At 69.3% G+C, this 56,220-nt stretch carries 52 protein-coding genes (1 of these 52 only partly in view); 23 read left to right on the forward strand and 29 right to left on the reverse strand.

Going from position 1 to position 56,220, the window contains the following annotated elements; all coding sequences use genetic code 11:
• Window positions 1-125: 125 nt before the first annotated feature.
• The gene (locus tag MFF40_RS14455) at window positions 126-1,739 is read right to left on the reverse strand and encodes a peptide chain release factor 3 (RefSeq protein ID WP_147855534.1); all 1,614 of its coding nucleotides are present in this window, start codon (window positions 1,737-1,739) and stop codon (window positions 126-128) included.
• Window positions 1,740-1,991: 252 nt separating this feature from the next.
• The gene (locus tag MFF40_RS14460) at window positions 1,992-3,038 is read right to left on the reverse strand and encodes a threonine aldolase family protein (RefSeq protein WP_147855536.1); all 1,047 of its coding nucleotides are present in this window, start codon (window positions 3,036-3,038) and stop codon (window positions 1,992-1,994) included.
• Window positions 3,039-3,360: 322 nt separating this feature from the next.
• On the opposite strand from MFF40_RS14460, the gene rpsU reads away from it, so the two are divergent.
• Window positions 3,361-3,699, forward strand: coding sequence for a 30S ribosomal protein S21 (rpsU, locus tag MFF40_RS14465; protein ID WP_147855533.1), 339 nt, complete (start codon window positions 3,361-3,363; stop codon window positions 3,697-3,699).
• A gap of 449 nt (window positions 3,700-4,148) precedes the next feature.
• Here the strand turns inward: rpsU and MFF40_RS14470 are convergent, their stop codons facing one another.
• A complete protein-coding gene (locus MFF40_RS14470; protein ID WP_058193469.1) occupies window positions 4,149-4,541 on the reverse strand; it encodes a response regulator in 393 nt (130 codons plus the stop codon).
• A gap of 318 nt (window positions 4,542-4,859) precedes the next feature.
• Here MFF40_RS14470 and MFF40_RS14475 point away from each other — a divergent pair, with 318 nt between their 5' ends.
• Window positions 4,860-5,648, forward strand: a complete 789-nt coding sequence (locus MFF40_RS14475; protein ID WP_238260984.1) for a class II glutamine amidotransferase — start codon at window positions 4,860-4,862, stop codon at window positions 5,646-5,648.
• A gap of 121 nt (window positions 5,649-5,769) precedes the next feature.
• Window positions 5,770-7,203, forward strand: coding sequence for an NAD-dependent succinate-semialdehyde dehydrogenase (locus MFF40_RS14480; RefSeq protein ID WP_238261090.1), 1,434 nt, complete (start codon window positions 5,770-5,772; stop codon window positions 7,201-7,203).
• Window positions 7,204-7,245: 42 nt separating this feature from the next.
• On the opposite strand, the gene MFF40_RS14485 is transcribed toward MFF40_RS14480, so the two are convergent.
• From MFF40_RS14485 to MFF40_RS14500, 4 genes are all read right to left on the reverse strand, one after another.
• Entirely contained in the window at window positions 7,246-7,452 is a 207-nt protein-coding gene (locus MFF40_RS14485; RefSeq protein ID WP_147897699.1) for a SlyX family protein, read from the reverse strand.
• A 62-nt stretch (window positions 7,453-7,514) separates the two neighbouring features.
• On the reverse strand, window positions 7,515-8,663 hold the full coding sequence (locus MFF40_RS14490) for a GGDEF domain-containing protein (protein WP_238260986.1): 1,149 nt from the start codon (window positions 8,661-8,663) through the stop codon (window positions 7,515-7,517).
• 212 nt (window positions 8,664-8,875) lie between these two features.
• Window positions 8,876-12,970 (reverse strand): Pls/PosA family non-ribosomal peptide synthetase, encoded by a 4,095-nt coding sequence (locus MFF40_RS14495; RefSeq protein ID WP_238260988.1) that lies wholly within the window; start codon window positions 12,968-12,970, stop codon window positions 8,876-8,878.
• Between the two features lie 111 nt (window positions 12,971-13,081).
• Window positions 13,082-13,669 carry a histidine phosphatase family protein gene (locus tag MFF40_RS14500; RefSeq protein ID WP_147897696.1) on the reverse strand — a complete coding sequence of 196 codons (588 nt, stop codon included), beginning with the start codon at window positions 13,667-13,669 and terminating at the stop codon, window positions 13,082-13,084.
• A gap of 99 nt (window positions 13,670-13,768) precedes the next feature.
• On the opposite strand from MFF40_RS14500, the gene MFF40_RS14505 reads away from it, so the two are divergent.
• Both MFF40_RS14505 and MFF40_RS14510 read left to right on the forward strand, forming a co-directional pair.
• A complete protein-coding gene (locus MFF40_RS14505; protein WP_238260990.1) occupies window positions 13,769-14,761 on the forward strand; it encodes a polyphosphate kinase 2 family protein in 993 nt (330 codons plus the stop codon).
• A 15-nt stretch (window positions 14,762-14,776) separates the two neighbouring features.
• Entirely contained in the window at window positions 14,777-15,934 is a 1,158-nt protein-coding gene (locus MFF40_RS14510; protein WP_147855058.1) for an AAA family ATPase, read from the forward strand.
• On the opposite strand, the gene fabI is transcribed toward MFF40_RS14510, so the two are convergent.
• Both fabI and MFF40_RS14520 read right to left on the reverse strand, forming a co-directional pair.
• On the reverse strand, window positions 15,931-16,755 hold the full coding sequence (gene fabI, locus MFF40_RS14515; protein ID WP_147855059.1) for an enoyl-ACP reductase FabI: 825 nt from the start codon (window positions 16,753-16,755) through the stop codon (window positions 15,931-15,933). The genes MFF40_RS14510 and fabI overlap by 4 nt on opposite strands.
• Window positions 16,756-16,881: 126 nt before the next feature.
• Window positions 16,882-17,811, reverse strand: coding sequence for a DnaJ C-terminal domain-containing protein (locus MFF40_RS14520; protein ID WP_238260992.1), 930 nt, complete (start codon window positions 17,809-17,811; stop codon window positions 16,882-16,884).
• A 201-nt stretch (window positions 17,812-18,012) separates the two neighbouring features.
• Here MFF40_RS14520 and MFF40_RS14525 point away from each other — a divergent pair, with 201 nt between their 5' ends.
• Entirely contained in the window at window positions 18,013-18,399 is a 387-nt protein-coding gene (locus MFF40_RS14525) for a VOC family protein (protein ID WP_238260994.1), read from the forward strand.
• Between the two features lie 59 nt (window positions 18,400-18,458).
• On the opposite strand, the gene MFF40_RS14530 is transcribed toward MFF40_RS14525, so the two are convergent.
• Together MFF40_RS14530 and MFF40_RS14535 are read right to left on the reverse strand one after the other, a co-directional pair.
• Window positions 18,459-19,271, reverse strand: a complete 813-nt coding sequence (locus tag MFF40_RS14530; protein WP_147897693.1) for a Crp/Fnr family transcriptional regulator — start codon at window positions 19,269-19,271, stop codon at window positions 18,459-18,461.
• A 137-nt stretch (window positions 19,272-19,408) separates the two neighbouring features.
• Window positions 19,409-20,179 carry a glycoside hydrolase family 25 protein gene (locus MFF40_RS14535; RefSeq protein ID WP_238261092.1) on the reverse strand — a complete coding sequence of 257 codons (771 nt, stop codon included), beginning with the start codon at window positions 20,177-20,179 and terminating at the stop codon, window positions 19,409-19,411.
• A 313-nt stretch (window positions 20,180-20,492) separates the two neighbouring features.
• Between MFF40_RS14535 and MFF40_RS14540 the strand changes: the two genes are divergently transcribed.
• Window positions 20,493-20,936, forward strand: a complete 444-nt coding sequence (locus tag MFF40_RS14540) for a DUF488 domain-containing protein (RefSeq protein WP_147855064.1) — start codon at window positions 20,493-20,495, stop codon at window positions 20,934-20,936.
• Between the two features lie 258 nt (window positions 20,937-21,194).
• Here MFF40_RS14540 and MFF40_RS14545 read toward each other — a convergent pair whose 3' ends face one another.
• The 4 genes from MFF40_RS14545 to MFF40_RS14560 form a co-directional block, all read right to left on the reverse strand.
• Window positions 21,195-21,560 (reverse strand): DUF6894 family protein, encoded by a 366-nt coding sequence (locus MFF40_RS14545; protein WP_238260996.1) that lies wholly within the window; start codon window positions 21,558-21,560, stop codon window positions 21,195-21,197.
• 47 nt (window positions 21,561-21,607) lie between these two features.
• Window positions 21,608-21,835: a hypothetical protein gene (locus tag MFF40_RS14550; RefSeq protein ID WP_238260998.1), complete on the reverse strand. Its 228-nt coding sequence runs from the start codon at window positions 21,833-21,835 to the stop codon at window positions 21,608-21,610.
• A gap of 112 nt (window positions 21,836-21,947) precedes the next feature.
• On the reverse strand, window positions 21,948-22,868 hold the full coding sequence (locus MFF40_RS14555) for a response regulator transcription factor (protein ID WP_238261000.1): 921 nt from the start codon (window positions 22,866-22,868) through the stop codon (window positions 21,948-21,950).
• The gene (locus tag MFF40_RS14560) at window positions 22,861-26,235 is read right to left on the reverse strand and encodes a hybrid sensor histidine kinase/response regulator (RefSeq protein ID WP_238261002.1); all 3,375 of its coding nucleotides are present in this window, start codon (window positions 26,233-26,235) and stop codon (window positions 22,861-22,863) included. Before MFF40_RS14560 ends, MFF40_RS14555 begins: the two co-directional genes overlap by 8 nt.
• 254 nt (window positions 26,236-26,489) lie before the next feature.
• Between MFF40_RS14560 and urtA the strand changes: the two genes are divergently transcribed.
• The 9 genes from urtA to MFF40_RS14605 all read left to right on the forward strand — a co-directional run bounded on the left by urtA (window position 26,490) and on the right by MFF40_RS14605 (window position 35,490).
• Complete coding sequence (gene urtA, locus MFF40_RS14565; protein ID WP_147854521.1) at window positions 26,490-27,758, forward strand: urea ABC transporter substrate-binding protein; 1,269 nt, start codon at window positions 26,490-26,492, stop codon at window positions 27,756-27,758.
• A 270-nt stretch (window positions 27,759-28,028) separates the two neighbouring features.
• Window positions 28,029-28,955, forward strand: coding sequence for an urea ABC transporter permease subunit UrtB (gene urtB / locus MFF40_RS14570; RefSeq protein ID WP_058191212.1), 927 nt, complete (start codon window positions 28,029-28,031; stop codon window positions 28,953-28,955).
• Between the two features lie 10 nt (window positions 28,956-28,965).
• On the forward strand, window positions 28,966-30,138 hold the full coding sequence (urtC, locus tag MFF40_RS14575) for an urea ABC transporter permease subunit UrtC (protein WP_147854520.1): 1,173 nt from the start codon (window positions 28,966-28,968) through the stop codon (window positions 30,136-30,138).
• A gap of 7 nt (window positions 30,139-30,145) precedes the next feature.
• A complete protein-coding gene (gene urtD, locus MFF40_RS14580) occupies window positions 30,146-30,931 on the forward strand; it encodes an urea ABC transporter ATP-binding protein UrtD (protein ID WP_147854519.1) in 786 nt (261 codons plus the stop codon).
• A 2-nt stretch (window positions 30,932-30,933) separates the two neighbouring features.
• Entirely contained in the window at window positions 30,934-31,698 is a 765-nt protein-coding gene (gene urtE, locus MFF40_RS14585; RefSeq protein WP_238261004.1) for an urea ABC transporter ATP-binding subunit UrtE, read from the forward strand.
• Between the two features lie 230 nt (window positions 31,699-31,928).
• Window positions 31,929-33,158, forward strand: coding sequence for a formamidase (gene fmdA / locus MFF40_RS14590; protein ID WP_147906208.1), 1,230 nt, complete (start codon window positions 31,929-31,931; stop codon window positions 33,156-33,158).
• Between the two features lie 158 nt (window positions 33,159-33,316).
• Window positions 33,317-33,634, forward strand: coding sequence for an FmdB family zinc ribbon protein (locus tag MFF40_RS14595; protein WP_147897688.1), 318 nt, complete (start codon window positions 33,317-33,319; stop codon window positions 33,632-33,634).
• Window positions 33,635-33,837: 203 nt separating this feature from the next.
• A complete protein-coding gene (locus tag MFF40_RS14600) occupies window positions 33,838-34,893 on the forward strand; it encodes an aliphatic amidase (RefSeq protein WP_238261006.1) in 1,056 nt (351 codons plus the stop codon).
• Window positions 34,894-34,920: 27 nt separating this feature from the next.
• Window positions 34,921-35,490 (forward strand): ClpP family protease, encoded by a 570-nt coding sequence (locus MFF40_RS14605; protein ID WP_147856241.1) that lies wholly within the window; start codon window positions 34,921-34,923, stop codon window positions 35,488-35,490.
• Window positions 35,491-35,597: 107 nt separating this feature from the next.
• Here the strand turns inward: MFF40_RS14605 and MFF40_RS14610 are convergent, their stop codons facing one another.
• From MFF40_RS14610 to MFF40_RS14620, 3 genes are all read right to left on the reverse strand, one after another.
• Window positions 35,598-36,443, reverse strand: a complete 846-nt coding sequence (locus MFF40_RS14610; RefSeq protein ID WP_147856240.1) for an oxidoreductase — start codon at window positions 36,441-36,443, stop codon at window positions 35,598-35,600.
• Window positions 36,444-36,463: 20 nt separating this feature from the next.
• Window positions 36,464-38,407 carry a cytochrome C oxidase Cbb3 gene (locus MFF40_RS14615; RefSeq protein ID WP_238261008.1) on the reverse strand — a complete coding sequence of 648 codons (1,944 nt, stop codon included), beginning with the start codon at window positions 38,405-38,407 and terminating at the stop codon, window positions 36,464-36,466.
• A 175-nt stretch (window positions 38,408-38,582) separates the two neighbouring features.
• The gene (locus MFF40_RS14620) at window positions 38,583-39,359 is read right to left on the reverse strand and encodes an AraC family transcriptional regulator (RefSeq protein ID WP_238261010.1); all 777 of its coding nucleotides are present in this window, start codon (window positions 39,357-39,359) and stop codon (window positions 38,583-38,585) included.
• A 170-nt stretch (window positions 39,360-39,529) separates the two neighbouring features.
• Here MFF40_RS14620 and leuA point away from each other — a divergent pair, with 170 nt between their 5' ends.
• Together leuA and MFF40_RS14630 are read left to right on the forward strand one after the other, a co-directional pair.
• Window positions 39,530-41,215 (forward strand): 2-isopropylmalate synthase, encoded by a 1,686-nt coding sequence (leuA, locus tag MFF40_RS14625; protein ID WP_238261012.1) that lies wholly within the window; start codon window positions 39,530-39,532, stop codon window positions 41,213-41,215.
• A gap of 371 nt (window positions 41,216-41,586) precedes the next feature.
• Complete coding sequence (locus MFF40_RS14630) at window positions 41,587-43,566, forward strand: acyl CoA:acetate/3-ketoacid CoA transferase (RefSeq protein ID WP_147855070.1); 1,980 nt, start codon at window positions 41,587-41,589, stop codon at window positions 43,564-43,566.
• A gap of 5 nt (window positions 43,567-43,571) precedes the next feature.
• On the opposite strand, the gene MFF40_RS14635 is transcribed toward MFF40_RS14630, so the two are convergent.
• On the reverse strand, window positions 43,572-44,513 hold the full coding sequence (locus tag MFF40_RS14635) for a 2-hydroxyacid dehydrogenase (RefSeq protein WP_147855069.1): 942 nt from the start codon (window positions 44,511-44,513) through the stop codon (window positions 43,572-43,574).
• A 99-nt stretch (window positions 44,514-44,612) separates the two neighbouring features.
• The gene (locus MFF40_RS14640) at window positions 44,613-44,873 is read right to left on the reverse strand and encodes a hypothetical protein (RefSeq protein ID WP_238261014.1); all 261 of its coding nucleotides are present in this window, start codon (window positions 44,871-44,873) and stop codon (window positions 44,613-44,615) included.
• Between the two features lie 189 nt (window positions 44,874-45,062).
• Between MFF40_RS14640 and MFF40_RS14645 the strand changes: the two genes are divergently transcribed.
• Entirely contained in the window at window positions 45,063-46,535 is a 1,473-nt protein-coding gene (locus tag MFF40_RS14645; protein WP_147855068.1) for an MFS transporter, read from the forward strand.
• 77 nt (window positions 46,536-46,612) lie between these two features.
• Here the strand turns inward: MFF40_RS14645 and MFF40_RS14650 are convergent, their stop codons facing one another.
• From MFF40_RS14650 to otsB, 4 genes are all read right to left on the reverse strand, one after another.
• Entirely contained in the window at window positions 46,613-46,999 is a 387-nt protein-coding gene (locus MFF40_RS14650) for a type II toxin-antitoxin system VapC family toxin (protein ID WP_147855067.1), read from the reverse strand.
• Entirely contained in the window at window positions 46,996-47,238 is a 243-nt protein-coding gene (locus tag MFF40_RS14655; RefSeq protein ID WP_138910056.1) for a type II toxin-antitoxin system Phd/YefM family antitoxin, read from the reverse strand. Before MFF40_RS14655 ends, MFF40_RS14650 begins: the two co-directional genes overlap by 4 nt.
• A gap of 63 nt (window positions 47,239-47,301) precedes the next feature.
• Window positions 47,302-48,309 carry a glucokinase gene (locus MFF40_RS14660; RefSeq protein WP_147896658.1) on the reverse strand — a complete coding sequence of 336 codons (1,008 nt, stop codon included), beginning with the start codon at window positions 48,307-48,309 and terminating at the stop codon, window positions 47,302-47,304.
• An 81-nt stretch (window positions 48,310-48,390) separates the two neighbouring features.
• Window positions 48,391-49,134: a trehalose-phosphatase gene (gene otsB, locus MFF40_RS14665; protein WP_238261016.1), complete on the reverse strand. Its 744-nt coding sequence runs from the start codon at window positions 49,132-49,134 to the stop codon at window positions 48,391-48,393.
• A gap of 118 nt (window positions 49,135-49,252) precedes the next feature.
• Between otsB and MFF40_RS14670 the strand changes: the two genes are divergently transcribed.
• The gene (locus MFF40_RS14670; RefSeq protein WP_147896656.1) at window positions 49,253-49,762 is read left to right on the forward strand and encodes a DUF427 domain-containing protein; all 510 of its coding nucleotides are present in this window, start codon (window positions 49,253-49,255) and stop codon (window positions 49,760-49,762) included.
• Window positions 49,763-49,819: 57 nt separating this feature from the next.
• Complete coding sequence (locus tag MFF40_RS14675) at window positions 49,820-51,043, forward strand: serine hydrolase domain-containing protein (protein WP_238261019.1); 1,224 nt, start codon at window positions 49,820-49,822, stop codon at window positions 51,041-51,043.
• 58 nt (window positions 51,044-51,101) lie between these two features.
• Here MFF40_RS14675 and MFF40_RS14680 read toward each other — a convergent pair whose 3' ends face one another.
• The 5 genes from MFF40_RS14680 to MFF40_RS14700 all read right to left on the reverse strand — a co-directional run bounded on the left by MFF40_RS14680 (window position 51,102) and on the right by MFF40_RS14700 (window position 54,476).
• The gene (locus tag MFF40_RS14680; protein WP_238261021.1) at window positions 51,102-51,716 is read right to left on the reverse strand and encodes a DUF2147 domain-containing protein; all 615 of its coding nucleotides are present in this window, start codon (window positions 51,714-51,716) and stop codon (window positions 51,102-51,104) included.
• Between the two features lie 212 nt (window positions 51,717-51,928).
• A complete protein-coding gene (locus tag MFF40_RS14685; protein WP_238261024.1) occupies window positions 51,929-52,459 on the reverse strand; it encodes a GNAT family N-acetyltransferase in 531 nt (176 codons plus the stop codon).
• 157 nt (window positions 52,460-52,616) lie between these two features.
• Window positions 52,617-52,826, reverse strand: a complete 210-nt coding sequence (locus tag MFF40_RS14690; protein WP_147855581.1) for a hypothetical protein — start codon at window positions 52,824-52,826, stop codon at window positions 52,617-52,619.
• 272 nt (window positions 52,827-53,098) lie between these two features.
• Entirely contained in the window at window positions 53,099-53,299 is a 201-nt protein-coding gene (locus MFF40_RS14695) for a hypothetical protein (protein WP_147855580.1), read from the reverse strand.
• Between the two features lie 73 nt (window positions 53,300-53,372).
• Window positions 53,373-54,476 (reverse strand): helix-turn-helix transcriptional regulator, encoded by a 1,104-nt coding sequence (locus MFF40_RS14700; RefSeq protein WP_147855579.1) that lies wholly within the window; start codon window positions 54,474-54,476, stop codon window positions 53,373-53,375.
• Here MFF40_RS14700 and MFF40_RS14705 point away from each other — a divergent pair.
• A complete protein-coding gene (locus tag MFF40_RS14705; RefSeq protein WP_238261026.1) occupies window positions 54,475-54,636 on the forward strand; it encodes a hypothetical protein in 162 nt (53 codons plus the stop codon). The two genes, MFF40_RS14700 and MFF40_RS14705, sit on opposite strands and share 2 nt — an antisense overlap.
• A 563-nt stretch (window positions 54,637-55,199) precedes the next feature.
• Window positions 55,200-56,220, forward strand: partial view of a polysaccharide biosynthesis/export family protein gene (locus MFF40_RS14710; protein ID WP_238261027.1) — the 5' portion only. It continues 17 nt past the right edge of the window; only the first 1,021 of its 1,038 coding nucleotides appear in the window; the start codon lies at window positions 55,200-55,202; its stop codon lies beyond the right edge, outside the window.

Genomic DNA, 56,220 nt, shown 5'->3' on the forward strand with positions numbered 1-56,220 from the left:
CTCCCGACCCCTGCTGACGCAGGGGCCACCCTCCCCCGCAGAGGGGGGAGGGAGACGCGCTGGGGTCAAGCTGCGGCCCCCAACCGGCTAAGTTCGGTAAATCCCCCCACTCCCCCCAAAAAAAACTACGCCGTCCGCTTCTGGTAGTCCTTCACGTCGGTGAAGCGCACCGCCGGGTAGCGCTCCTCCTCGTAGCGGAGCGAGAACGCCGTGGTCGCCATGAAGACCGGGGCGCCGTCGAGGTCCTTGGCCATGGCCGAGCCGTGGCTGTCCACGAACTTGTCCAGCTCGATCTCGGAATCCGACTCGATCCAGCGGCATACCGAGAAGCGCGAGGTCTCGTAATCGACCGGGAGGCCGTACTCGGCCTGGAGGCGCTCCTTCAGCACGTCGAGCTGGAGCGCGCCGACCACGCCGACGATCGCCTGGCTGCCGTCCTGCGGCACGAACACCTGGACGACCCCCTCCTCGCCCATCTGCTGCAGCGCCTCGCGCAGCTTCTTGGCCTTCATGGCGTCGGTCAGCTTGATCCGGCGCAGGATCTCGGGTGCGAAGCTCGGGACGCCGCGGAACAGCAGGTCCTCGCCTTCGGTGAGCGTGTCGCCGATCCGCAGGGTGCCGTGGTTCGGGATCCCGACCACGTCGCCCGCAAAAGCCTCGTCCGCGATGGCGCGGTCCTGAGCGAAGAAGAATTGCGGCGCCGAGAGCGAGATCGGCTTTCCGGTTCGGACCAGCCGGGCCTTCATGCCCCGGCTGAGCTTGCCCGAGCAGACCCGCATGAAGGCGATCCGGTCCCGGTGGTTCGGGTCCATGTTCGCCTGGATCTTGAACACGAAGCCGGTCATGCGCGGCTCGGTCGGCTCGACCAGGCGCTTGTCGGCATCCTGGCCGCGGGGTGGCGGTGCCACCTTGGCGAGACCGTCGATGAGGTCGCGCACGCCGAAGTTGCGCAGCGCCGAGCCGAAGAACACCGGCGTCAGGTGGCCCTCGCGGAACGCGTCGAGGTCGAACGGCTTGAGCCCGCCCTCGGCCAGCTCGACCTCCTCGCGCCACGCATCGGCCGCGCCGTTCTCGGTGAGCAGCGTATCGAACAGCGGGTCCTGCGGGCCGGACACCGCCACCATGCCGGCATCCTCGGCGGCGTCGAGCCGGCGGACGCGGTTGGCGCCGAGTTCGTAGGTCCCGGAGAAGTTGCGGCCGGTGCCGATCGGCCAAGTCACCGGGGCGACGTCGAGCGCCAGCGTCTTCTCGATCTCGTCCAGCAGCTCGAACGTGTCGCGGGCCTCGCGGTCGAGCTTGTTCACGAAGGTGACGATCGGGATGTCGCGCAGGCGGCAGACCTCGAACAGCTTGCGGGTGCGCGCCTCGATGCCTTTGGCCGCGTCGATCACCATCACGGCCGAATCGACCGCGGTCAGCGTCCGGTAGGTGTCCTCCGAGAAGTCCTCGTGGCCCGGCGTGTCGAGCAGGTTGAAGACGCAGTCGCCGTACTCGAAGGTCATCACCGAGGTGACCACCGAGATGCCGCGCTCCTTCTCGATCCCCATCCAGTCGGACCGGGTCGAGACCCGATTGCGCTTGGCCTTGACCTCGCCGGCGAGCTGGATCGCGCCGCCGAACAGCAGCAGCTTCTCGGTCAGTGTGGTCTTGCCCGCATCCGGGTGCGAGATGATCGCGAAGGTGCGCCGCCGCGCAACCGGGTCGGCCGGCCTCGCTTCGGTCTTGGTCTGCATCAGCATGGAGCGAACGCTCTGGGTCGGCACAACGGGAGGGCGTCGCCCGGCGGTGCCGCCTCGGGCGAGGGTCTCGGCATCGTGTAGCGGCAAGCCCCGGTATTGGCAAAGACGCAGGGAAGCCGGCCTCGGGCTGATCCAGGTCCCGGTTTCAAAAGGTCGTTCGACCTTTTGCGGGTGAAGGGCGGAGCCCTTCGTCTCTATCAGGGCTCCGCCCTGACAACCCGCCAAAGGGCTGAGCCCTTTGGAAACCCAGCCTTAGGCCGCCTCGGCCGCCAGCGCGTGCAAGTCTGCAACCAGGGCGTCCACGCGCGCGGCATCGGCGTCCCAGGCGAACATGAACCGGGCCCCGCCGCCGATGAAGGTGTAGAACCGCCAGCCCCGCGCCCGCAGCCGCTCCATGGTCGCGGCCGGCATCGCCAGGAAGACGGCGTTGGCCTCTACGGGGAACAGCGCGCGGATCCCCGGCAGGCCGGCGACGGCCCCGGCGAAGCGCCGGGCGCAGGCATTGCCGTGGGCGGCGTTCCGCAGCCAGGCGCCACTCTCCAGCATGCCGACCCAGGGGGCGGCCAGGAAGCGCATCTTCGAGGCGAGCTGCCCGGCCTGCTTGCACCGATAGCCGAAATCCTCCGCGAGCTTCGGATCGAAGAACACCACCGCCTCGCCGGCATGCATGCCGTTCTTGGTGCCGCCGAAGCACAGCACGTCGATCCCGGCCCGCCAGGTCATGTCGGCGGGGCTGCAGCCGAGGCTGGCGCAGGCGTTGGCGAAGCGCGAGCCGTCCATGTGCAGCGCGAGCCCGAGTTCCCGGCATGTGGCGGACAGCGACCGCAGTTCGGCCAGGGTGTAGACCTGCCCGGTCTCGGTCGGCTGGGTGATCGTGACCACCCGCGGCCGCGGGAAGTGGATGTCGCTGCGGTTGGTGGCGAGCCCGCGGATCGCCTCCGGGGTGAGCTTGCCGCCCTCGGTGCGGACCGTGAGCAGCTTGGAGCCGTTGGAGAAGAATTCCGGCGCGCCGCACTCGTCGGTCTCGACATGGGCCGAGTCGGCGCAGATGACGCTGTGATAGGATTGGCACAGGGCCGCCAGCGCGAGGGCGTTCGCCGCCGTGCCGTTGAAGGCGAAGAACACCTCGCACTCGGTCTCGAACAGGCGGCGGAACGCGTCCGCGGCCCGGGCGGTCCAGGCATCCTCGCCATAGGCCGGCGCGTGGCCGCGATTGGCCGCCTCCATGGCGGCCCAGGCCTCCGGGCAGATGCCGGAGTAGTTGTCGCTGGCGAATTGCTGCGGGTCGTCGTGTTGCATCCGCACAGCGTAGATCCGCGTCCGATCGCCTTGCAATCCGGCTTCGCCCCAAATCGAGCCCAAGCAGGGCTGCCGCGCGTCGAACCGGTATCCGGCCCGCCACGCCGGATTTCGAGATGCCCGCTGCGAAGATCGCTGCTGCGAAGATGTTGGAACTGGTTCGCGCTTGGTGTAGAAGGCGCGCCAAGGCGTGGGCTCCACGCCGATTCGGAAACCGACGTTCCCGTCCCTCCCGGGTGCTCCCGGGCGAGGGACGTTGCCGGTTTCCAGATCGGCGGCGGGCTGCGCAAGCCCCAAATCCAGGTCCAGAGGATCAAGTCCGTTGCAGGTACTCGTTCGCGATAACAACGTCGATCAGGCGCTCCGCGTCCTCAAGAAGAAGATGCAGCGTGAGGGCATCTTCCGCGAGATGAAGCAGCGCAAGGCGTATGAGAAGCCGTCCGTGCGCAAGGCGCGCGAGAAGGCGGAAGCCGTCCGCCGCGCCCGCAAGCAGGCGCGCAAGACCGCGATCCGCGAGGGCCTGATCGCCGCTCCGAAGCCGAAGCCCCGTTTCCCGGCCGGCAGCCGTCGCCCCGGCTTCCCGTCGCCGAGCGCGGCCCCGTCGCAGCAGGGCGGCAACGCCTCCGGCCAGGTCGCGGTGACCCCGGCGCCCGTCGTCTAAGACGCTCTATCCTGAACGGCAGAAGCCCGGACCGCGCGAGCGGCCGGGCTTTTTGCGTTTGGTTTGGCTGGGATCGGCGTCGGCCGGGGGGCGGTGACGCAATGCGCCGTCGAGGATTACGACTCTATCGTTCGGTGCAACGCACAGGATCCTTGCCGGAGGCATGGGCTCTTCGAGCGCTCGCCGCCGAAGTGGATACCGGTTCGACGTAAGCGAGCGCGTTGCATCAAGGACTTAGAGCCGTTCCCGGTCGCAGCGCGACCGGGAACGGCTCTAGTCTCTTCGCGTGCGTCGACGCATTAATGTCGGCAGAATCCACGGGAGACACCGCGGTGCTCCCTCACCCCTCTGCGGGGGAGGGAGACGCGCTCGGGGCCGCCGTTGGTTCTCATCCGGCGGCGGGGCGTGAACATCTGAGCTTCGCGGAGGAAGGAGCACGTGCCCCCGACTCAAGCCGCCTTGGCGGCCATCGTGGCGTGCTCGGCCTGGACCAGCACGTCGAGCGCCCGCCAGGGCTTCTGCATGTAGACCGTCTGATCGGGCAGGCGCGCGTCGCGGCTCGCTCCGGAGGTGACGACCACGCGCACATCCGGCCAGCGCCGCTCGACCGCCTGGGCGAGCGACACGCCGTCCATGGCACCGGGCAGGCGAATGTCGGCGAACAGCAGGGCCACGGTGACGTCGGATCGCTCCAGGACCGAGAGCGCAGCTTCGGCGCTCTCGCAGGCGATCACGCCCAGATCGCTTTCCTCCAGGACCGCGGTCGCGAGGTGGCGCACGGCCGCGTCGTCCTCCACCACAAGCGCCACGGGGGCGGAACACTCGGGCTGTGCGCGATCCATATCAGTCTCCTGCGGTTCGGTCGTGTGAACCCCTTTTCGGGTCCCGGCCTCATTGATGGACCGGTGATTCCCCGATTCGGCCATGCTGGCCTGCCAAGAGCCGGCTCACAAGTGTCAGGGTGGTCGGGCAGACCATGCCCGCTCCGCGATCAGGCCGCACCAATTTTGGCCCGAACGCTTGAAAATGGCGCAGCTGGGTCCCGGTTAAGAAACTGTTCACCCGTGTGGACCGACTGTTAATCTCACGCTTGAGGCGTTTGCCCCATTCCGGGGGACATCGCCTGGATCGTACGGACCAGGGAAGGATCGACGTCCGACATGTGCCGTTTCCTCGCCTATAGCGGTGAGCCGGTCTTTCTCTCGGACCTGGTCTGCGCGCCGACGCATTCGCTGGTGCACCAGTCCCTGCACGCCGACGAAGGGAAAACCGAGACCAACGGCGATGGTTTCGGCATCGGCTGGTACGGCGAGCGTCCCGAGCCCGGCGTCTATCGCGACATCTCCCCGGCCTGGTCGGACGAGAACCTCACCAACCTGTGCGGCCAGGTCCGGGCGCGAACCTTCTTCGCCCACGTGCGCGCCTCGACCGGCACCGCCACCGCCCGGGCGAATTGCCACCCGTTCGTCTACGGGCGGCATCTGTTCATGCACAACGGCCAGATCGGCGGCTACCACCGTATCAAACGTCGGCTGGAGGCCCTGATCCCGGACGCCTTCTACGATCACCGGCGCGGCAGCACGGATTCCGAGGCGATCTTCCTGCTGGCCCTGGCCAACGGCCTCGAGCAGGACCCGGTCGGCGCGATGGCCCGTACCCTGGAGACGATCCGCGCCCTGATGAAGGAGGCCAACGTCTCCGAGCCGTTGCGCTTCACCGCCCTGCTGACGGATGGCGAGACCCTCACCGCCTATCGCTGGGCCTGCGACGGCCGGCCCCCGAGCCTGTATTATCGCGACGGACCGGGCGGGATCGTCGTCGTCTCCGAGCCGATCGACGGCTGCCGCGAGGGCTGGCAGGTCGTCCCGAAGGGCGGCACGCTCCGGGCCCGCCACGGCACCACGACCACCGTGACCGTTCCGGAGTCCACCCGCTCCCGGGCCGCCTGACCGGGCGCCGGCCGTCACCGTCCTGGTGCGGCGTCAGCCATGCTCGGAACGGGATTGTCGATCCGCTTCACGTTGCCACATGTCGGCCACGGCCGATCCTGCGGCCGAGCGGGAATTGACGATGTATCCGGATACCGAGCTTCACATTGCCGGACGCTGGCGCACGGGCGCCGACCGAGAGACCCTGGGCGTCCTGAATCCGGCCACGGGCGAGACGATCGGCCAATGCGCGGTCGCCACCAAGGCGGATCTGGACGAAGCGCTCGCGGCTGCCGCGCGGGCCTTCCCGGCCTGGCGGAAGGTGTCGCCGTTCGAGCGCGGCAAGCTGATGCGCAAGGCCGCCGACCTGCTGCGCAGCCGCGCCGACGAGATCGCCCGCATCATGACCCTGGAGCAGGGCAAGCCGCTGGCCGAGGCGCGGGTCGAGACCCTGGCGGCCGCCGACGTGATCGACTGGTTCGCCGAGGAGGGTAAGCGCGCCTACGGCCGCGTCATCCCGGCCCGCGCCGACGGCGTGCTGCAGGCGGTGGTGCGCGAGCCGGTCGGCCCGGTCGCCTGCTTCACGCCCTGGAACTTCCCGATCAACCAGGCGGTCCGCAAGATCTCGGCGGCGCTCTGCACAGGCTGTACGGTGATCCTGAAGGGTCCCGAGGACACGCCGGCGAGCTGCGCGGCGCTGGTCCGCGCCTTCCTGGACGCCGGCATCCCGGGTGACGCCCTTTCGCTGGTCTACGGCGACCCGGCGACGATCTCGGCCTACCTGATCCCCCACCCGGTGATCCGCAAGATCTCGTTCACCGGCTCGACGGTGGTGGGCAAGAAGCTCGCGGCGCTGGCCGGCGAGCACATGAAGCGCGCCACCATGGAACTCGGCGGCCACGCTCCGGTGATCGTGTTCGGCGATGCCGACGTGGAGAAGGCCGTGTCGGTCCTGGCCCCGTCGAAGTTCCGCAACGCCGGCCAGGTCTGCGTGTCGCCCACCCGCTTCCTGGTGCACGATTCGGTGTTCGACCGGTTCGTCGAGGGCTTCACCAGCTACGCCAAGGGCGCGAAGGTCGGCGACGGCCTGGATCCGGACACCAAGATGGGCCCGCTGATCCACGGGCGGCGCCTGGAGGCCATCGAGGCGCTCACCGCCGACGCCGAATCGGCCGGGGCGTCGCTGCGGGCCGGCGGCAAGCGCATCGGCAACCGCGGCAACTTCTTCGAGCCGACGGTCTTCACCGAGGTGCCGCTGACCGCCCGGATGATGAACGAGGAGCCGTTCGGCCCGGTCGCGATGATCAACCGCTTCTCGGAGGACGAGGAGGCGCTCACCGAGGCCAACCGCCTGCCCTACGGGCTCGCGGCCTACGCCTACACTAGGTCGGCCGAGCGGGCCGCCAAGGTCTCGCACGGGGTGGAGAGCGGGATGATCTCGATCAACCACCACGGCATCGCCCTGCCGGAGACGCCCTTCGGCGGCGTCAAGGAATCCGGCTACGGCAGCGAGGGCGGCTCGGAGGCGCTCGACGCCTACCTGGTGACCAAGTTCGTCACCCAGGCCAACTTCTGACGCCGGCTCGGCGCGCCGCTGCGGGCGGCGCGCCGACGCGCATCAGTAATGCGGCGGCGGCGGCTCGGGCCCGCGCGGTGCGGACCGGGCGGCCGCCTCCTCGACCTGATCGCGCAACGCGTCGACCTGGCGGACGAGCCGGTCGATCACCCGCCACTGCTCCGTGACGGTGCGGTTCAGATCCTCGATCGTCGAATCCTGCTCGGTGAGGCGCATCTCCAGGCGGTCGATGCGGGTTGGGTCGTCCATGGCCGGTCTCCAGTCCGGCCCGCGATACCGCATCCGCGGCCGTTTTCCGACCGGGCCTGTTTTCAGGCCGCCTGCACCCGTTCGGCCACCACGACCCGGTCGCGACCGCCGTGCTTGGCGACGTAGAGGGCGGCGTCGGCCCGATGCATCAGGGCCTCGAAACTGATCCCGTCCCGGGCCTGTGCGATCCCGATGCTGACGCTGACCCGCAGGTCCGGCAATTCCGGCACCGACAGCCCCGCGAAGGTGCGGCGCACCTCCTCCGCGCGGGCCAGGGCCTCGGCAGGCGAGACGTCGGGCAGCAGGCAGGCGAACTCCTCGCCGCCGAGCCGGCCGAGCATCGCTTCCCGGGGCAGCAGGGATGCGGCCATGGCGCAGAACCCCACCAGCACCGCGTCGCCGACCGCGTGGCCGTGGACATCGTTGACCGCCTTGAACCGGTCGAGGTCGAACAGGAGCAGGGCCGCGTCCCGGCGCGAAGCGAGCACCGCCTCCGCGGCCCCCGTGAAGGCCCGGCGATTGGATATGCCGGTGAGCGGGTCCGTCGCGGCGGCGATGCGCTGCTCGCGCTCGGCCCGCTCCTTCACAAGAGCCATGCAGGTGAAGGCCAGGGCGATCGAGAACAACAGCGTGACGAAGCACAGGATCGCCACCCAGGGCGAGGTCAGCGGGTTCAACCGGGGCGGCGGCGGCGCCAGCAGGGTCGACGGGATCCGCAGCAGGTAGAAGGCGGCGTGCAAGCCCAGCGTGGTCTCGGCCGCCACGCGCGACGCGAGACGCTCCTGCCGCCCCCGCCAGAACTCCACGGCCGCGTCGCCCGTATAGAACGCCGCCACCGCGGACGCGTACACGATCCGGGCCTCGATCGATCCGTAGAAGGCCGGCACCAGGCAGAGCACGCACCAGATCGCCGCACCCACGAGCGCCAGGCCGATCCGGACCGGTCGCCCCTCGAACGAGCGGACACCGCTCCAGATCAGCCCGTAGGCCGCCAGCACCACGGCATTGGACACCGCGATGGACACGAGGTCGGAGATCTGGCCGCGCAGGGCGAGGCCGCCGGAGCCGACCGCGCCGAGGATATGCGCCGCGCCCCACAGCGCCAGGGCGTGCGAACCCGGCGCCTGCCGCCACGACAGAACGAACAGCGTGCCGACCAGCAAGGTCATCACGGAACTGACGATCAGCAGGGTGGCTGGATCGAGATGCACGGCTTTCTATCAGTCTCCGATACGGACGATAGCATAAGCCGTCTGGTATTGACCGGCTCGCGAGGCTTGAGCCGGCTTAATTCGCAGCAGCGCGACGAAAATACCGCGCGGTTGTTTACGATTCGGCAAGGTGGATATCGGCGGCGGCGAGCACCGCCGCATTCTCCTGCGGCTCGGGGCTCGCTTCAGGCGCCCCGGAGGGACGCGGCGACCTAGCCGGCCACCCGATGCTCATCCCGCGCGGCGTGGATCACCGGCACCGCCGGGGCGCCTTCCCACTCCGTGTTGGCGGGGATCGACTCGCCCTTCATCACGATGGTGAGCGGGCGCAGCCGCGCGTAGTCGCCGACCTTGGTGTCGTACAGGACCGTCGCGAAGGCGCCGACCGAGACGCCGCGCCCGACCACCACGCGGCCGATCTTCATGATCCGGTCCTCGTACAGATGGGTCTGCAGCGCCGAGACGCGGTTGATCGTGGCGTAGTCGCCGATCGACACGCAGTCGAACTCGGTGATGTCGGTGGTGAGCATGCACACGCCCTTCCCGATCTTCACGCCGAACAACCGCAGGGCCCAGGGCAGGAACGGTGTGCCCTGGAGGTGCTCGAGAAGCACCTTGCCGGCCAACCCCCAGTAGGCCACCGCGATCGCCTCGGTGCGCATCGCCCACCAGGACCACATCGGCTGCATGCCGGGCTTGTAGACGCCCATCAGCAGCCACTTCATCGCGATGACCGCGGCGGACTGGATCAGCGCGATGCAGACGCTGGCGGTGACGAAGCTGACGGCCAGGCCGGTCCAATCCTTCTCCAGGATCGCCGGGTAGAAATACCAGTCGATCACGGTGATCGCCAGGGTGATGTAGAGCATCGGCGAGAACGAGGTCGCGAAGGCCTCGAACACGCCGCGGCGGATCTTCGGCCACATCCCGGGCTCGTAGGTCTGCGCGGTCGAGCCCAGATCGACCTTCTGGCGGGCCGGCAGCCGGATCGGCGGCGAGCCGAACCAGGTCTCGCCGGGGCTCATCGCGTCGTTGGCCGGCGGCTTCGACTTGATGCCGATCAGCACGTCGTCCGGGATGATTGCGCCGGGCGGGACCACGGCGTCGTTGCCGACGAAGACCCGGGCCCCGGTGCGGGCGGCCTCGAGATGCATCCAGCCCCGCCGGACCTCCTCCTCGCCGTACACGACCTCGTCGGCGATGAAGTTCTTCGCGCCGACCTCGGCGAGGTCGTAGCGGCTGCCGAGGTTGGTCGAGATCTCGGCGCCGTGGCCCATGTTGGCGCCCATCAGCCGGTACCACGCCCGCATGTAGACCGTGGCAAACAAGGACGAGAGAGTCTCGAGCGTCACCTCGACGGCGAGCGCCAGCGACCACTTGCGCAGGTAGAACAGCGAGTGGACCGAGTAGGTGCCCGAGCGGGTCCGCGGCAGCACGATCCAGCGGATGCCGGCGATCAGCAGCACCGTGCCGGCGGTCATCAGCATGGCGGTGGGCCAGGTGAGGATCGGCAGGTACCAGTGGTAGTCGACATCGGTGATGTCGGAGAGCGAATCCGAGATCTGGTCGAAGATGAAGAACGCCGGGAAGATCGGCAGCAGGCCGACCGCCGGGATCGCGCCGAGCAGAACGATATAGGCCGCCGCGAAGGCGGCGCGGCGGGCCCACGAGGCCTCGGCGGCGGCCGGCAGGTCGGCCGGGTTCGCCATCCCGACCTTGCGGCCGGGCGAGCCGTCCCAGATCTCCGCCGGCCCGACCCGGGTGCCGGTCGGGATCGTGGTCAGGTCGGCGATCTCGGCCTGCGCGCCGATCACCGTGTCGTGGCTGAGCACGCAGGAGGTGCCGACCGCCGCGTCGGCGCCGATCTCGACCGTGCCGATCACCAGCTCGTTGCCGACGATCTCGGCATTGGCGATGACGAGGCGGCCGCCCAGCGAGGCGCCGTCGCCGATGGTCAGCAGGTCCGGGGCGCCGATCTCGATATCGGAGACCAGCGCGTCATGGCCGACCTTGGCGCCCATCAGCCGGAGGTAGACCGAGATCGCCGGCGAGCCCTGGAGCCACTTCACGTGGACGAGGGGGGCGAGGCGCTGGGTCAGCCACCAGCGGTAGTAGTAAGCGCCCCAGAGCGGGTATCGGCCCGGCTTGGTCCTGCCCAGGATCAGCCACTTGCCCGCCACCGCGACCACCGCGGTCACGCCGTTGATCGCGATGTAGACGAGCAGCAGCACGCCGAGTTCGGCGAAGAAGCTGAGGCCGCCGCCGGTGAGCAGCAGGTAGGTCACGAACATGCCGAGCCACTGCGCGGTGGCCAGCGCGATCACGAAGGGCAGCGCGATCAGCTGGCCGAGGCCGCACAGGGCCCGGCGCAGCAGCGGCGGCGGTTCGAAGCTCAGGTCGCGGATCGCAGCCGCCGCGCCCATGCCGCCGGTGCGCGCGATCAGCGCGTCGGCCATCGCCCGCATGGTGCGCAGGGCATAGACGTCCGGCAGGGTGATGCCGGCGAGCGCCGGAGCCTCGCGCACTGCGGACACGAAGCGGGCGGCCAACAGGGAATGGCCGCCGAGGTCGGCGAAGAAGTCGCCCTCCAGCGGGATCGGCTGGTTGCCGAACACCTGCTTGGCCGCGGCGACCAGAGCCGCCTCGGTCTCGTTGGCCGGGGTCTCCTGCTCGCCGTCGGCCGACACGACCGTGAGCGGGGCGACCTTCAGGGCCTTGCGATCGACCTTGCCGGAGGTCAGGCGCGGCAGGGTCTCGGCCAGCTCGAAATGGCCGGGCACCATGTAGGGCGGCATCTGGCCGGCCAGCGTCCGGCGTAAGCTAGCGGTGTCCACCGTCCGGCCGCGCTCGGGGATCAGGAAGGCCACGAGCCGGTCCACACCGTCGTCCTGGCGCAGCACCACGGCGGCCTGGTTGATGTCGGGCACGCTGCGGATCCGCGACTCGATCTCGCCGAGCTCGACCCGGAAGCCGCGAATCTTCACCTGGTCGTCGATGCGGCCGTGGAACAGGATCCGCCCGCCGGCATCCAGCGAGACCGCATCCCCCGAGCGGTAGAGGATCGGGTCGGTCCCGTCGGAGGCGAACGGGTTGGCGATGAACTTTTCCGCGGTCAGTTCGGGCCGCGCGAGATAACCGCGCGCCACGCCGGGCCCGCCGATCAGCAATTCGCCCTGCTGGTCACGGCCGAGCAGGCTCAGATCCTCGCCCGCGACGTAGACGGAATAGTTCGGGATCGGGCCGCCGATGGTCACCGGCTCGCCGGGCCGCATCTCGGCCGCGGTGGCGACCACGGTCGCCTCGGTCGGCCCGTACGTGTTGAAGAGCTGGCGCGCACCGGTCGCCCAGCGGCCGACCAGCGGCTCAGGCAGCGCTTCGCCGCCGAGCAGGACGAGGCGCACGGTCGGCAGGTCGCCGGAGATCATCGCCAGCAGGGTCGGCACGGTATCGAGCACCGTGATCCGCTCGGCTTCGAGAATGCCGGGCAGGGACTCGACGTCGCCCATCATGGCCGGGCTCGCCACGAACAGCGTCGCGCCCACGAGATACGGGACCCAGATCTCCTCCATCGACAGGTCGAAGGCGACCGAGGCGCCCTGGAACACGATGTCGTCGGCACGCATGCCGTAGAGCGCGTTTCCCGACCGGAGGAAGTGGCAGATGTTGGCGTGGCTGATGACGATGCCCTTGGGCACGCCGGTCGAGCCCGAGGTGTAGATCAGGTAGGCGGGATGCTCCGGCGTCAGGCCGGCGGCGCGGGGATCCGGCACCGGCGCATCCGTGGGCGTCGCCGCGTCGAGATCCGCCGGGGTCAGGGCGGGCGCCGCGTCAGGTGCCGTCGGAGCGAGGGCGGGTGAGACCAGCAGCGCCTTGGCGGCGGAATCGGTCAGGCACACCCCGACCCGGTCGGCCGGCGCCTCGGCGTCGAAGGGCAGCCAGGCGGCGCCCGACAGGGTGATTCCGATCTGGGTGACCAGCAGGTCCGGGCCCCGGGCCATCCACAGGCCGACCACGTCGCCGGGGCCGATGCCGCGATGGGCGAGGCCGGCGGCGATCCGGCCGGCGCGGGCGGCGACCTCGGCATAGGTCAGGCTCGGATGGACGCCGCCCGCGATCACGCGGGCGCCGTCGACCAGGCAGGGATGCTCCGGCCGGGCCTGCGCGGAATTCAGAAAGATCTCGGCCAGCACCTCGTCGCGGATCAGGTCGGGGCGGTGCGCGCCACGCAGCACGGCCGCCCCGCCAGCCGGACGCTCATGCGCCCCGGCAGCCGGTCCGGACCGGGTCTTCTCGGCGACGTCGCTCATCCGCTGCTCCGCTGGCCGACCGAACAGATCGGCGCATACCGTGGCGACCGCCCTATAGCCAGCCGATCATGCCGTTATCGAGGCGGCTTTGAACCCTGGGTGAAGGACGGATTAAGCCCAGCGCCAGCCCGACGGCTCCAGGACCAGCACCTCGCCCTGGCGGATGCCGAGGCGCGGCGCCGCGTACATGTCGAGATGGCCCAGCGCCACCAGGGCCGCCCGGGCGACGCCGCCGTGGGCGACGATCACGGCATCCCGCTCGAGCCCGGACAGGACCGGGCCGACCCGCTCGACCAGGGCGGCGTAGCTCTCGCCGCCCTGGCCGGGCGGACGGTGGTTCCAGCGCTCGCGGTCACGGGCCGAGGCGCCCCCCGGGTCGCGGCGGCGGATCTCGGACCAGGTCGAGCCCTCCCAGTTCCCGAAGCCGATCTCCCTCAGCCGGGGATCGGTGCGATACGCCTCCGCCGGCAGGCCCAGCGTGGTGCGCAGGATCTCCATGGTCCGCCGGGTGCGCTTGAGCGGGCTCGCCAGGAACTCCGCCTCCGCCACGCCCGCCCCCGCCACCGCGGTCAGCCGCGCGGCCACGGCGACGGCCTGCGCCTCCCCGTGCGGGTTGAGATCGATGTCGCGACTGCCCTGCAGGCGGCCCTCGGCGTTCCAGGCGGTCTGGCCGTGGCGGATGAAATAGATCGTAGCCAACCGTCTCGAAATCCTGTCGCTGCGCAGGCGCCCGGAACGGCCGCGCGTGCCAACCGTTCTGGGCGTTCGTCGGCAAAGCCCCTCAACACGGTCCTGCCCATGTCTAAGAAGCACGGCAAGCATCTTCCCGGCCAGTCGCAGGACGGGGGCGTGACAGACGCCCCTGATCGGCACCAAGCCGCCCGGTCGCGGGTGCCCTCGACCGCCGTCTGGGCCGGTGCGGCCGACGTGATCGCCGGGACGGTCCCGGCGGCCCTGGGCGGCCACCGGCCGGCCCCGATCCGGGTCGGCCCGGGGATCGTGGCGGTCGAACCCGGAATGCGGGTCGACCTGACGGCGATCGATTCCGACGCCGACGGCGGCCTCGACAAGGTCTGGGCCAAGGAGGCGCTGAGCCGGGAGCGCGAGCGCATCAGCGCCCTGCAGGAGCGTCTCTATGCCGAGCGCGCCCGCAGCCTGCTGCTGGTGTTCCAGGCGATCGATACAGGCGGCAAGGACGGGACGATCCGGTCGGTGCTCAAGGGCGTCAACCCGCAGGGTTGCACGGTGTCCTCGTTCAAGGTGCCGTCGAGCGACGAACTCGATCACGATTTCCTGTGGCGTTACCACGCCCGGACGCCGGGGCGGGGCATGATCGGCGTGTTCAACCGCAGCCATTACGAGGACGTCCTCGTGGTGCGGGTGAAGGAGTTGGTCCCCGACTCGGTCTGGCAGGGCCGCTACCGGCTGATCAACGATTTCGAGCGGCTGCTCACCGAATCCGGCACGGTGGTGATCAAATTCTTCCTGCACATCTCCAAGGACGAGCAGAAGAAGCGCCTCGAAGCCCGGATCGCCGATCCGGAGAAGCACTGGAAGTTCGACCCCGCCGACCTCATCGAGCGGAAAGCCTGGGACTCCTACCAGCAGGCCTTCGCCGACGCGCTCTCGCAATGCTCGACGCCGCACGCGCCGTGGCTGGTGGTGCCTGCCAACCACAAGTGGTTCCGCAACTACGTGATTGCCCGCACGATCGCAGATACGCTGGAGGCGATGGACCCGCGATTCCCCAAGGCCGCGAAGGGAATCGCCGACCTGAAGGTCCCGAACTGATCCAAGGGGTGCCGCATGCTGGTGGTTCGGGAGGTCGCGGTCTCTGGCTACCGCTCGCTCCGGCGGATCGGCTTCCCGGTGGACGACCTGTCGGTGTTCGTGGGCGGCAACGGCACCGGCAAGACCAACCTGTATCGCGGCCTCGAACTGCTTCAGGACGCCGCCCGGGGGACGCTCACCCGCGCGCTCGCCGTGGAGGGCGGGATGGATTCGGCGCTCTGGGCGGGGCGTCGGCGGCACGGCGAGGCGGCACGGATCCGCCTGTCCGCCACCCTGTACGATGACGGGACCGGACAGGTGTTCACCTACGCGGTCGAGGTCGGGCTCGTGCAGCAGGCCGGCGGCACCACCTACGGCGCCGCCTTCCGCAAGGAACCGCAGGTGAAGGCCGAGCGGTTGACCGTCCGGACAGGCGCCCGCACGGCGGTCCTCCTCGACCGCGATGGCCGGACCGGTTTCGCCCGCGACGAGGAGGGGCGCAAACGGCCGCTGGGCCTGGATCTGCTGCCCACCGAAACCGCGCTCGGCACCTTCCTGGACGCCACGCGTCACCCGGAGATCGCCCTGGTTCGGCTCGCCATGACGGCTTGGCGCTTCCATCACGATTTTCGGACCGATGCCGAGTCGCCGCTCCGCCGCCCGTGCCTGGCAGTGACGACGCCGACCCTCGCCTCGGACGGGTCCGACCTCGCCGCCGTGTTCGCCACCCTGGCCCATATCCGGCAGGACACGGGCGATCTCGATGCGGCGCTGGATGGCGCCTTCCCGGGCGCCCGGCTCGTGGTGCCGGATCCGGGGCGCGAGGCGAGCTTCGGCGTCACCGTCCCTGACTTCCCGGGCCGCACCTTCGCGGCCTCGGAGCTGTCGGACGGGACGTTGCGCTACCTCGCCCTCACCGGAGCGCTGCTGGCCTACCGGCTGCCGCCCTTCATCGCCCTGAACGAGCCGGAAGCGAGCCTGCATCCGGATCTGATGGAACCGCTCGCCCGGATGATCGCCCGGGCCGCCGAGCGCACCCAGATCTGGCTGGTCACGCATTCCGAGCGGCTGGCGGACGGGATCGCGATCCATGGGGGCGCCAGGCCGCGGGTGGTCGTCAAGCGCGACGGCGAGACCTGGATCGACGGGCTCACCCTTTCAGGTGAATTCGCCGACGCGGACGACGAAGATTAATCCTTGTCGAGGGTCAGGTCCGGCGCGTCGGGGTTCTTCATGCCGACGACGTGGTAGCCCGCATCCACGTGCAGGATCTCGCCGGTCATGCCCGCGGCCATGTCGGAGATCAGGTAGGCGGCGGTCTCGCCGACTTCGCCGATGGTCACGGTCCGGCGCAGGGGCGCGTTGTACTCGTTCCACTTCAGGATGTAGCGGAAGTCGCCGATCCCCGAGGCCGCCAGGGTCTTGATCGGGCCGGCCGAGATCGCGTTGACGCGGATATTCTTCGGCCCGAGATCGGCCGCGAGGTAGCGCACCGACGCTTCGAGCGCCGCCTTGGCCACGCCCATGACGTTGTAGTGCGGCATCCACTTCTCGGCGCCGTAATAGGTCAGCGTCACCAGGGAGCCGCCCGGGCGCATGATCTTCTCGGCGCGCTGGGCCACCGCGGTGAACGAGTAGCACGAGACCAGGAGCGACTTGGTGAAGTTCTCCTCGGACGTCTCGAGGTAGCGGCCGGTCAATTCGTCCTTGTCCGAGAAGGCGATGCAGTGGATCACGAAGTCGATGCCTTCGGGGAAGACCCGGGCGGCCTCGGCGAACACGGCGTCGATGGTCGCCGCCTCGGTCACGTCACAATGCCCGATGACGTGGGCGTCGAGTTCCTTGGCCAGGGGCTCGACCCGCTTGCGCAAGGCGTCGCCCTGGTAGGTGAACGCGAGTTCGGCCCCGTGCGCGCGGGCGCTGCGGGCGATGCCCCAGGCGATCGAGCGGTTGTTGGCGACACCGAGCACGAGGCCCCGCTTGCCCGCCAGAATGCCCTGCCCGTGTTCCGCCATGATCGATCCTGGAAACCTCTCGGCCCCTTGCGGCACCGGGGGTCTCCTTAACGGAGCCGGCCCGGCGACGGAAGTGCGCACCCCGCCGCCGGGCGACCGGGTGCGGGGCGCCTGTTACGCAGCCTTCTACGCCACCTTGGCGCGTCGGTTCCGGGCGAACTCGATGAGCGCCGGATCCTCGCTCTCCGGCAGGGTGATCGCCGTGGTGGCGAGCAGGTCGCCGCGGGTACCGTCCTTCTTGGGCAGGCCCTTGCCGCGCAGCCGGAACGTGCGGCCCGAACTCGTCATCGGCGGCATCTTCATCTCGACCGCGCCGGTGAGCGTCGGCACCCGGATCGTGCCGCCGAGCACGGCGTCCTCCAGCGGCACCTCGACGCTGGCCTTCAGGTCGGCCCCCTCGACGGTGAAGCGGGGATGCGGCCGGACCCGGATGGTCAGCAGGGCGTCGCCGGGCTCGCCGCGGGGGCCGGCGCTTTGGCCGAGGCCGCGGAGCCGGATGGTCTGGCCGTCCTCGACGCCCCGGGGGATCACCACGTCGACCTCCCGGCCGGTGGGCAGGGCGAGGCGCAGCTTCTCCTCGCTGGCGACCTGCTCCAGGCTGACGGACAGCTCGGCCGCGACATCTTCGCCCTTGGCCGCCTGGCGCTGGCCGGGTCCGGCGCCACCCGCGCGGAACGCCTCGCCGAAGATGTGCGAGAAGATGTCCTCGCCCATCCCGCCGCCGCCCATGCCACCGCCGCCTTGCCGGCTGCGGGCCTTGTTCTCGAAATCGAAGCCGCTCGACCGGCCGCCGCCGAAGCCACCGGAGAACCCCTCGAAGCCGCTGGCGCGCGGCTTGCCGTCGGCGTCGATCTCGCCGCGGTCGAACTGCTTGCGCTTCTCGGAATCGCCCAGGATCTCGTAGGCCGAGTTCGCCTCGGCGAACCGGTCCTTGGCCTTCACGTCGTTCTTGTTGCGGTCGGGGTGGAAGTCCTTGGCGAGCTTGCGATAAGCCTTCTTGATGTCGGCTTCGCTCGCTCCCTTGGCCACGCCCAGCACGTCGTAGGGATTGCGCATCGGTCTCTTGAGGCTGTGCGGTGGGGTATCCACCCGGATGTGGGAAGGCTGTTGCATCCCTGCAACGGTCGTGGCCGCGAAAGTCTGCGGGTTCGGGCGCTGCGTCAAGCGGTGGATCTCGCTCCGGAGCGCGCGACCGCCTAACCTCGACGCGTGACGCCATCACCGGCTCGTCGGCACCGGGCCGCGGGAGGAAATCCGATGCAGTATGCCTGCGACCACGTCCATCTGCGCAGCCGCGACGCCGTGAAGGCGGCAGCCTTCTACGTGGAAACCTTCGGGGCCACGGAGGTGAAGCGCGTCGGCGTCGATCCCGTGCAGCGCATGGTGCTCGACCTCGGCGGCCTGACCGTCTTCATCGAGCAGGCACCGGTCGAGACCGCCCCCGCCGCGCAGACGCCCTGCCTCGGCATCGAGCATATCGGTCTGCGCGTCGCCGACATCGACGCCGCCATGGCCGATCTCGCGGCCCGCGGCGTTCCCGTGCGGATGGGCATCACCGAGCGCGGCCCGGGTCTGCGGATCGCCTTCGTGGTAGGTCCGGACGGGGCGCTGATCGAGATCCTGGAGCGCCGGGCGGCCAGTTGACAGGGGTCCCTCAGAAGGTTCGCGGGCCGCGCCCGAGCCCTTCGAAGGTCCGGATCACCTCAGCGCCGGGCGCCGCCGTGCAGGGCCAGCGCCGGCTCCCGGTCGCCCTCGGTTGGAGATGGCGGCTCGATCCGGTCGAAGCCGTCCGCGCTGTAGACCGCGCCGAGCACCGTCTTGAAATGGCGCTGCACCCGGGCGTGGCACTCGCAGGCCGAGGCCGACATCGCCCGGCGGTCGAGCACCGTGATGCGCCCGCGCCCGACCCGGATCAGGCCCTGGTCCTGGAGCGTCCGCAGGATGCGGGTCAGGTAGGTGCGCTGGACGCCGAGCATCGAGGCCAGCAACTCGTGGGTGATCGGCAGGGTGTCGCCCCCGATCCGATCCTGGAGCGTCAGGAGCCAGCGCAGGCAGCGCTGCTCGATCGGGTGGAGCGCGTTGCAGGCGGCGGCCTGCAGCACCTGGGCCAGGAGGCAGTCGCCGTAGCGTGCGAACAGGTTGCGGACCTCGGGGGACCGGCGCTTGGCGTCCTGAAGCCGGTCGGCCTCCAGGCGCAGCATCGGCCCGCCGATCTGCACGATCGCCTCGGTGGAGGCCGGCACCCGCCCCGCGCTGACGATGCCGCCGACGGCACCCTCGCGACCGATGCTGGCGGTCTCGGCGCAGCGTCCGTCCCGGGTGCCGATGATGAGCGCCACGACGGTCTGGTCGCAGGGGAAGGTGATGTGCGCCACCTCCGTGCCGGCCTCGAACACGATCGCCCCCTTGTCGCAGGAGACCCGCTCGAGATGGGGCACGATCAGCGCGCGGTCGGGTTCCCGAAGCGCGTCGAGGAGCAGGTTGCCCGTGAGGGAGGCGGCGCGGTCAGCGGGCATGCAGGTCGGGGATCGTGGAGCGGGAGGCCCCCGAGAAGGAACCTCGTCGGGCGGCCCGCTGGCGCGCGGGTTAACCCGTCACGCTTATATCCCGCCCCCCGTCCTGGAACCAACCTAAGTCTATCCGGCCCGATGATTTATTTGTCGGTGCAAAGACCCTGTTCCGAAAGCCGCCGATGCTCGCGCGGATCGCAATCGGTCGACAGGAACGAGGCCCAGTCGGACGGCGTGCCGTAGAAGGCGTTGCGGTCGACGTCGCCCTGTACGCCGGGAACACGCCCGGTGGAGGTGAACTGCCAGAGCATCCACTTCCGGTTGACGAAGCGCTGCTCCGGTTCGGCCGCGGTGGAACGCAGCCAGTGCGGGTAGTCGGGCAGCTCGCCTTCCAGCACGTCCTTGTGGAAGGTGATGTCGGTGTAGATGATCGGGCGCTTGCCGGTGTAGCGCTCCATCTCCTCCAGCATCTCGGTGACCATCGCCAGAGCCTGCGCCTTGGGCAGCTTCTTCGGGCAGGTCTGCGAGTGGCCGTTCCATTCCACGTCGAGCACCGGCGGCAGGGCCGTCGGGTCGTTCGGGACGTTGCGCTTGAACCACTCCATCTGATCCCGGGCCGAGCGGCACCAGAACACGAAGTGGTAGGCGCCCCGCGGCACGCCGGCCTTGGCGGCGTTGTCCCAGTTGGTCCGGAATCGTTCGTCGACGTGATCGCCGCCCTCGGTCGCCTTGATGAAGGCGAACTGGGTGCCGGCGGCCCGGACCGAAGCCCAGTCGACGTTGCCCTGCCATTTCGAGATGTCGATGCCCTGGATCGGGTGCTGCTTGGCCTTGGCCACGCCCGGATGGGGCTTGGCGTCGCCCTTGGTCGGATAGAAATTCGTGTTCGACGCGCAGGCGGCCAGGCCTGCCATCACCGCGACGGCCAGCACCCGGGCGGCGATGCGCCGGGCGCTCCTCAACCGGCCGGCACCCCGAATCGCCGAAGCGGACGGACCCTGCGAAAGCTCGATATCCCGCACCATCAGTGTTCAGCCCGCCACCGAAGAAGCGCCAAAGTCAGGCGTAATCGATGGGCCCGGCGCAGTTAACGGAGCTTTGCGAACTTTGCGGCGGAATTCCGAGATGCGTGTCGTTACCGCGACATACGGTATCGATCCCCGGTTGGTTCACAGGCCCGGATCCGGCTAAGTGCCGGTCCCGCAACGCGAGTCCCGTCACGGTCCCGTGAGCAAGCAATTATTCACCATAGGTTACGAAGGGCTCGACCCGGAGCGCCTTACGGATGCGCTGCGCTCGGCGGGCGTTGCCGTGCTGGCCGACGTGCGGGCGGTGGCGAACTCGCGCAAGCGCGGCTTCTCGAAGGGCGCGCTCGGAACGGGTCTCGCAGAGGCGGGACTCGGCTACGCGCATCTGCGCAGCCTCGGCACGCCGAAGGCCGGCCGCGAGGCGGCCCGGGCGGACGACGCGGCGCTGATGCGCAGGATCTACTGTGAAGAGGTGCTCGATACGGGCGCCGGCGGAATCGCCCTCGACGAACTCGCCGCCATGGCGGCCGCCGCCCCGACCTGCCTGCTGTGCTTCGAGCGGGACCCGGCCCGCTGCCACCGCCGGGTCCTGGCCGAACGGCTCGCGGACCGCGGATTTGCCGTCACCGACCTGTTCGGCTGAATCGGCACGGGCTTTGGCCGTCGCGCATGAATGAAACGCGCGCCCTTTTCCCGGACGCCTGTAACGTCAGTGGAAGGTGATCCGGGATCCAGCAGAGAAAGCGCCGCGCAGCGGCACGATTTTGAAGCGACAGTCACAATCAGGCGCTTCGCGTCGTCCTGTGCTGGATCCCGGGTCGCGTTCCGCTCTCGCTCCACGCGCCCGGGAAAGGGACGGGGCGCAACCGGCAACGCGCAGCTCCATCGGTCTTTATTCAGGTCAGCGCATCGCCGCCATGGCGGCGAACCGCCGGATCGGCGCCATGGCGGCGCTGAGCAGCATCCGGGATGTCCGCACGGCGCCGAATTCCCGTGGGACCGGTCGGCGGCGATACGGGTCGGTCACCGGCTCGACCGGCAGGTACAGGGCTTCGAGGAACGACATCTCCAACAGCATCGCGCCGGTCTCGTCGGTGACCACCAGGGCCGCATCGAGCAGCCGGGTATCGCCGCTGTGCTGACGCATCAGCCCCTGGACGATGGTCCGGGCGGTGGCCCAGGCGGCGTCCAGGTCGGCGACCCACTGCGCCGCGGAGGCGGGCAGGCAGGCGCCGTCCAGGCGGATGCTGAAAGTGGCGCGGACCATCGTGGCGTTCCTTGGAGGATCGGGCGTCGCGCGTCAGGCGGCGATCGTCAGGCGGCTTGCGCGCCGTCCTGCGGCTCGGCCTCGACGAGGCCGGCCTTGCCTTCGGCTGCCGATTTCGGGTCGAAGGCGTCCGCCAGCAGGCTGAGGCGCCGGGCCATGTCGCGCACCTCGTTGAGGGCGATCGACTTCTGGCCCTCCTTCACCGCCCGGGTGATGTCGCTGACCTGCGTGGTGGCGACCCGCCTCAGTTCGTCGGCGAGCTGGTGGCTGGTCATCATCGCATCCGTTCCCGAATTGGTTCGTCTGTGCCGGGACCGTGGTGGGAGGGCGCTTACCAACGGGTTTCGCGCCGCGGCGATGCCTGTGGACAACGCAGATCGGCGCGGCTCAGTCCTGCAGGTGTCGCGCGGCGATGATCGATGCGGCGGTGCGATTCTCGACGCCGAGCTTGGCGTAGATGCCCTCCAGGTGCTTGGTCACGGTGCGGTGGCTGAGCCCCAGGATCTCGCCGATATCGCGGCTCGATTTCCCCCGGGACAGCCAGAGCAACACCTCCGCCTCGCGGCCGGTGACCGGGAGCCGCGCTCGCAGCCGCTCGATGCCGCCCGAGGCCTCCTCGCGCGACAGGCGCAGCAGGATCTCGTCCGGGGTACGGCCGATGAAGCTGAGCGCATAGGGGGTGCCGTCGCCGCCGGTCAGCGTCAGGGCGTTGGCGGACGCCCCGGTGAGGCAGCCGCGCAGCCAGTCCCGGGCGCGGGCGGGCAGTGCGAGCCCCCCGGACGGATCCGAGCCGAGACCGGCCAGCAGCCGCCCGGCCTGCGGGGTCGCCCACAGCACCGCACCCGCCTCCGAGACCGCGAACAGGGTGCGCCCAGCGGTGTCGAGGGCGGCCCGGGCGCTCTGAGCGGCCCGGGCGCTGGCCAGATGCACGCGGATCCGGGCCAGGATCTCGTCCGGGGCGATCGGCTTGGTGACGTAGTCGATCCCGCCGGCGCTCAGGCCCTTCACAATGTGCTCGGTCTCGCTCAGCCCGGTCATGAAGATCACCGGCACGCCGGCGATCTGCGGCTTGGCCTTGAGCCGCCGGCAGGTCTCGAACCCGTCCATGCCCGGCATCATCGCGTCGAGCAGGATCACGTCCGGGGTGATCTCGTCGACCAGCGCGAGGGCGAGGTCGCCGCCCACCGCCACCAGCACGGTGGCGCCCGAGCGCTCGATCGCCTCGGTGAGGAAGCTCAGCGTGTCGGGGGAATCGTCCACCACCAGGACGACGTCGCGGCTCGGCTGATTGGTCGGCACCTCAGCCATGGCGGGCGAGTCCTTGCAGGACCGAGAGGTAGCGGCGCAGGTCGTAGCCCTCCACGAGCCCGCGCATCTGGGCCACGAAGGCGGGGGGCACCGTCGCGTCGCCCTCCATCTGGGCGAGTTTCGCCTCGATGGCCCGGATATGGCCGATCCGGCCCAGGCGCAGCAGCTCGCCGACATGCTCGGGCCCGGGATGGCCGATCCCCGCGAGCGCCGGGGCCGGCTCGCGCAAAGCGGGCGTCGCGGCGTCGGTCCATTCGAGGTGGAGCAGCTTGCCGATCCGCTCCAGCACGTCGCGCAGGTCGAAAGGCTTGGCGAAGATCGCGTCGTGGGGGGCGTCGTCGCCGCGCACCGGGCTGATCTCGTGGACGTTGGCCGACATCATGGCGATCGGTCCGGTGTGGCCCTCCGCGCGCAGCGTGGCGGCGGCGGCCCAGCCGCTCATGCCCGGCATGGCGATGTCGAGCAGGATCAGGTCGATCCCACCCTTCGCCACCGCCGCCAGGCATTCCGGCCCGGAGCCCGCCTCGATCACGGAGATCCCGTGCGGCTCCAGGATCGCCCGCATCAGGGCGCGGTGGGCGGTGTCGTCGTCGGCCACCAGGATCGTGCGCCGGGCGCCGGCATAGGCTCGCTCCGGCGCGGAGGCCGGGGGAACCACGACGACCGGCGCGGGCTGGGCCACGGAGGCCAGCATCAGCCGCAGCCGGGCCTGGGTGCCGCCGCCGGGGGCCGCCGCCACGGTGATCTCGCCGCCAAGCAGCTGCGCCAGCAGGTCCGCGATGGTGAGCCCGAGCCCCGTCCCCGGAGTACTGCGGGCGGCCGGCGTCGAGCCCCGCTCGAACGGCTGGAAGATCCGCGCCAGGTCCGCCTCCGGGATGCCGGGCCCGGTGTCGCGGATCGTGAACGCCGCGATCTGGCTGCGGTAGCTGAGATCCAGCGAGACGGTGCCGGAGGGCGTGAACTTGATCGCGTTCGACAGGAGGTTGAGCAGCACCTGGCGCAGGCGCTTCTCGTCGGTGGCGACCACCGCCGGCAGGATCTCCGGCCGGGAGAATCGGAATTCGAGTCCGGCCTCCCGGGCCTGCAGCCGGACCATGTCGACCAGCTGATCGAGGAACTCCGTGAGCCGGACCTCGTCCCGGTGGATCTCGAGCCGCCCGGCCTCCATCCGCGAGATGTCGAGCAGGCCGTCGATCAGCCCGGACAGGTGCTGGGCACTGCGTCTTATCACCCGGATGCCGTTGAGGCGCGGGGCCGGGATCGCGGGGTCGGATTCGAGGAGCTGGGCGTAGCCGAGCACGGTGGAGAGCGGCGTGCGCAACTCGTGGCTGATCCCGACCACGTAGCGGCTCTTGGCGAGGTTTGCGGCTTCCGCACGCTCCTTGGCCTCCTGCAGCTTGGCATCGGTGAGCTTGTGAGCCGCGATCTCGGCCTCGTAGAGCGCGGTCTGGCGCATGGTCTCCGACTGGGCGACCCGCCGGCTCTCCTGGGCGAGCACGAACAGCCACGCGACCACGCCGAGGATCACCACCAGGATGAAGAACACGCTGGTCAGCGCGGTGCGCAGGACCACGCGATGCTCGGGATGCGCGATGGTGGCGCCGGCATGGACGATCCCCAGGATCAGGGCGATCACCGCGCAGAGGGTCAGCATGACCGCGAGGTAGCGGCCGAGCGGCGCGCCGATCCAGGCCGCCGTCCGGCCCGGCAGGATCCGGCCGAGCGCCTGCTGCGCCTGCGCCTCCAGCCGGCCGTGCGGCTTGCACAGGTCGCCGCAGCGGGCGTCGAGCGAGCAGCACAGGGAGCAGATCGGGGCGTCGTAGGCCGGGCAATGGGCCATGTCCTCGCCCTCGAACGGCAATTCGCAGACCCGGCAGGTGACCTCGCCCGCCCCCCAATCCCGCTTTGGGGTCCGGGCGAGATACCAGCGGCCGGCCGTGGCCCAGGCGATCACCGGGGCCGCCACGAAGGCGGTCGCCAGCGTGAGGAGCGGCGCGAAGGGCTGGAGCGCGTGGCCGAGCAGGCCAGCATAGGCGAGGCCGCCGATGGCGAGCGCCAGCACCATGGCGCCGGTCCCGACCGGGTTGATGGCGTAGAGATGGGCGCGCTTGAACTCGATGCCCGGGGGCGAGAGGCCGAGCGGCTTGTTCACCGCGAGGTCGGCCGCGAGCGCGCCCACCCAGGCCGAGACCACGGAGGCGTAGAGCGGCAGGGTGCTCTCGATGGTCTTGTCGATGCCGAGCTCCATCAGGAGCACCGCGATCGCCACGTTGAACACCAGCCAGACCACCCGGCCCGGATGGCTGTGGGTCAGCCGGGAGAAGAAGTTCGACCACGCGATCGAGCCGGCATAGGCGTTGGTCAGGTTGATCTTGAGCTGCGAGACCAGGACGAACAGCCCGGTCAGAAGCAGGGCCGCCCGGCCGCCCTCCCCGGTGACGTAGCCGAACGCCACCGCGTACATCCGGGTCGGCTCGGCGGCGTGCTCGGGCGGGACGCCGTGCCCGAGCGCCAGGACGGCGAGGCCGGCGCCGAGCAGGATCTTGAGCATGCCGGGCACGATCCAGCCGGCGCCGCCCGAGAGCACCGCCAGCCACCAGCGCCAATCGCGCCGGCCCACCGGCTCCGGCACGAACCTCAAAAAATCGACCTGCTCGCCGACCTGAGCGAGGAGCGCCAGCAGCACCCCTGTGGCCAGCCCGAACCGGCCGATGTCGAAGGCGGCCCCGCCGCCGTCGAGGCCCGGGAAATCCGCGAGCGCATGCAGCGGCGCCGCGCCTTGCGCTGCCACGAAGACCAGCGGCAGCAGGCTCAAGGCCACCCAGAGCGGCTGCGTCCAGATCTGGAAACGGCTGATCAGCCGGATGCCGTAGACCACCAGCGGGATCACCGCGGCGGCGCAGACGAGGTAGCCGATGCCGAGCGGCAGCCCGAAGCAGAGCTGCAGCGCCAGCGCCATGATCGCCGCCTCGATGGCGAAGAACAGGAACGTGAAGCTCGCGTAGATCAGCGACGTGACCGTGGAGCCGAGATAGCCGAACCCGGCCCCCCGGGTCAGCAGGTCCATGTCGAGCCCGTAGCGGGCGGCGTAGACGGTGATCGGCGCCGCGGTGGCGAAGATGATCAGGCCGACGACCAGCACCGCCGCCAGCGTGTTGGGGAAGCCCGCCGTCAGCGCCAGGGTCCCGCCGATCGCCTCCAGCGCCAGGAACGAGACCGAGCCGAGCGCCGTCTGGGCCACCTGGAAGCCGGACCAGCGCCGGGCCTTCTTGGCGGTGAACCGGAGGGCGTAATCCTCCAGGGTCTCGTCGGCGACGAAGCGGTTGTAGTCCCGGCGGATCGGGATGATGCGCTGGGGGCCGCTCATCGCGGCCCTGTCCGGCACATGGAGTTGCGGCCGCGCGCACGCGCGCGGAAAGAACCCGGCGCCGGGGCGCCGCCCACGCTCTCCGCCCTCGCTCCCAACTGTCCCTCAGACTCCTGCGCCGCGATGGTGCGCTCGATGCAAGAGAACGGCCATACGCAAAACATCGTATAGGCCGCAGCGTGACCGAAGACCTAGCCTGGACTGGTCGATCCGGGGCGCCACGCGAGGCCCGGACGCGAACCAGGGCAGGCACGATGGCTGACGACACCGAGACCGGCGCGAAGAACGGCTTGCATTCCCCGCTGCGGCGCAGGCTGCTGATGGGACTGGCCGGCGCACCGGCCCTCGCGCTGATGCCCCGCGGCGCCTGGGCCGCGGCCCCGACCTCGGCGGTGAACACCACCGGGCTCGCCGTGACCGACACCGAGGTGACCGTCGGCATCCTGCACTCGGTCACCGGCACGATGTCGATCTCCGAGACCGGCGCCCAAGAGGCGGAAAAGCTCGCCATCGCCCAGATCAACGAGGCCGGCGGCGTGCTCGGCCGCAAGATCAAGATCATCCAGGAGGACGGCGCCTCCGACTGGCCGACCTTTGCCGAGAAGGCCAAGAAGCTCCTGGTCAACGACCATTGCGCCGCCGTGATGGGCTGCTGGACCTCGGCCTCGCGCAAGGCGGTGCTGCCGGTGTTCGAGCAGTACAACGGCCTCCTGTACTACCCGACCTTCTACGAGGGCCTGGAGCAGTCCAAGAACGTCTTCTACACCGGCCAGGAGGCGACGCAGCAGATCCTCGCCGGGCTCGACTGGGTCCACAAGGAGAAGGGCGGCGACAGCTTCTACTTCATCGGCTCCGACTACATCTGGCCGCGCACCTCGAACAAGATCGCCCGCAAGCACGTCGAGAACGTGCTCAAGGGCAAGGTGGTCGGCGAGGAATACTTCCCGCTCGGCCACACCCAGTTCAATTCCGTCATCAACAAGATCAAGCTCACCAAGCCGAAGGTGATCTTCACCGACGTGGTCGGCGGCTCGAACGTGGCGTTCTACAAGCAGCTCAAGGCGGCGGGCATCGACCTGTCGAAGCAGGTGCTGATGACGATCTCGGTCACCGAGGACGAGATCGACGGCATCGGCGGCGAGAACATCGCCGGCGCCTATGCCTGCATGAAGTATTTCCAGTCGATCGACAACGAGAACAACAAGGCCTTCGTCGCCGCCTTCAAGAAGATGTGGGGCGAGAAGACGGTGATCGGCGACGTCACCCAGGCGGCCTATCTCGGGCCGTTCCTGTGGAAGATGGCCTGCGAGAAGGCCGGCTCCTTCGACGTCGACAAGGTGGTCGCCGCCTCCCCGGGCCTGGAGTTCAAGGGCGCCCCCGAGGGCTACGTCCGGATCGACGAGAACCATCACCTCTGGTCGAAGACCCGGGTCGGCAAGGCCAAGCCCGACGGCCAGTTCGAGATCGTCTACACCAGCCCGGAACTGATCAAGCCGGATCCGTTCCCGAAGGGCTACCAGTAGTCGCCGCCGGTACTTCCCTGCCCTGGCAGGTTCTGATGTTCGCACCGCGGCTTGAGAAGGCCGCGACAAGCCCCCTCTCCCATGCGGGAGAGGGTTGGGGTGAGGGACCAGGTCTTTCCGGGGAGGTCGCATCCCTCGCCCTGTCCCTCTCCCGCACGGGAGAGGGGACCTGCGCCTCAACCGGCATCGTCTGAATCCGGTGGCACCTGGCGGGAAAGACCTCGCTCCGGACGATCACCACACCAGCTAGATCGCGGGAGACACGAGAAAATGTTGGGCGAGTATTCCCTCGGCGACCTCGGCGCGATCTTCGCCATGCAGGGCTTCGCCGGCCTGATCCTGTTCTCGGTCTACCTGCTGATGGCGCTGGGACTGGCGATCATCTTCGGGCAGATGGGCGTGATCAACATGGCCCACGGGGAGTTCATGATCCTCGGGGCCTACGTCACCTATCTCTGCTCGGCGTTCTGCCAGAGCTACCTGCCGGCTTTGTTCCCGGTCTACTTCTTCGTCGCGATGGGGCTGGCGTTCCTCGCCTCCGGGGCGCTCGGCATGCTGGTGGAGTGGAGCCTGATCCGGTTCCTCTACAAGCGCCCGCTCGACACGCTGCTCGCCACCTGGGGCCTGTCGCTGATCCTGCAGCAGGCCTACCGCTCGATCTTCGGCGCCCGCGAGGTCGGCGTCGAATTGCCGTCCTGGCTGATCGGCTCGGTGCAGGTCACCGACACGATCGAGATCCCGGTCAACGGCCTGTTCGTGATGGCCATCACCATCCTGATCACGGTCAGCGTGGCCCTGCTGATCTACCGCTCGCGCTTCGGCCAGCAGGTCCGGGCCGTGATGGCCAACCGCGCCATGGCCGGCGCCGTCGGCATCGATACCGAGAAGGTCGACCGCTACACGTTCGGCCTCGGCTGCGGCATCGCGGGCGTGGCCGGCTCGGCCTTCACGATGATCGGCTCGACCGGGCCGACTTCGGGTCAGCTCTACATCGTCGACACCTTCCTGATCGTCGTGTTCGGCGGCGCCGCGAGCCTCTTGGGCACCATCGCGTCGGCCTTCTCGATCTCGCAGACGCAATCGACCCTGGAATTCTTCCTCTCCGGCTCGATGGCCAAGGTGATCACCCTGCTCGCGGTGGTCGGCATCCTGATGTTGCGGCCGCAGGGCCTCTTCACCCTCAAGGTCCGGCGCTGAGGATTTCCCGATGACCAATCCGGTCCAGACCCTGACCAAGTCGGTCACCGTCAACGACAACCCGTTCATGAAGCCGGTGGAGTGGCTGAGCCTGGCTCTGCTCGCCGGGGTGATCCTGGTGGTCCTTCCCCTGGCGCTCGACGGGTTCCGCCTCAACCTCGTCGGCAAGTACCTGACCTACGCCTTCGTGGCCCTCGGGCTCGTGATCTGCTGGGGCTATGCCGGTATTTTGTCCTTAGGCCAGGGCGTATTTTTCGGCTTGGGTGGGTACTGCATGGCCATGTACCTGAAGCTCGAAGCTTCGAGCGTCGCCAACACGAAAATCCAGTCGACGCCGGGCATCCCGGACTTCATGGACTGGAACCAGATCACCGCGGTGCCGTGGTTCTGGCTGCCATTCAAGAGCCTGCCGCTGACCCTGATCCTGGTGGTGGCGGTTCCGGTCCTGTTCGCCTTCATCATCTCCTATGCGATGTTCAAGCGCCGGGTCGGCGGCACCTATTTCGCGATCATCACCCAGGCGATCGCCGCGATCCTGACGATCCTGATCGTCGGCCAGCAGGGCTACACCGGCGGCATCAACGGCATCACCGACCTGCGCACCCTCCACGGCTGGGACATCCGCACCGACCACGCCAAGGTGATCCTGTACTTCGTCAACGGCGGCCTGCTGCTGGCCTGCATCCTCGCCGCGCAATACGTGAAGAAGTCGAAGCTCGGGCGGATCCTCGTCGCCATGCGCGACAAGGAGGACCGGGTCCGGTTCTCGGGCTACTCGGTGGCGGGCTTCAAGGTCTTCGCCTTCTGCCTGGCGGCCGCCTTCGCGGCGATCGGCGGAGCGATGTTCACCCTGCAGGTCGGGTTCATGTCGCCCTCCTTCGTGGGCATCGTGCCCTCGATCGAGATGGTGATCTACGCCGCGGTCGGCGGGCGCCTGTCGCTGTTCGGCGCGGTCTGGGGCACGCTGCTGGTGAACTGGGCCAAGACCAGCTTCTCCGAGAGCTTTCCGGATCTCTGGCTGTTCGGCCTCGGCGCCCTGTTCATCGCGGTGGTGCTCGCCTTCCCGAACGGTCTGGCCGGCATCTGGCGCGAGCAGATCGAGCCCCGCCTGACCCGCCGGGTGAAGGGTCTGCGCCCCCCCGAGACCACCATCGTCCCGCCCCACGGCGCTCCGGCCGAGTGAGGATGTCATGAACGCCGCGATCCTCTCCTCCCCCGTGGTCGGCGCCGAGGCCGCGCCGCCCGATTACCTCCTCGCCGTCGAGGCGCTGACCGTCTCGTTCGACGGCTTCAAAGCGGTCAACGACGTGTCGTTCTACGTCGACCCTGACGAGATCCGGGTGATCATCGGCCCGAACGGCGCCGGCAAGACCACGGTGCTCGACCTGATCTGCGGGCGCACCCGGGCCAGCGCCGGATCGATCAAGTACAAGGGCCAGGAGCTGACCAAGCTCACCGAGAGCGCGATCGTACAGGCCGGGGTCGGCCGCAAGTTCCAGACGCCATCGATCTACGACGACCTCACGGTGTTCGAGAACCTAGAGATCTCGTTCCCCCGCGGGCGCACCGTGTTCGGCGCCCTCACCTTCAAGCGCGACGCCGAGGTCCGCGACCGGATCCACGAGATCGCCGAGACGATCTTCCTGAAGGACCAGCTCAAGGAGCGGGCCGAGTTCCTGAGCCACGGCCAGAAGCAGTGGCTCGAGATCGGCATGCTGCTGATCCAGGACCCGGAGCTTCTGATGCTCGACGAGCCGGTCGCCGGGATGAGCGTCGGCGAGCGGATCAAGACCGCGGAGCTGCTCAACCAGATCATCAAGGGCCGCTCGGTCCTGGTGATCGAGCACGACATGAAGTTCGTCGAGGACATCGCCCACCGGGTGACCGTGCTGCACCAGGGCAAGGTGCTGTCCGAAGGCTCGATGGAGCGGGTCAAGAACGACCCGAAGGTCATCGAAGTGTATCTGGGACATTGACGATGGGCTCGCTCCAGACCGCGCACCCGCCCCTGGTCAAGGCGCCTCCGCACGTCGCGATTCCCGATGTGGCTCCGGCGCTCGCCGTCCACGACCTCCACGCTGCCTACGGCCAGAGCGAGGTCCTGCACGGGCTCAGCTTCTCGGTGGCGCCCGGCGAGATCGTCGCCGTGATGGGCCGCAACGGCATGGGCAAGACCACCCTGATGAAGACCCTGATGGGCCTCGTGCCCGTCAAATCCGGGACGATCCGGGTCGAGGGCGAGGAGGTCGCGGGGCTCAAGAGCCACGCCCGGGTCGCCAAGGGCCTCGCCTACGTGCCGCAGGGCCGGATGATTTTCTCCACCATGACGGTCCAGGAGAACATCGAGACCGGCCTGACCGTCACCGGCGCCCGCAAGGTGCCGCAGGACCTTTACGACATGTTCCCGGTCCTGCTGGAGATGAAGGGAAGGCGCGGCGGCAACCTGTCGGGCGGCCAGCAGCAGCAGCTCGCCATCGCCCGGGCGCTCGCCAGCCGGCCGAAGGTGCTGCTGCTCGACGAGCCCACGGAGGGCATCCAGCCCTCGATCATCCGCGAGATGGGCCGGACCCTCAAGAAGATCCGCGACGACCGCGGCCTCTCCATCGTGGTTTCCGAGCAGGTCCTGAGCTTCGCCCTCGACGTCGCCGACCGGGTCATCGTCGTGGAGAACGGCGCCATCGTGCACGAGGCGCCCCGCGACGGCATCGACGAGGCGCAGGTCGCCCGGTTCCTGTCGGTCTGAGGATCCGCCGGCTTCGACGCCAGCGAAGGCAATGCCCGGTCCCGGGTCGGACGCGGGTCCCCTCTCCTGAGGGAGAGGGACAGGGTGAGGGGCGTGCCCTCTCCGGAGGGTTCTCCTCCTTCACCCCAGCCCTCTCCCGAACGGGAGAAGGGGGCGTGTCGCGCCGGACAATCTCGCGCGGCCGTCCGTGAAGACTTGGCAGTCAAGATCGCAGCAGGGAGTCGTAAAAAATGCCCGAGACGCTGATCAAGGTCGATCTCACGCAATCGGCCTATGACAACGACATGGTGCACAACCGGTGGCACCCCGACATCCCGATGGTCGCCACGGTCAAGCCGGGCGACGACTTCATCGTCGAGACCTACGACTGGACCGGCGGTTTCATCAAGAACAACGATTCCGCCGACGACGTGCGCGACATCGACCTGTCGATCGTCCACTTCCTGTCCGGTCCGATCGGCGTCGAGGGCGCAGAGCCCGGCGACCTGCTGGTGGTGGACCTGCTCGACATCGGCGCCAAGCCGGAGAGTCAGTGGGGCTTCAACGGGTTCTTCTCCAAGAAGAACGGCGGCGGCTTCCTCGACGAGCACTTCCCCCAGGCCCAGAAGTCGATCTGGGACTTCGAGGGCCTGTTCACGAAATCCCGCCACGTGCCGGGCGTGCGCTTCCCCGGCCTGATCCATCCCGGCCTGATCGGCTGCCTGCCCGATCCGAAGATGCTGGAGACCTGGAACACCCGGGAGAAGGCGCTCTACGACACCAACCCCGAGCGCGTGCCGGCGCTCGCCACCCTGCCCTTCGGCCCGACCGCCCATATGGGCCGGCTGAAGGGCGAGGCGAAGGACGCGGCCGCCGCCACGGGCGCCCGTACGGTCCCGCCCCGGGAGCACGGCGGCAATTGCGACATCAAGGATCTGTCGCGCGGCTCGAAGATCTACTTCCCGGTCTACGTGCCGGGCGCCGGCCTCTCGATGGGCGACCTGCATTTCAGCCAGGGCGACGGCGAGATCACCTTCTGCGGCGCCATCGAGATGGCCGGCTGGGTGCATCTCAAGGTCGAGCTGATCAAGGACGGCATGGCCAAGTACGGGATCCGGAACCCGATCTTCAAGCCGTCGCCGATCACCCCGAAATACGACGACCACCTGATCTTCGAGGGCATCTCCGTCGACGAGCACGGCGGCCAGCATTATTTGGATGTTCACATCGCCTATCGGCAGGCCTGCCTGAACGCGATCGAGTACCTCAAGAAGTTCGGCTATTCGGGCGCGCAGGCCTACTCGATCCTGGGCACGGCGCCTGTGCAGGGGCACATTTCGGGGGTGGTCGACATCCCGAATGCCTGCGCGACCCTGTGGATTCCGACCAAGATCTTCGAGTTCGACATCAATCCCGGTGCCGACGGGCCGACGAAGTTCCTCGACGGCTCGATCCAGATGCCGCTCTCGCCGGACCTGTGATCTGCCGCCGGTCACGAATGCGACCGGCCCCCTCTCCCGTGCGGGAGAGGGTTGGGGTGAGGGATGCGACGTTTCCGGAAAGACCTGTCCCCTCACCCTGTCCCTCTCCCGCACGGGAGAGGGGACCCGCGCCCTTACATTTCGCCGGGAGCCTCGAAATGCCCGTCTACGATTACGCGTGCCAGGCCTGCGGGCCGTTCACCGCCATGCGGCCGATGGCGGAGTTCAAGGATCCGCACGCTTGCCCGGATTGCGGGGCAGCCTGCGAACGGGCCTTCCGCACCGCACCGCGGATCTCCGGCATGGATGCGGGGCTCAAGGCGGCCCACGCCACCAACGAGCGCAGCCGCCACGCGCCGCGGCGCTCGGCGGGCCACGGCGCCGGCTGCGGCTGCTGCTCTCCGAAGAAGACGGCCTCGGCCCCCGCTGCGGCCAAGAGCTTCCCGAGCGCGCGGCCCTGGATGATCAGCCACTGAACTACCAGCCACCCTCCCCCCTCTGCGGGGGAGGGTGCCCCGCGGATGCGGGGCGGGAGAGGGGCAGCGCGACGGTTCAGGACGTGAAGCCCGTCACGACCTTTCCGGACACGTCGCTCCCCTCTCCCGACCCGGCCTGACGGCCGGGCCACCCTCCCCCGCAGAGGGGGGAGGGAGATCGCAAGCCAGGAGGAACCCACGCCATGATGCACGGAGACATCTCGTCCAGCCAGGACAGCGTCGGCGTCGCCGTCGTGAACTATAAGATGCCCCGCCTTCATACCCGCGCCGAGGTGCTGGAGAACGCCAAGGCGATCGGCAAGATGATCGTCGGCATGAAGACCGGCCTGCCCGGGCTCGACCTCGTGATCTTCCCCGAATACTCCACTCACGGCATCATGTACGACGCCGCCGAGATGTACGAGACCGCCTCGTCCGTGCCGGGGGCGGAGACCGAGGTGTTCGCCGCCGCCTGCCGGGAGGCCAAGGTCTGGGGCGTGTTCTCGCTGACCGGCGAGCGCCACGAGGAACACCCGCACAAGGCCCCCTACAACACCCTGATCCTGATGAACGACCAGGGCGAGATCGTGCAGAAGTACCGCAAGATCATGCCCTGGACGCCGATCGAGGGCTGGTATCCTGGCGACCGCACCTACGTCTCGGACGGGCCGAAGGGCCTCAAGATCAGCCTGATCATCTGCGACGACGGCAACTATCCCGAGATCTGGCGCGACTGCGCCATGCGCGGGGCCGAGCTGATCATCCGCTGCCAGGGCTACATGTACCCGGCCAAGGAACAGCAGATCCTGATGTCGAAGGCGATGGCGTTCGCCAACAACACCTACGTTGCGGTGGCCAATGCCGCCGGTTTCGACGGCGTCTACAGCTATTTCGGCCACTCGGCGATCATCGGCTTCGACGGCCGCACGCTCGGCGAGTGCGGCGAGGAGGAGATGGGCATCCAGTACGCCGCCCTGTCGAAATTCCTGATCCGGGACTCGCGCGCCCACGGCCAATCCGAGAACCACCTCTTCAAGCTGCTCCACCGCGGCTACACCGGCATGATCAACTCCAAGGAGAACCGGCACGGCCTGTCGGAATGCCCCTACGAGTTCTACCGGCGCTGGATCGAGGATCCCGACGGAACCCGCGACGCCGTTCGGGCCATTACCCGGCACTCTGTCGGCACCGAGGAATGCCCGATCGCGGGCATCCCGTTCGTCGGCAAAGGCGAAGGCGCGCCCGACCCGGTGCGCTGAGACCCCAGCAACGGATCACAGGCCCCCATGGACACCACGCCCCTCGGCCCGACCGCGTTCCGCAGCCCCGCGGTGCTGCTGTCGGGCCCGGTCGACTACGACATGTACAAGGATTTCCGCCGCCAGTTCGCCGAGGCCGGCGACCGGCAGATCGTGGTGATCGAGCTCTCGACGCTTGGCGGCGACCCGGAGGTCGCCCGGATGATGGGCGAGGACATCCGCTACCACACCGAGATGAGCCCGGACCGACGGTTCGTCTTCCTCGGCAAGGCCGCGATCTACTCGGCCGGCACGACCTTCATGAGCTTCTTCGCCCGGCCGAACCGCTATCTCACCCGGGGCACGCGGCTGATGATCCACGAGCGCAAGATGAACAAGCAGCTCCAGGTCCAGGGGCCGCTCACCACCTGCATCGCCGCCGTGAAGGCGACCCTCCACGAGATCGAGTGCTCGATCGTGATCCAGAACGAGGGGTTTTCCAATCTCATCCAGGGCTCGGACGTGACCCTCGACGAGGTGCTGGAGAAGGCGCCGGCCAATTGGTATCTCGAAGCGGACGAGGCGCGGTCGCGGGGGCTGATCGAGGCGGTGATCTGAGCGGGCCTGCCGTCGACCTTGCATCGCGACGCCGGCGTCGAACGCGCGATCCGCCCCGAAGCCGTATCAACCCTCCTGCGACCACGTTGGTGCGGTCGCGACGACGTTCACCCCTCCGGGTAATCCGCCTCCAAGCTCGTCGCGCGCCACGCCTCGATTTCCGCGATCCGCTGATTCAGCCGGGTCGTGACCGCCTCGTAACCCCAGGCGCCGAGCACGAGGTGGCGCGGCGGGTTGTCGATCTCGGTCACCCGGATCATCGCCTCGCCGGCCCGGACCGGATCGCCGGCCTGGGTGCCGCTCTTCTCGGACGTGGCCTTCAGGCGGGCGCCCGCGGTCTCGGCGTAGTCGGCGATGGTGCTGGGGGTCTGGATCAGGGAGCGCCCGGCCCAGTCGGTGCGGAACGGGCCCGGCTCGATGCAGGTGACCCGGATGCCGAGCGGGCCGGCTTCGGCGCTGAGCGCGTCGGAGAACCCTTCCACGGCGTGCTTGGTGGCGGCGTAATAGCCCGAGGCCGGGAAGCCGACGAAGCCCGCAACCGAGGTCACGTTGAGCACATGGCCGGAGCGCTGCGCCCGCATCACCGGCAGCACCGCCCGGGTCAGGGCGAACAGGCCGAACACGTTGGCGTCGAACTGGGCGCGGATCTTGTCGTCCTCGCCCTCCTCGATCGAGGATTGGTAGCCGTAGCCGGCGTTGTTGACGAGGACGTCGATCCGCCCGAATGTCTTTGACGTTTCGCTGACCGCCTGGGCGATCTGGCTCGCGTCGGTGACGTCCAGCGAGAGCGCCAGGACCTGGTCGGGGGCGCCCTCCGCCAGGTCGGCGACCTTGGCCCGGTCGCGGGCGGTCACCACCGCCCGCCAGCCCCGGGCGATGACCAGCTTGGCGAGTTCCCGGCCGAAGCCGGTGGAGCAGCCGGTGATGAACCAGACCGGTTGGGCGTTGGGCATGCTGGTGTGTCCCGTTCGGATCAGGGCGTCGCCGCCGGCTCGGTCAGGGTGTCGATCGACAGCAGGTAGGCGATCAGTGCGTCCTGGTCCGGCCGCGCGACGCCGGAGGCGGCGTCGGCCCAGTACGCGTGTCCTTCGCCGGTAACGCGTGCGATGCGCGCCGTATCCGAGGATTTGTTCGCCGCTATCACCTGAGCCCGCAGGTCACGGTCGATCAGAGCACGCAGACTGTTCGAAGGATCGGGGGCGATGCCGCGGTACACCGTGCCCGAAACGCCGCGCTGCGTCGCCGGATCGGGGCCGACCGCGATGCCGGAATCGTGCAGGTAGGGCGCCGTCCAGGCCAGGCCGACGAGGTTCGGAACCTTGTAGCCGCCTTCGGTTCCCCCCTGCCCCCAGGCAAGCTGAACCTGGGCGAGCTTGTCGCCGGCCAGCGGCACCGGGACGATCACCGGATCGGCCGGGAGCGGGAACGGCGTATCGGTGGCGAACAGGCTGGGAGGCGAGAGCCGCGCCTCCATCTTGGCCCCGGCCCTGGCCCGGGTCGGCTCGGTGCCGATCTCGCCAACCGGGATGATCCGGTGATTGGTCAGCGCCGGGCCCGAATGACAGGCGCCGCAGCCGGCCTTGTCGAACACGGCGCGCCCCGCATTCACGGCGGCGGGATCCTGCTGTGCGGTTGGTGGGTGAAGCAGGTTCTGGAACGCCGACATGGCGTTGTTGGCGTGGTTGACCGGCTCGCCCGGCACCGAGGTGAACAGGCCGTTGTCGGTGACGTAGTTGGTCGCCGGATAGGTCGGCAGCACAGCGTAGCTGTTGAGCCCGGGTGAGGCCGGCGTCGGGTCGACGCTGCGCAGCACCTCCGAAGGCTTGCGGGATTCGCCCGGCGTGTACCGGAAGGACTCGGTGGCCGCGCGGCGCAGGACGATGCCGAGATAGGTCTCCGCATCCATGCCGAACAGCCAGGGCGCGGCGGCGGCGAGCTGGGTCGTATCGGAGTTGGCGGCGTGGACGTTGTTGTTGAGCGAGGACAGGCCGGCGAACGGCCCCACCGCCTCGCGCCCGCTCCAGCTGTACGGCTCGCCGTGGGCGGAAAAACTCGACGGGATCGAGGTCGGGTTGGTCACCCGGTCGGCCGAGGAATCGAAGCTGCCCGGCGGCCAGCTCGCGACCTGGACCTTGGTGGCGGCCTCGACGGCCTCGGCATCCGGCAGGGCCGGCCCGGCTCCGGCCGAACCCGCCTGCAGGGGATCTGCCTGGCTCACGCTGGCGTGCATGAAGTAGGCGGATGCGTTCTTGGCCAGCGCCATCAGCAGCCCGGCGTTGAGATCGGTGTTGGGCGCCCCCTCGACGACCTTGCCGGTGCCGGGATCGACCGCAGCGTGGCAGAGCGCGCAGGTGATGCCCATCCGCAGATGGCCCCGGTCCGAGAAGGTCTTGATCCCGATGATGAACGCGCCGCCCTTCGGCACGTCGAGCCCGGTCGGGACCAGCTCGCCCTTGCGGTACGTGCGGTCGCCGACGCGCATGTCCCGGGCCATGGCGACCTGCAGGTTGGTGGTGCCCTGCCCGCCGAGCTTGGCCACCGCGAGGGCAACCGCGGTGGGCGTCAGGCCGCCGTCGAGCATGCCCATCACGTCGGTGAGGAAGACCTCGTTACCGAACGTCTCCTGGTAGAACGCCTGCCGCCCGCGCTCGATCATGGCGGGATCGATCGCCACGGCGCCGCTCCCGGCCGAGAGTTCCTTTCGGCCGGCCTCGGTGCCGTCGAGGCGGTCCGCTTCGGCACGCGAGACCCGGCGCCCGAGGACGTCGAAGGCGGTCTGGATCGGGTAGCGATCGGGGTTGAGCAGGTCGGCCCTGTCGGGCATCGGCGCGTAGCTGAAGCGCCCGAGGCTGATCGTGACACCGGCCGCGACGGTCGCGAGGCCGGCGGCGAGGAGGATGCGGCGGGGCCAACCCATGAACGGTCTTCGATGTCCGTGGCCGATCCGCCCCGCGGGCGTGCGGGGATCGGCGGCCGGCGTTCAACGGGCATCCGCGGCCGAGGTTCATCCGGGCGGGCGGGACGGGGTGTCACGTTCTCGCCAGGGGGGCCGGCGTCCGAACCGCCCATCGGTCCGATCCGCGACGGCGCGTTCAGCCCCGGTCGACGCTTTCCGCAGGCGGCGGCCGGAAGTACGCGCTCGGCGGCCGCCCGAAGGAGCGTCGGAATACGGCCGCGAAGGCGCTCGGACTGTCGTAGCCACAATCCAGCGCGACATCGAGGATGGCCCGGCCCTCCGCCAGCAGCGGCAGGGCGTGGAGCATCCGGGCTTGCTGGCACCACCGGCCGAATCCCATTCCGGTCTCGTGCTTGAACAGCCGTATGAACGTCGCCCGGCTCATGGCGAGTTCGGCGGCCGCCGCCGCGATGGAATGCGCGCGGGCGGGATCGCGGCGGATCCGGTCGCACAGATCCGCCAGGCCGGCCTGCGTCGGAGCCGGCAGGTCGAGCGGCTGCACCGGCAGGAACGCCAACTCCAGCATGAGCAGGCAGATCACGGCCTCTGAGACGGCGCGGTCGCCCTGCGTCTCCGTGAGGGCGGCGAGCTTGAGGATCAGCTCGCGCAGGAGTGGCGTGACCTCGACGACCCTGCAGCGATCCGGGACACCGTCGAACCCGGTCGTGTCGATCAGCAGCGAGCGGAAGCGGATCCCGGCATGGCTGGTCGTGACATGGTCCGTGTCCGGAGGAAGCCAGACTGCCCGGCTCGGCGGCACCACCCAGGTCCCGCTGTCGGTCGTGACCGAGATCACGCCGGCCATCGCGTAGAGGAGTTGCGCCCGCGCGTGGCGATGGAGTGGGCTCGCGAAGCGATCGCCGTCGTGCCGGATGACCGCGATCTCGTCCGTGACCCGGATGCCGTCGATCACCGTCTGAGCCTTCCGCGACGAACCTTGATCCTCGCACGCGAGAATATCACCGCCGCCTGACCTAGGGCTGGCTCTCCGCATCGGGACCGTCGCCGCGCATCGCGGCCGACCGGCAGCCGGCGCCTTCCGGGCTGCCGTCCCGAGCCAACGATCTCACGGCCGATCACGTCATGCTGACCAACCCCGCCACCAAATACCGCCCGTTCGTCTCCCAGATCGATGTATCGGACCGCACTTGGCCGTCGAAGCGCCTCACGGTCGCGCCGCGCTGGCTGTCGACCGATCTGCGCGACGGCAACCAGGCGCTGGCCGACCCGATGGATGTCGCCCGCAAGCTGCGCTTCTACGACATGCTGCTCGGCATCGGCTTCAAGGAGATCGAGGTCGCCTTTCCCTCTGCCTCGCAGACCGACTTCGATTTCGTCCGGATGCTGATCGACGGGGACCGCATCCCCGAGGACGTGACGATCCAGGTGCTGACGCAGGCGCGGGCCGACCTGATCGCCCGCACCTTCGCGTCGCTGGACGGCGCCCGCCAAGCGATCGTGCATCTCTACAACGCGACGGCGCCGCTGTTCCGGCGGGTCGTGTTCGGCATGGAGCGGCACGAGATCGTCGCCCTCGCCGTGTCCGGCGTGACCGCGATGCTGCAGGAGAGCCTGAAGCGGCCCGGCACGCGCTGGACCTTCGAGTACTCGCCGGAAACCTTCTGCTTCACCGAGCCGGATTTCGCCCTCGAGATCTGCGAGCGCGTGCTCGATGTCTGGCAGCCGACGCCGGAGCGCCCGGCGATCCTCAACCTGCCGACGACGGTCGAGGTGGCGATGCCGAACGTCTATGCCGACCAGATCGAGTGGTTCTGCCGCAACATCTCCCGGCGGGACGCCGTGATCATCAGCGTGCATCCGCACAACGACCGCGGCACCGCCGTGGCCTCGGCCGAGCAGGCGCTGCTGGCCGGTGCCGACCGGGTCGAGGGCTGCCTGTTCGGCAACGGCGAGCGCACCGGCAATGTCGACCTCGTGACGCTCGCCCTGAACCTGTACACGCAGGGGATCGACCCCAGGCTGCGCTTCCCGGCGATCCGCGAGGTCGTGAACACCGTCACGTATTGCAACGGCCTGCCGGTGCATCCGCGCCACCCCTATGCGGGCGAACTGGTCCACACCGCCTTCTCGGGCTCGCACCAGGATGCGATCCGGAAGGGGTTCGCCGCCCATGCGCGTCGCAACGACGGCGTCTGGGAGATGCCCTACCTGCCGATCGACCCCGCCGATCTCGGCGAGAGCTACGAGGCCGTGATCCGGGTCAACAGCCAGTCCGGCAAGGGCGGCGTCGCCTGGGTGATCGAGCAGGATCTGGGGCTGAAGCTGCCCCGGGCCTTGCAGGTCGACCTGAGCCGGCGCGTGCAGGTCCTGGCCGAGCGGACGAGCCAGGAAATCTCGGCCGCCGATATCGCGGACGCCTTCCGGCAAGCCTATCACGTCGACGACACGACGATCTTCGCGCTGGTCGACGACGGGGGCGGCCTGCGCCGCCAGGCGGGTTCCGAGCGGATCTTCACCGGCCGGATCCGCCATCGCGGGCGGGAGGTTTCCGTCTCCGGACGGGGAAACGGCCTGATCTCGGCTCTGCTCGCCGCACTGATGGACGCGTGCGGCATCGCCCTCTCGGTGGTGGACTATTCGGAGCATGCGCTCCGGCGCGGGTCGGATGCCCAGGCGGCCGCCTATCTCGAATGCACCCTCGCCGACGGCAGCCCGGTGTTCGGCGTGGGGATCGACAGCGACGTGGCGACCGCGACCGTGAAAGCCGTGTTGAGTGCAGCGAGTGGGGCCGCGTCGCTCGGCCGATAGGGCTGCGCCGTCATCGCGCGCATCTCAGGCCGGGGCCGAGGAGGGAAATTCCAGTCTGACGGGCTCGTCAGGAACCCAAAAGCATCACCCCGCCATGGCGGATAGCGCGATCGCACAATTTTTCTGACCTTACGCCAAAGACTTTTTCAGCAGCACGTCCGGCTCATAATGCGGTAACATGATCTAACGGACCTGCAATTACTGCAATGCCGCAAATCTTTGATGCGGCGCAACAGTGCTGACGGTCAGAAATTTGGTCGACCGTGCGCCGGAAGCCTGAAGGCTGCGCACGAACGGCCGGCAACAGACCTGGGGACGGATGGCTGCAGGGCCGTCCGGACATCCGGGCCGGAGGGAGGATCGTGGGCTTCATGAGGAAGAACAAGGTCATCACGGCGGACGAGGCGATCGCGCTGATCCGCGTGAACGACGTCGTGACCACCACGGGCTTCGTCCAGAGCTGCATCCCGGAGGCGCTGCACGCCGCGCTGGAGAAGCGCTTCGTCGAGACCGGCTCGCCCCGGGGCCTGACCCTGATCATGACCGCGGGCGCGGGCGACAGCAAAGGCCTCGGCACCGGGCGCCTGCACCATGACGGCCTGCTCTCGCGGGTCATCGCCGCCAATTTCGGCCGGATGCCCAAGGTCGCGCAGGCCGCGCAGAACAACCTGATCCGCGGCTACAACCTGCCCCAGGGGGTGATCTCGCAGCTCTACCGGGCCTGCGCCGCGGGCCAACCCGGCCTGTTCTCGAAGGTCGGCCTGCAGACCTACGTCGACCCCCGCCACGGCGGCGCCAAGGTCAACACCCTGACCACGGAGGACATCGTCAAGCTGGTCGAGGTCGATGGCGAGGAGTGGCTGTTCTACACCGCCACCAAGATCGACGTGGCCTTCATCCGCGCCACCTCGGCCGATCCGTCGGGCAACCTCTCCTACGAGAAGGAGGCGTTGACGCTGGATTGCCTGGCTCAGGCCATGGCGGCGCGCAACAACGGCGGCATCGTCATCGCCCAGGTCGAACGGATCGTCGAGGACGGCTACCTGCTGCCCAAGGACGTGCGCGTGCCCGGCATCCTGGTCGACTGCGTGGTGGTGGCCGAGCCCGAGATGCACCGCATGAACTACGGCGTCATGCACGATGCCGCGCTCGCCGGGGAGATCCGCGTGCCGGTCACCGGCATCAAGCGGATGCCGCTCAACGAGCGCAAGATCATCGCCCGCCGGGCCGCCTTCGAGCTTCCGCCGAACGGCGTCGTCAATCTCGGGGTCGGCGCGCCGGAGGGCATCTCGTCGGTGGCCAACGAGGAGAAGATCACCCCCTACATCACCCTGACCACCGAGGCCGGGGCGGTCGGCGGGGTGCTGGCCTCGGGCTCGAGCTTCGGGGCTGCCACCAACGCCGACTGCATCATCGACCAGAACCAGATGTTCGACTTCTACGACGGCGGCGGCCTCGACATGACCTGCCTCGGCATGGCCGAGTGCGACGAGGCCGGGAACGTCAACACCTCGAAGTTCGGCGGCAAGCTCAACGGCTGTGGCGGCTTCATCAACATCTCGCAGAACGCCCGCACGGTGGTATTCGCCGGCACCTTCACGGCGGGCGGGCTGGAGATCGCCGTGGACGATGGCGTCGTGCGGATCGTCAGCGAGGGCCGGGCGCGCAAGTTCGTCACCCGGGTCCAGCAGAACACCTTCTCGGGCCCCTACGCGGTGGAACGCTCGCAGCCGGTCCTCTACGTCACCGAGCGCTGCGTGTTCCAGCTGACCGCCGACGGCCTGGAGCTGATCGAGGTCGCGCCCGGCATCGACATCGAGCGCGACATCCTCGCCCACATGGATTTCAAGCCGGTGGTGCGCAATCCTGTGCTCATGGACCCGCGCATCTTCCGCGACGAACCGATGGAGTTGCTTTCCGACCTGCTCAACCTCGATCTGTCCTCGCGCATCAGCTACGACGGCGAGCGCAACATCCTCTTCATCAACCTGGAAGGCTGGTACTGCCGGGTGAAGAGCGACATGGACGAGCTCCGGATGAGCATCGTCGGGGCCTGCCGCAAGGCCGGCCAGCGGGTCAACGCCGTGATCAACCACGACGGCTTCCGTCTCAACGAGAATCTGATCGACGACTATGCCGGGATGATCCAGTATCTCCAGGCGAACTACTACGCGACCACGACCCGCTACGTCACGAGCGCGTTCCTGCGCCTGAAGATGGAGGAGGCGCTGACCCGGCGCGGCGTCGCCCCCCACGTGTTCGAGCGCAAGGAAGAGGCCCAGGCCTTCCTGGGCACCACCGACGCGAAGGCACGCAAGCGGATCTCACCGGCGGTCGCCTCGGCGGCGTAGACGGATTAGTACCCCCGCCCGGCATCGACGCCCTGCGGCGGCTGACCGGTGCTGCGGTATTCCCGCAGGTTGGCCGCCACCGTGGTGGCCGCCGAGTCCATGTCGGTGGGGCCGGAGATGTGCGGCAGCACGGTCACGCCCAGATGGGTCCAGAGCGGGGATCCGGCCGGCAGAGGCTCGGTGTCGAATACGTCGAGCACCGCGTGCGACAGGTGACCGGAATCGAGGGCGGCGATCAGGTCGTCGGTCACCACGATCGGACCACGGGCGAAGTTGATCAGCGCCGCCCCGGGCTTGAGCGCCGCGAGCCGCGCCGCGTTCACCAGGCCGCGCGTCTCCGGCGTCAGCGGCACCAGGCAGACGAGGATGTCGCAGCCGCCGAGCATCGCCCCGAGGCCGTCCGCACCGTGGAACGTGGCGATGCCCGGGACGGTCTTCGGCGTCCGGCCCCAGCCGGTGACGAGGAACCCCGCGCCGACGAGCCGCCCGGCCGCCGCGGTGCCGAGCTCACCGAGGCCGAGCAGGCCGACAACCGTGTCGGCGGGCTTGCGGTAGGGATGCGGGCGCCAGACCCGCTCGCGCTGCTGGCGCGCGTAGGCGGGCATGTCGCGCTGGAGATAGTGGGACCAGGCCAGCACCGCCTCCGCCATGGCCCGGGCCATCTCGCGATCCACCAACCGGACGATCGGGAGCGGCCGGTCGAAGGCACCGACGAGCTTCTCCACGCCGGCCCACAGGCTCTGCACCCAGACTAGGCCCGGCAAGGCGGCGATCTCCGCGGGATCGGGGTTGGCCACGATGGCGACCCGCGCGGCCGCACGCTCGGCCTCCACCATCAGCCGGAACGGAACCAGCCGCTCACCCGGCATCGCGGCCGACAGGACCTGCAGGTACTCCGCCTCCTGGTCGGGCCCCTTGCAGCCGACCAGCGCGACAACCTCCGCCATATCCGAACTCCGTCCACGCTGCGGCTCATGCCCGATCCGGCCAATGCAGCCGCTGTGCCTGGCCGGATCGCGATCGCCAAGCCCGGCGGCGCCTTGCTTTCAGCGGGCCTCGATCAGCGCCGGGTAGACCAGGCGGACGCTGCGGCGGTCCTCGGGGATCGCGGTCGCGATGCGCTTGCGCAGGCTGCCGGTGGTGATCGGCACCGCGACCTCGGTGGGCCGCAACCGCCACCGCTCGGCCGCCGCCATCTGGACCCGCGGCTTCGGCCGCTCGAGATGGCGGTCCGCGCCCTCCGTGGGCACGGTGGCGAGCCCGGCCAGGGTCACGACGGCGAGCAGGCCGTAACGGGACCGGCGCAAGGGCCGGGAGTGAGGCGACGGAGCGAACATGACAGGGAACCCGCGTGGACACGCCAGCTGTGCCCATCACGCGTGAAGACGGGATCGAACCGAATCGATTCCCAACCTGTTCCCAACACCTGCGTCGAGTCGCGGTAAACACCGGGTCTTGAGGCACGGTAAACAGACCCATCGGGAGGACGCGCGAGCATGGCGAGCAAGGTTGAGGGGGGCGCCGGGACACCCGAGCGCGCGGAGATCGGACGCGTCATCGACACCGACATCTCCGCGCGCCTGGACCGGCTGCCATGGGGTCGCTTCCACGTGCTGGTCATCGTGGCGCTCGGCATCACCTGGGTCCTCGACGGGCTCGAGGTCACGCTGGCCGGATCCCTGGTGGGCGCCCTGCGCCAGCCGCCGATGTCGTTCTCGGAGTTCGACGTCGGCCTGGCAGCCTCCTGCTACCTCATCGGTGCCGTGACCGGCGCGCTCGGCTTCGGCTGGCTGACCGACCGGATCGGCCGCAAGAAGCTGTTCTTCATCACCCTGGCCCTCTACCTGGTCGCCACCGCGGCCACGGGGCTGTCCTGGAACGTCGCCAGCTTCTGCGTCTTCCGCTTCTTCACCGGCGCGGGCATCGGCGGCGAGTACACGGCGATCAACTCGACCATCCAGGAACTGGTCCCGGCCCGGGTCCGCGGCTGGACCAACCTGGTCATCAACGGCTCGTTCTGGATCGGCGCCGCGCTCGGCTCGTTCATGTCGATCGTGCTGCTGCGGCCCGAGGTGATCGATCCGGCCTGGGGCTGGCGCGTCGCCTTCTTCACCGGCGGCGCCATCGGCCTGGTGATCCTGCTGCTGCGCACTTGGATCCCCGAGAGCCCGCGCTGGCTCGCCACCCACGGCTACGCGGCGGAAGCAGACCGGGTCGTCACCGGGATCGAGAAGCGCTTCACCGACGAGGGCGTCACCCTGCCGCCGGTGGACGAGAGCAAGCGCATGAAGGTCCGGACCCGCGACCACACCCCCCTGTCGGAGGTGTTCCGGGCCCTGTTCGTCACGAACCGGCTGGCCACGATGGTCGGCCTCGCCCTGATGGTCGCGCAGGCGTTCTTCTACAACGCGCTGTTCTTCACCTACGCCCTGGTGCTGGAGCGGTTCTACGGCGTGCCGGGCAACAGCGTCGGCTGGTACCTGTTGCCCTTCGCGCTCGGCTCGTTCCTCGGCCCGCTGCTCCTCGGGCGGCTGTTCGACACGATCGGCCGGCGCCAGATGATCGCGTTCACCTACGGCATCTCGGCGGTGCTGCTGGTGGCCGTGGGCCTGCTGTTCCGGCTCGACGTGGTCGGTCCGGTGGGACAGACCGCGGCCTGGATGGTGGTGTTCTTCTTCGCGTCCGCCGCGGCGAGTTCGGCCTACCTGACCGTCTCCGAGACCTTCCCGCTGGAGATCCGGGCGCTGGCCATCGCGGCCTTCTACGCGGTCGGCACCGGCATCGGCGGCGTCTCGGGCCCGTTGCTGTTCGGCAGCCTGGTCGAGACCGGCTCCCGCGACTGGGTGCTGTTCGGCTACGGGATCGGCGCCGCGCTGATGCTGATCGCCGCGGTCGTCGGCGGCGTCTGGGGTACGGCCGCGGAGGGCAAGTCGCTGGAGGACGTCTCGAAGCCGCTCGCGGCGGCTTAATCAGCCGCCAACCGACAGCCGGGTCTCGTTGCGTTCGTCGCATCGCGATCCGGCTACGCAGAGGGAAGCTCATCCCATCAGATCAGCCTGATCGGCCCTTCATAGCGCGCGATGATCCGATCGGCCGTGACCAGTTCCAGTCCCTCAATCAGAGCCTGCGCGATCAGGAGCCGATCGAACGGGTCTCGGTGGATGGGAGGTGGACGGGAGACCGCGGATGCGTGGGCGCCTGTGACGGGCAACTCGATATAGCCGTTGTTCATCAAGCCTTCCCGCAGGCTCTTCGCATCGACCTGGAAATCGTCACGGCCCAGCCCGCTCTTGATCGCGATCTCCCAAAGACTCGCCGCGCTGAACACGAGCGTATTCGCAGGGTCTTCGATGAGGCGGCGTGCAACCGGTGTCAGGCGATCGGAACCTGCTGCAGCCCAGAGCAGGATATGCGTGTCGAGCAGGTCGCTCACCGGTCTTCGAACGACGCCGCGATGTCGTCACGGCCCATCTGGTCGAAATCGTCGGGGACGTGGATGCGTCCGGCTAGAAATCCGATCCGTGACGTCTCGACGGATGTCGGCGCATCGATAGGCAGGACCCGCACCAGAGGCCGGCCGTCTTTCGCGATGATAAACGGCTCGCCCAAAGCCGCCTGTTCGACCAAGTGCGGCAGGTTGGTCTCGGCGTCCTTCAGATTGACCGTTCGCATCGATCCGGTCCCTGCCCTATCCGTCCGCCGCATCGCGCGGCGCCATCCTGGCATCGTAGGCCGTCAGCCCTCACTCCGCCACACCTGCCCGTGGTAGACGAAGCGCCGACCCTCGTTGGCGAGGGCCGCGAGCCCCCGGAAGGCGGGATCCTGGACCGTGATGACGCTGGTCGGGATCTGGCGCATCATCTCGGCGAACGGCGCCTTGCGCTCGAACGCGTCGCGAAACCCGCTCTCCTCCAGAACCTTGACGATGCGGGGGGCGATGCCGCCGCCGATATAGACGCCGCTGGTGGCCAGGAAGGTCAGGGCGAGGTCGCCGCAGACGCGGCCGAGCAGACGGCCGAACAGCTCCAGCGCCTCCGCGGCGTGCGGGTCGGAGGCGTTCAGCCCGGCCTCGGTCACCGCCGCCGGATCGATCTTGTCGTGCGGCCGGCCGGTGCGGACATGCGCCACCGCCGCGTGCAGCCGCGCCAGGCCCGGGCCCGACAGCACCGCCTCGACGGTCACGCGTCCCTCGACACGCTCCAGCGCGTGCCAGATCTTCTCCTCGAAATCGTCCGCCGGGCCGATATCGGTGTGCCCGGCCTCGGTGGAGACGATCGCGAGATGGGCGGCGTAGGGCACCAGGGCCGCCGCCCCGAAACCGGTGCCCGGTCCGAGCACGACCCGGGCGCCGCCCGGCACCGTCGGACAAGGCCCGACCGGCGTAAGATCGTGGGGCTCGATATCGGCGGCGCCGGCCGCGACCGGCACGTAATCGTTCACAACCACCGCCGAGGAGAGCCCGAAATCCTTCGCGATGCGCTCGCCGGCAATCTTCCAGTGGGCGTTGGTGAGTTGGACCTCCGGACCGTCGATCCGACCGGCGATCGCCAGGATCGTCGAGCGCGGCGCGGGCCCGGCATTCCCGCCCTTGGCCAACGCCGCCTTGATGGCGTGGGACGGGTCCGGATGGTCGGCGGTCGCCTCGTGCGACAGGAGCTGGGGCTCGGCGCCCGACTCGGCGATCAGGCCGAAGCGGGCATTCGTGCCACCGATGTCACCGATCAGAACCGGAAATTCGAACATCGACGCGTAGCCTTTTCCTGAGCGGGCTCACCGCGAGGCAGGCCGCGTGCCTGCCGCCGTGCCGCGAATGATAGGGCGGGTTCAGGCCGGCGGCAGGGCTTCTGGATCGATGCGGCCGCCCGCGGCCCAGTCCCGCAGCAGGGCCCGGACGGCGGCCGGGTCGGGCAGGCGCCGGGTCGCCACGGTGTCGCCGTCGCCGACCCGGACCGCGATGCCGCCATCCGCGTTCACGGACGCGAAGGCGATCTCGTCGGTCCGGTCGTCGCCGAAGAACACCGGACGGCGACCCGCGTAGGGGGAACGCTCCATGAAGGCGCGGATCGCATGGGCCTTGGTGGCTTGGGCCGGCACGATCTCGCCGACCGCCTTGCCGAGCTGGAGTCGGTAGGCGCCCCCCAGCGACTCGGCCGCGTCCTTGACAAGCACCTCGGCCCGGCCGGCATCGTCCGCGCTCGCCAGCCGCCAATGCACCGCCACCGAGGCGCCCTTGTCCTCGATCAGGACATCGGTGAGCGCCCGGCTCTCTGCATGAAGACGCTCGACCTGACGGCGCAACTCCGGATGATCCTCCGCCCGCACGCCCGACAGCGCCCCGCCGACCCGGCGCTCGACGCCGTGAAGCCCGGCCGCATCGAGGTGCGAGGGTGCCAGGAAGCCGTCGATCACCGAGACCGGCCGGCCGGTGACGATCGCCAGTGCCCCGCCGAGCCGGTCGCTCAGCCGCTCCAGGGCCTCGACCAATCCGGGCTCGACCTGCACCGCGTCCGGCCGCGGGGCGATCTCCGCAAGGGTGCCGTCGAAGTCGAGGAAGAGGGCGATGTCCATCGCGGTCGGTCCCGGGCCGTGAATGTCGGCCCCGGGCTAGCACGCGGCGGCCGTTCGCGGAACGGTGACCCGCTTCAACCTAGCGTTCAATATGGATACGATATACGTCGAAATCGTCATGGCACGTCCGCTCGCACGCCCCATTCCCGATCCGATCCAGCCCGGCCAGGAGAGCGTCTGGGATTACCCGCGGCCGCCGCGGCTGGAGCGCGTGATGGAGACGCTCCGGGTGGTGCTCGGCGGGGTAGCGATCGCGCAGACGGGCGGCGCCTACCGGGTGCTGGAGACGTCCCATCCTCCGACCTACTATCTGCCGCCCGGCGACGTGCTGGCCGGCGCGCTCTCGGGTCCGCGCCGCGGCGGCATCTGCGAGTGGAAGGGTCAGGCCGTGCTGTTCGACGTGCATGGCGGCGACCGGCTGGCGCCCAGCGCCGCGTGGTCCTACCCCGATCCGACGCCGGATTTCGACGCGATCTCCGGCTACGTCGCGTTCTACGCCCTGCCGATGGATGCCTGCTTCGTCGGCGCGGCGCGGGTCACGCCCCAGCCCGGAACCTTCTACGGCGGCTGGATCACCCCCGGCATCGTCGGCCCGTTCAAGGGCGGCGCGGGAACGATGGGCTGGTGATCCCACCGGGGCACGCTTTATCCTCCTGATCGAGCCGCACCGGCCGAAGGAGACGACATGAGCGCGCTGACCGAGATCGACCCGAAGGGCGCAGGGCTCAGCCCGGTGGGGCTCGCCCGAATCGCGCCGTGGATGGACCGGCTCGTGGCGGAGGGTCGGCTCGCCGGCCTGTCGGTCACCGTGGCACGGCGGGGCCGCATCGCCTTCGCCCGCGCCTGCGGACAGGCCGACCTCGCCCGCGGAACGCCGTTCACCCTCGACAAGGTGACGCGGATCTACTCGATGACCAAGCCGCTCACCTCGGTGGCGGTGATGCAGCTCTACGAGCAGGGCCTGTTCCAGCTCGACGATCCGGTCGCCCGGGTGCTGCCGGACTTCGCCGAGATGCGCGTGGCCGTGGGCGGCAACAGGGCGAAGCTGGAGACCGAGCCGGCGCGTCGTGCGATCACCGTGCGCGATCTCCTCACCCACACGGCGGGCCTCACCTACGGGTTCATGGAGGCGACCCTTGTCGACGCGCAGTACCGCGAGCACGGAGTGGATTTCCTCGCGCCGGAGGGCAGCCTCGCCGACATGACCGCCCGGGTCGCCCGGATGCCGCTGCTCGCCCAGCCGGGCAGCGCCTGGAACTACAGCGTCGCCACCGATGTGCTCGGCCAGTACGTCGCCGCCCTCACCGGCCGACCGTTCGCGGATTATCTGCGCGATGAGGTGATCCGCCCGCTCGGGATGGTCGACACGGATTTCCACGTCCGGCCCGAGCTGATGCCGCGCTTCTGCGCGACCTATGCGTATGACCGCGCGCGCCAGCTCAGGCTGTTCGACGATTCCGTGGACACCACCTTCGCGAAAGTCCCGGCCATCGCGTCCGGCGGCGGCGGACTCGTCTCGACCGCATCGGACTATCAGCGCTTCTGCCGCATGATCCTCAACCGGGGCACCCTCGACGGCAACCGCCTGCTCGGCCGGAAGAGTGTCGCGTTGATGCTTGCGAACCATCTCACGGGGGATCTGGCGGCCATGGGCACGCCGCGCTTCGCCGAGACTTCCTACACCGGGATCGGGTTCGGCCTGGGCTTTTCCGTGATGCTCGACCCGGCCCGGGCCCAGATTCTCGGCACGCCCGGCGAGGTCGCCTGGGGCGGCCTGGCCTCGACGGCCTTCTGGATCGACCCGGCCGAGGATCTCTCGGTCGTGCTCATGACGCAGCTCGTGCCGTCCTCGGCGCTGCCGATCCGGCGGGAGCTGCGGGTCCTGACCTACGCGGCGCTCGACGATTGAGCGCCGCCGGAGCATCGTGCGGTCAGACGGTTCGAACCGCGACGATGCTCCACCCCGATCATTGCGGAGCCGGCGCGTCCGCCGCGGCGGGCTTGGCCGACGGCTTCGCGCCCGCCTTGGCGGCGGGCTTGGGCGAGCCCGTGGCGAATTCCGGGTCGCTGCGCGGGCCGTTCGGCGCGTTGGTCGCGCCGGCGAGCTGGCCGGGCAGGAGGTCGACGACCTTGTTCCAGGTCTGCGACTTGCACAGGAAGGCGATCAGGCAGCCCCGCACCGTCAGTTCGTTCGGCGCGTCGGTCCAGATGGTGACGTCGTAGGACTTGCCGTCCTCGGAATTGTAGATCTTGCCCTCGTAATGGGCGTCGGCGTTCGGCTTCAGGCCCAGGATGAGCTGGTGGCCGAGCGAAGGGCGCGCCTGCTTCTTCGGATCCGGGTTCTTGAAGTCGACCCGCGGCTCGCCCTTGTCGTTGAGCGGCACCTTCAGCCAGACCACGTAGCCGCACAGCCGGTCGTTGGCGGCGCCACACTTTTCGAGGCGGACGCGGGCGCGGCCGTCTTCGGTGATGTAGGTGCCGCTGGGGTCAGCCGGTGTCGCGGCATGCGCGGGCGACCCAAGCGCGGCGAGCGCCAGGGCCGCGAGCGGCGCGACCCGCCGACCGATCGAAGAAACCATCATACCCGAACTCCCCTGCCTCGCGCGCCCCGAAGGAACGAGACCGACCGCCTTGCGGACGGCCCCCGCGCTCGCGTCATCGCGCTCTCGCCGGGCCGAGCACCGGGCGGCTTGCGCGTCCTGCCCGCCGTCTCTCGCGCGAAGTTGTCCGCATCATGACGGCGCAGCCTAGGGCTGAGCCACGATGACCAGTCTTCGTGCCGATAGCCGGCCGGTCAGGTGCGGGACGGCGGAGCGCTCCGGCCCGGTCCGAGCGGCCGCTGCATCAGGGTCACGTCGAGCCAGCGATCGTGCTTGTAACCCACGCCCGCCAGGGTGCCGACCGGCGTGAAACCGAAGGCGGCGTGGAGCGCAACCGACGCGGGCGAGTCGCTCTCGGCGATGACCGCGACCATGGTTCGGCCGCCGATCCGTTCGGCTTCGACGATCAACGCGCCGAGCAACGCTCGTCCGACGCCCGTACCCCGGGCCGACCGAGCGACGTAGATCGAATCCTCGAAGGTCGAACGATAGGCCGCGCGCTGGTGATAGGGACCGGCATAGGCGTAGCCGGAGACCGCGCCACCGCTGATCGCCACGAGGTAGGGAAACCCGCCGTCGCGCAGGACGGCGAAACGGCGCCCCATCTCCGAGACGTCCGGCGGCTCCAGTTCGAAGCTCGCCGTGCCTGTGCGGACGGCCTCGCCGTAGATGGCCGCAATCGCCGGGATATCGGCCTGGGTCGCGGGGCGGATGGCGTGACTCATGGCCCGAACATACGGCTGCCGGAGCCGAAACGGCAATGCGCGACCACCCCGTGGGGCCGGGTGATCGCGCGCGGGTCGTCACGGGTGGATCGCGGTGCAGGACGGCGCGGGGATGGACGCCAGTCCGGCGCCGCGATCGCGGCGCCGCGCGTCCCGATTACTCGGCGGCGGACATCTCGGCGGTGAAGTGGCCGCACCAATCCTTGGAGGCCACCACCGGCCACAGGCCCTTGGACTGCGGAGCCGGCTGGCTGACCGGCGGGTTGAAGCGGCAGAGACCCTCGTCGCCCTGCGCCTGGGCGCCGTTGAGCTTGTGGTCGTCGAAGAAGCGGCAGCTCTCGCAAGCGGCGTTCGCGGTACCGGTCATCGTCTCTCTCCGTCGTCGCAATGGCTTGCGGCAGGGACCGATCGCTGGCCGCCCGCCTACAGTTCTTAATTAGAACAACTCCAATAAGCGGTCAAGGGATCGCCGTCATCGGACGTCGTCACCGATCGGGTTTCGGCCCCGCCGACCGAGCCCCCCTTCAGAAACGCGTGAAGCCGGATCCCCGGCTGGGGATCCGGCTTCACAAGGCCGTGCCGGTCATCTCGGATCACCGCCGCGCCGGTCGCGGCGCAGCGGTGCTTGCGGGGATGCGATCAGCCCTGCTTGTCCTTCTTGTTGGCCCGGTGATGGCCGATCGCGCAGCCGGCGGCGGCGCCCATCTTGCCGTGTCCGGCCATATGGCCGGCGACGCCGCCGACCACCGCCCCCTTGAGACACCCCTTCGCCTCGGCGGGGGCGCCGATCACGAGAGCTCCGATCGTCAGCGCGGAGGCCAGTGCGATCCGATACGTCATGGTGTTGTCTCCTGTCGTGTCGGTTGAAACGGCCTCGCGGCACGACCCGTTCCGCAACCCGACAGACGGCACACTACCGCGCCAAGCCCATCACGAGCCGGAGCAGGTCCGATTGCCGGGTCACGCCGGTCTTGGCGAAGATCGCCTTGAGCTGCGAGCGCGCGGTGGCGGCGGTGATCGCGAAGCGGCTCGCCGCCTCCGCGAGGGTGACACCGTTGGACAGGGCCTGGGCGAGGCGCGCCTCCGCGGGGGTCAACCGGTAGGCGGACTGGAGGACGAAGGCGGCGGGCACCGGCATGGTCCCGGGAATGCTGGCCATCAGCAGCGTGCTGCCGCCGGCGAACAGGCCGCGGCTCGGGCCGACTAGCGGGACCACGTGGAGCACGATCGGCGAAGCATCCCGGCGGGCCACCACGATCGCGGAGATCGGGGCCCGCCCGGACGGCCGCGACAACGCCTCCAGCTGGCGTGCCGCCTCACCTTCCTCGACGGCGAGGCGCCCACCCGCGAGCTTCAGGTCGCGGCCCAGAAGCGCCCCGAACGCCGTGTTCCAATGCACGGCCCGCCCCTCGGAATCGAGGATCATGGCCGCTCGCTCGATGATGTCGAAGGCCTGCGTCAGGCCGGCGAGGCGCGCCTTCTCGACCATCGCGGTGAGGAGTCCGGCCCGCCGGAGCAGCGGCGACAGGGTCGCCAGGCGCGCCTGCTCGTGCGGCTCGTACAGGCCCTGCGCCACCGTCCGCTGCAGCGCCAGGCACCAGAGCCGGCCCTTCACCTCGAAGCCGATCCCGGCGAACCAGCGCAGCCCGCTGGAGGCCAGCAGGTCCTGATAGAACGGCAGCCGCTGGATCTCTTCGGGCGTCGTGAAGTCCTGATCGACCGCGATGCCGCGGGCGCGGATCATCGGCATGCCGCGGAAGCGGTGATCCTCCCGGTGCCAGCCCTCCTCGAAGTAGCGCTTCGAGGATTCGGCGAGCGACGCCGTGGTGAGCGCATCCAGGGCCGTCCGGTCGGTGCGCAGGAGCAGCGCGCCTTCGCTCCCGGACGCCAGCGACACGCGCTCGATCAGATCGGGCCAGCGCGCCGGATCGACCACCGCCTCCTCCAGGTCTTCCTGAAAGGACGCCTCGAGGTCGTCGCTGAGGCGCGCGAACAGCGCGGGGTTCAGGCCGGGCATGGCGCTCGACTCCGGGCCGGTGAATGCCGGCATTCAGGATCGCGCCGCCCCGGCCTCGTCTGAATATCCGAGGCGTTTCGATCAAGTTCTTGTTATCCGAGAGCTCAAGCTTAAGCAAGGATCTGAAGAGATACGGATTTCGATCAAACCTATTGATTGATCGACAGTCATCACGCTCTCTGCGTTCCGTTCGAACACCGGTCATGGCTGGATCGGGCGCGGCACGCGTCGTGGTCGCGTGCCCGTGGTGGGACAGCGCGTGATCTACGGGGCGGCAAGGATCCTGAAATCCGAGCGTGACCGTTCCTTAAGATCCATGTGCAAGCAGGGTCGTTCCGGTAGCCGGCACCGCCTCCGAGCAACGGCCGCCTCCGGCAGGCCGACGCGTCCGGCGCGCTCCTGTCTTGGCCAGGCGCCATGCCCGGCCTCCGCAGTTTGCCACAGGCCCGTTTTCACAACTTCTGATAGAGTTGAGCGGGGCGAGCTTCAAGCCTCGTTAACCAAACCCGTCGATTGTATCGCTCTGCGCGGTTCGATCACGAGTTGTCATCGGACGGGCGCAGTCGAGCATGGTGCGGCTGAAGGTCGATGGCGTTTTCCCTGTCTGCGTTCCTCGGCGCGGCGACCCGGCGCGCCTCCCGGGCATCCAGCGTCGCGGATCATCCGCGATGCCGTGCCGCCGCGCTGGCGGTCCTCGCCTGCGCACCGCTTCTGAGCGGTTGCATGTCCGGCAAACCCCGCTCGGCAGGGCGGTCCGGCCCGGACGTGACCCAGACCGGCTCGATCGCCGATGCGGTGCCGCCCTCGGTCGTCGCCGCCGCCGAGGAGGAGGTCGGGCGCACCATGCGCCTGGGGCTCGCCAACTACCGGCTCAATGTCGGCGACAACCTCGAAGTGTCGTTCCTGATCGACTCGAGCGTGGTCCAGCCGACCTACCGCCTCAACCCCAGCGACGAGTTCGACGTCGATTTCCGCACCCACCCGGAATACAACCGTACGGTGATCGTCCGACCGGATGGCCGGATCTCGCTGCCGGGCAAGAACGGCATCAAGGTCGCCGGGCTGTCGCCCGAGGCAGCCGCCACGCTGATCAAGAGCACCTACGACGACGTGCTGATCGACCCGGTCGTCACGATCATGCTGCGCAAATTCAGAACCGTGACCGATGATTTCCGCGATCTCACCCAGCGGGCCGATATGGGCCGCGTGAAGGTCCTGGCGATCGAGCCCGACGGCAAGATCAACCTGCCGATGGTGCCGCCGGTCCAGGCCGCAGGCCGGACCGTGTCCGAGGTCGCCAGCAACCTCACCGCCGCCTACCACCGCCAGCTCGCCACGGTGAGCACGAGCGTGCGACTCGCAAGCCTGGTGCCGGCCAACACCATGGTGTTCGGCGAGGTCCGGGCCCCCGGGCCGGTCACCCTGCAGGGTGCCCGCACGCTGGCGCAGGTGCTCGGCTCGGCCGGCGGCATCCTGCCGACAGCCGCGGGCGATGCCGTCCGCATCATCCGGTTCGATGGCGGGGCCGCGGGCAGCGTCCGCATCGTCGACATCGGCGAGCCGGGGCTGGCCGACTCGATCATCGTGCCCCCGAACGCCACGGTCTACGTGCCGCCCTCGCTGCTGGCGAAGACCGCCCGCGCCGTCGACCTCGTGGTCCGCCAGATCCTGCTCTTCAACGGCACCGGCTTCGGCGTGAACTACATCACCGGCCCGTCCGCCAACACCTCCACCAGCGCCACCG

The sequence above is a fragment of the Methylobacterium mesophilicum genome (assembly GCF_022179445.1).
GTDB classification, from domain to species: Bacteria; Pseudomonadota; Alphaproteobacteria; order Rhizobiales; family Beijerinckiaceae; genus Methylobacterium; species Methylobacterium mesophilicum.

Excerpts from the sequence above, each read along its gene's own strand:
- MFF40_RS14455 (WP_147855534.1), bottom strand. The coding sequence starts at position 1,739 with ATGCTGATGCAGACCAAGACCGAAGCGAGGCCGGCCGACCCGGTTGCG.
- MFF40_RS14460 (WP_147855536.1), bottom strand. The coding sequence starts at position 3,038 with ATGCAACACGACGACCCGCAGCAATTCGCCAGCGACAACTACTCCGGC.
- MFF40_RS14470 (WP_058193469.1), bottom strand. The coding sequence starts at position 4,541 with ATGGATCGCGCACAGCCCGAGTGTTCCGCCCCCGTGGCGCTTGTGGTG.
- MFF40_RS14475 (WP_238260984.1), top strand. The coding sequence starts at position 4,860 with ATGTGCCGTTTCCTCGCCTATAGCGGTGAGCCGGTCTTTCTCTCGGAC.
- MFF40_RS14480 (WP_238261090.1), top strand. The coding sequence starts at position 5,770 with ATGTATCCGGATACCGAGCTTCACATTGCCGGACGCTGGCGCACGGGC.
- MFF40_RS14485 (WP_147897699.1), bottom strand. The coding sequence starts at position 7,452 with ATGGACGACCCAACCCGCATCGACCGCCTGGAGATGCGCCTCACCGAG.
- MFF40_RS14495 (WP_238260988.1), bottom strand. The coding sequence starts at position 12,970 with ATGAGCGACGTCGCCGAGAAGACCCGGTCCGGACCGGCTGCCGGGGCG.
- MFF40_RS14505 (WP_238260990.1), top strand. The coding sequence starts at position 13,769 with ATGTCTAAGAAGCACGGCAAGCATCTTCCCGGCCAGTCGCAGGACGGG.
- MFF40_RS14510 (WP_147855058.1), top strand. The coding sequence starts at position 14,777 with ATGCTGGTGGTTCGGGAGGTCGCGGTCTCTGGCTACCGCTCGCTCCGG.
- fabI (WP_147855059.1), bottom strand. The coding sequence starts at position 16,755 with ATGGCGGAACACGGGCAGGGCATTCTGGCGGGCAAGCGGGGCCTCGTG.
- MFF40_RS14520 (WP_238260992.1), bottom strand. The coding sequence starts at position 17,811 with ATGCGCAATCCCTACGACGTGCTGGGCGTGGCCAAGGGAGCGAGCGAA.
- MFF40_RS14525 (WP_238260994.1), top strand. The coding sequence starts at position 18,013 with ATGCAGTATGCCTGCGACCACGTCCATCTGCGCAGCCGCGACGCCGTG.
- MFF40_RS14530 (WP_147897693.1), bottom strand. The coding sequence starts at position 19,271 with ATGCCCGCTGACCGCGCCGCCTCCCTCACGGGCAACCTGCTCCTCGAC.
- MFF40_RS14535 (WP_238261092.1), bottom strand. The coding sequence starts at position 20,179 with ATGGCAGGCCTGGCCGCCTGCGCGTCGAACACGAATTTCTATCCGACC.
- MFF40_RS14545 (WP_238260996.1), bottom strand. The coding sequence starts at position 21,560 with ATGGTCCGCGCCACTTTCAGCATCCGCCTGGACGGCGCCTGCCTGCCC.
- MFF40_RS14550 (WP_238260998.1), bottom strand. The coding sequence starts at position 21,835 with ATGACCAGCCACCAGCTCGCCGACGAACTGAGGCGGGTCGCCACCACG.
- MFF40_RS14555 (WP_238261000.1), bottom strand. The coding sequence starts at position 22,868 with ATGGCTGAGGTGCCGACCAATCAGCCGAGCCGCGACGTCGTCCTGGTG.
- MFF40_RS14560 (WP_238261002.1), bottom strand. The coding sequence starts at position 26,235 with ATGAGCGGCCCCCAGCGCATCATCCCGATCCGCCGGGACTACAACCGC.
- urtA (WP_147854521.1), top strand. The coding sequence starts at position 26,490 with ATGGCTGACGACACCGAGACCGGCGCGAAGAACGGCTTGCATTCCCCG.
- urtB (WP_058191212.1), top strand. The coding sequence starts at position 28,029 with ATGTTGGGCGAGTATTCCCTCGGCGACCTCGGCGCGATCTTCGCCATG.
- urtC (WP_147854520.1), top strand. The coding sequence starts at position 28,966 with ATGACCAATCCGGTCCAGACCCTGACCAAGTCGGTCACCGTCAACGAC.
- urtD (WP_147854519.1), top strand. The coding sequence starts at position 30,146 with ATGAACGCCGCGATCCTCTCCTCCCCCGTGGTCGGCGCCGAGGCCGCG.
- urtE (WP_238261004.1), top strand. The coding sequence starts at position 30,934 with ATGGGCTCGCTCCAGACCGCGCACCCGCCCCTGGTCAAGGCGCCTCCG.
- fmdA (WP_147906208.1), top strand. The coding sequence starts at position 31,929 with ATGCCCGAGACGCTGATCAAGGTCGATCTCACGCAATCGGCCTATGAC.
- MFF40_RS14595 (WP_147897688.1), top strand. The coding sequence starts at position 33,317 with ATGCCCGTCTACGATTACGCGTGCCAGGCCTGCGGGCCGTTCACCGCC.
- MFF40_RS14600 (WP_238261006.1), top strand. The coding sequence starts at position 33,838 with ATGATGCACGGAGACATCTCGTCCAGCCAGGACAGCGTCGGCGTCGCC.
- MFF40_RS14605 (WP_147856241.1), top strand. The coding sequence starts at position 34,921 with ATGGACACCACGCCCCTCGGCCCGACCGCGTTCCGCAGCCCCGCGGTG.
- MFF40_RS14610 (WP_147856240.1), bottom strand. The coding sequence starts at position 36,443 with ATGCCCAACGCCCAACCGGTCTGGTTCATCACCGGCTGCTCCACCGGC.
- MFF40_RS14615 (WP_238261008.1), bottom strand. The coding sequence starts at position 38,407 with ATGGGTTGGCCCCGCCGCATCCTCCTCGCCGCCGGCCTCGCGACCGTC.
- leuA (WP_238261012.1), top strand. The coding sequence starts at position 39,530 with ATGCTGACCAACCCCGCCACCAAATACCGCCCGTTCGTCTCCCAGATC.
- MFF40_RS14630 (WP_147855070.1), top strand. The coding sequence starts at position 41,587 with ATGAGGAAGAACAAGGTCATCACGGCGGACGAGGCGATCGCGCTGATC.
- MFF40_RS14635 (WP_147855069.1), bottom strand. The coding sequence starts at position 44,513 with ATGGCGGAGGTTGTCGCGCTGGTCGGCTGCAAGGGGCCCGACCAGGAG.
- MFF40_RS14645 (WP_147855068.1), top strand. The coding sequence starts at position 45,063 with ATGGCGAGCAAGGTTGAGGGGGGCGCCGGGACACCCGAGCGCGCGGAG.
- MFF40_RS14655 (WP_138910056.1), bottom strand. The coding sequence starts at position 47,238 with ATGCGAACGGTCAATCTGAAGGACGCCGAGACCAACCTGCCGCACTTG.
- MFF40_RS14660 (WP_147896658.1), bottom strand. The coding sequence starts at position 48,309 with ATGTTCGAATTTCCGGTTCTGATCGGTGACATCGGTGGCACGAATGCC.
- otsB (WP_238261016.1), bottom strand. The coding sequence starts at position 49,134 with ATGGACATCGCCCTCTTCCTCGACTTCGACGGCACCCTTGCGGAGATC.
- MFF40_RS14670 (WP_147896656.1), top strand. The coding sequence starts at position 49,253 with ATGGCACGTCCGCTCGCACGCCCCATTCCCGATCCGATCCAGCCCGGC.
- MFF40_RS14675 (WP_238261019.1), top strand. The coding sequence starts at position 49,820 with ATGAGCGCGCTGACCGAGATCGACCCGAAGGGCGCAGGGCTCAGCCCG.
- MFF40_RS14680 (WP_238261021.1), bottom strand. The coding sequence starts at position 51,716 with ATGATGGTTTCTTCGATCGGTCGGCGGGTCGCGCCGCTCGCGGCCCTG.
- MFF40_RS14685 (WP_238261024.1), bottom strand. The coding sequence starts at position 52,459 with ATGAGTCACGCCATCCGCCCCGCGACCCAGGCCGATATCCCGGCGATT.
- MFF40_RS14690 (WP_147855581.1), bottom strand. The coding sequence starts at position 52,826 with ATGACCGGTACCGCGAACGCCGCTTGCGAGAGCTGCCGCTTCTTCGAC.
- MFF40_RS14695 (WP_147855580.1), bottom strand. The coding sequence starts at position 53,299 with ATGACGTATCGGATCGCACTGGCCTCCGCGCTGACGATCGGAGCTCTC.
- MFF40_RS14705 (WP_238261026.1), top strand. The coding sequence starts at position 54,475 with ATGGCGCTCGACTCCGGGCCGGTGAATGCCGGCATTCAGGATCGCGCC.
- MFF40_RS14700 (WP_147855579.1), bottom strand. The coding sequence starts at position 54,476 with ATGCCCGGCCTGAACCCCGCGCTGTTCGCGCGCCTCAGCGACGACCTC.